The organism is Paenibacillus cookii (assembly GCF_018333375.1).
GTDB classification, from domain to species: Bacteria; Bacillota; Bacilli; order Paenibacillales; family Paenibacillaceae; genus Paenibacillus_AQ; species Paenibacillus_AQ cookii.
In genome coordinates, this window is sequence record NZ_BORW01000009.1 from 114,149 (window position 1) to 171,819 (window position 57,671).

38 protein-coding genes and 1 pseudogene (2 of these 39 running past the window's edge) are annotated in these 57,671 nt (G+C 46.5%); 4 read left to right on the top strand and 35 right to left on the bottom strand.

What is annotated here, in order from left to right:
- The 4 genes from deoB to deoR all read right to left on the bottom strand — a co-directional run.
- Positions 1 to 586, bottom strand: partial view of a phosphopentomutase gene (deoB, locus tag KI367_RS11255; protein ID WP_212949664.1) — the beginning only. 596 nt of this gene lie to the left of the window's left edge; 586 of the gene's 1,182 nt are visible here — the first part of the coding sequence; it begins with the start codon at positions 584 to 586; its stop codon lies beyond the left edge, outside the window.
- A 40-nt stretch (positions 587 to 626) separates the two neighbouring features.
- Positions 627 to 1,808: a NupC/NupG family nucleoside CNT transporter gene (locus KI367_RS11260; protein WP_036709830.1), complete on the bottom strand. Its 1,182-nt coding sequence runs from the start codon at positions 1,806 to 1,808 to the stop codon at positions 627 to 629.
- Between the two features lie 161 nt (positions 1,809 to 1,969).
- A complete protein-coding gene (gene deoC, locus KI367_RS11265; protein WP_212949666.1) occupies positions 1,970 to 2,641 on the bottom strand; it encodes a deoxyribose-phosphate aldolase in 672 nt (223 codons plus the stop codon).
- Between the two features lie 191 nt (positions 2,642 to 2,832).
- A complete protein-coding gene (gene deoR, locus KI367_RS11270) occupies positions 2,833 to 3,768 on the bottom strand; it encodes a DNA-binding transcriptional repressor DeoR (RefSeq protein ID WP_036709837.1) in 936 nt (311 codons plus the stop codon).
- 296 nt (positions 3,769 to 4,064) lie between these two features.
- Between deoR and coaA the strand changes: the two genes are divergently transcribed.
- Positions 4,065 to 4,988: a type I pantothenate kinase gene (gene coaA / locus KI367_RS11275; RefSeq protein WP_036709839.1), complete on the top strand. Its 924-nt coding sequence runs from the start codon at positions 4,065 to 4,067 to the stop codon at positions 4,986 to 4,988.
- A 38-nt stretch (positions 4,989 to 5,026) separates the two neighbouring features.
- Here coaA and KI367_RS11280 read toward each other — a convergent pair whose 3' ends face one another.
- The 9 genes from KI367_RS11280 to KI367_RS11315 all read right to left on the bottom strand — a co-directional run bounded on the left by KI367_RS11280 (position 5,027) and on the right by KI367_RS11315 (position 15,778).
- Positions 5,027 to 7,117, bottom strand: coding sequence for an MMPL family transporter (locus KI367_RS11280; RefSeq protein ID WP_212949668.1), 2,091 nt, complete (start codon positions 7,115 to 7,117; stop codon positions 5,027 to 5,029).
- Positions 7,110 to 8,273, bottom strand: a complete 1,164-nt coding sequence (locus KI367_RS11285) for an NAD(P)/FAD-dependent oxidoreductase (RefSeq protein WP_212949670.1) — start codon at positions 8,271 to 8,273, stop codon at positions 7,110 to 7,112. The genes KI367_RS11280 and KI367_RS11285 overlap by 8 nt, the downstream gene beginning before the upstream one ends.
- A gap of 15 nt (positions 8,274 to 8,288) precedes the next feature.
- A complete protein-coding gene (locus KI367_RS11290; RefSeq protein WP_212949671.1) occupies positions 8,289 to 9,026 on the bottom strand; it encodes a methyltransferase domain-containing protein in 738 nt (245 codons plus the stop codon).
- Complete coding sequence (locus KI367_RS11295; protein WP_306433234.1) at positions 9,019 to 10,179, bottom strand: type III polyketide synthase; 1,161 nt, start codon at positions 10,177 to 10,179, stop codon at positions 9,019 to 9,021. The genes KI367_RS11290 and KI367_RS11295 overlap by 8 nt, the downstream gene beginning before the upstream one ends.
- Positions 10,180 to 10,386: 207 nt before the next feature.
- A complete protein-coding gene (locus KI367_RS11300; protein ID WP_212949673.1) occupies positions 10,387 to 10,824 on the bottom strand; it encodes an Hsp20/alpha crystallin family protein in 438 nt (145 codons plus the stop codon).
- 327 nt (positions 10,825 to 11,151) lie between these two features.
- Positions 11,152 to 12,846 carry a M3 family oligoendopeptidase gene (locus KI367_RS11305; RefSeq protein WP_212949675.1) on the bottom strand — a complete coding sequence of 565 codons (1,695 nt, stop codon included), beginning with the start codon at positions 12,844 to 12,846 and terminating at the stop codon, positions 11,152 to 11,154.
- Positions 12,847 to 12,953: 107 nt separating this feature from the next.
- A complete protein-coding gene (locus tag KI367_RS27455) occupies positions 12,954 to 13,085 on the bottom strand; it encodes a hypothetical protein (RefSeq protein WP_281422505.1) in 132 nt (43 codons plus the stop codon).
- A 17-nt stretch (positions 13,086 to 13,102) separates the two neighbouring features.
- Positions 13,103 to 14,746: a recombinase family protein gene (locus tag KI367_RS11310; RefSeq protein WP_212949677.1), complete on the bottom strand. Its 1,644-nt coding sequence runs from the start codon at positions 14,744 to 14,746 to the stop codon at positions 13,103 to 13,105.
- A gap of 270 nt (positions 14,747 to 15,016) precedes the next feature.
- Positions 15,017 to 15,778 carry a hypothetical protein gene (locus KI367_RS11315; RefSeq protein ID WP_212949679.1) on the bottom strand — a complete coding sequence of 254 codons (762 nt, stop codon included), beginning with the start codon at positions 15,776 to 15,778 and terminating at the stop codon, positions 15,017 to 15,019.
- Between the two features lie 273 nt (positions 15,779 to 16,051).
- Here KI367_RS11315 and KI367_RS11320 point away from each other — a divergent pair, with 273 nt between their 5' ends.
- From KI367_RS11320 to KI367_RS11330, 3 genes are read left to right on the top strand one after another with little or no spacing between them, the layout of a single operon-like run.
- A complete protein-coding gene (locus KI367_RS11320; protein ID WP_212949681.1) occupies positions 16,052 to 17,530 on the top strand; it encodes a tyrosine-type recombinase/integrase in 1,479 nt (492 codons plus the stop codon).
- Between the two features lie 39 nt (positions 17,531 to 17,569).
- Complete coding sequence (locus KI367_RS11325) at positions 17,570 to 18,697, top strand: tyrosine-type recombinase/integrase (protein WP_212949683.1); 1,128 nt, start codon at positions 17,570 to 17,572, stop codon at positions 18,695 to 18,697.
- The gene (locus tag KI367_RS11330; RefSeq protein ID WP_036715667.1) at positions 18,694 to 19,635 is read left to right on the top strand and encodes a tyrosine-type recombinase/integrase; all 942 of its coding nucleotides are present in this window, start codon (positions 18,694 to 18,696) and stop codon (positions 19,633 to 19,635) included. Before KI367_RS11325 ends, KI367_RS11330 begins: the two co-directional genes overlap by 4 nt.
- Positions 19,636 to 19,999: 364 nt before the next feature.
- Here the strand turns inward: KI367_RS11330 and KI367_RS11335 are convergent, their stop codons facing one another.
- From KI367_RS11335 to KI367_RS11435, 22 genes and pseudogenes are all read right to left on the bottom strand, one after another.
- Positions 20,000 to 21,286: an McrC family protein gene (locus KI367_RS11335; protein WP_023554867.1), complete on the bottom strand. Its 1,287-nt coding sequence runs from the start codon at positions 21,284 to 21,286 to the stop codon at positions 20,000 to 20,002.
- Positions 21,286 to 23,646: a DUF8426 domain-containing protein gene (locus KI367_RS11340; RefSeq protein WP_212949685.1), complete on the bottom strand. Its 2,361-nt coding sequence runs from the start codon at positions 23,644 to 23,646 to the stop codon at positions 21,286 to 21,288. Before KI367_RS11340 ends, KI367_RS11335 begins: the two co-directional genes overlap by 1 nt.
- A 154-nt stretch (positions 23,647 to 23,800) precedes the next feature.
- Entirely contained in the window at positions 23,801 to 24,337 is a 537-nt protein-coding gene (locus tag KI367_RS11345) for an HD domain-containing protein (protein ID WP_028537358.1), read from the bottom strand.
- Between the two features lie 39 nt (positions 24,338 to 24,376).
- Entirely contained in the window at positions 24,377 to 26,917 is a 2,541-nt protein-coding gene (locus KI367_RS11350) for a DEAD/DEAH box helicase (RefSeq protein WP_246536850.1), read from the bottom strand.
- Between the two features lie 224 nt (positions 26,918 to 27,141).
- Positions 27,142 to 29,826, bottom strand: coding sequence for a DEAD/DEAH box helicase (locus tag KI367_RS11355; RefSeq protein ID WP_212949689.1), 2,685 nt, complete (start codon positions 29,824 to 29,826; stop codon positions 27,142 to 27,144).
- A gap of 231 nt (positions 29,827 to 30,057) precedes the next feature.
- On the bottom strand, positions 30,058 to 31,341 hold the full coding sequence (locus KI367_RS11360) for a reverse transcriptase/maturase family protein (protein ID WP_212949691.1): 1,284 nt from the start codon (positions 31,339 to 31,341) through the stop codon (positions 30,058 to 30,060).
- Positions 31,342 to 31,665: 324 nt separating this feature from the next.
- Positions 31,666 to 33,687, bottom strand: coding sequence for a protease Lon-related BREX system protein BrxL (brxL, locus tag KI367_RS11365; protein WP_212949744.1), 2,022 nt, complete (start codon positions 33,685 to 33,687; stop codon positions 31,666 to 31,668).
- Positions 33,688 to 33,741: 54 nt separating this feature from the next.
- The gene (gene pglZ, locus KI367_RS11370; protein ID WP_212949693.1) at positions 33,742 to 36,264 is read right to left on the bottom strand and encodes a BREX-1 system phosphatase PglZ type A; all 2,523 of its coding nucleotides are present in this window, start codon (positions 36,262 to 36,264) and stop codon (positions 33,742 to 33,744) included.
- Between the two features lie 24 nt (positions 36,265 to 36,288).
- Positions 36,289 to 39,897: a BREX-1 system adenine-specific DNA-methyltransferase PglX gene (gene pglX, locus KI367_RS11375; RefSeq protein ID WP_212949694.1), complete on the bottom strand. Its 3,609-nt coding sequence runs from the start codon at positions 39,895 to 39,897 to the stop codon at positions 36,289 to 36,291.
- A 14-nt stretch (positions 39,898 to 39,911) separates the two neighbouring features.
- Positions 39,912 to 43,523: a BREX system P-loop protein BrxC gene (gene brxC, locus KI367_RS11380; protein ID WP_212949696.1), complete on the bottom strand. Its 3,612-nt coding sequence runs from the start codon at positions 43,521 to 43,523 to the stop codon at positions 39,912 to 39,914.
- Positions 43,524 to 43,535: 12 nt separating this feature from the next.
- The gene (locus KI367_RS11385) at positions 43,536 to 44,114 is read right to left on the bottom strand and encodes a DUF1788 domain-containing protein (RefSeq protein WP_212949698.1); all 579 of its coding nucleotides are present in this window, start codon (positions 44,112 to 44,114) and stop codon (positions 43,536 to 43,538) included.
- Between the two features lie 2 nt (positions 44,115 to 44,116).
- A complete protein-coding gene (locus tag KI367_RS11390) occupies positions 44,117 to 44,719 on the bottom strand; it encodes a DUF1819 family protein (RefSeq protein ID WP_212949700.1) in 603 nt (200 codons plus the stop codon).
- Entirely contained in the window at positions 44,716 to 44,967 is a 252-nt protein-coding gene (locus tag KI367_RS11395; RefSeq protein ID WP_212949702.1) for a helix-turn-helix domain-containing protein, read from the bottom strand. The genes KI367_RS11390 and KI367_RS11395 overlap by 4 nt, the downstream gene beginning before the upstream one ends.
- Positions 44,968 to 45,090: 123 nt before the next feature.
- Positions 45,091 to 45,492, bottom strand: a pseudogene (locus KI367_RS11400) (DUF6946 family protein); the annotation flags it as partial.
- 13 nt (positions 45,493 to 45,505) lie between these two features.
- Entirely contained in the window at positions 45,506 to 45,748 is a 243-nt protein-coding gene (locus KI367_RS27595) for a DUF6946 family protein (protein WP_373316225.1), read from the bottom strand.
- Positions 45,699 to 49,043 (bottom strand): UvrD-helicase domain-containing protein, encoded by a 3,345-nt coding sequence (locus KI367_RS11405; RefSeq protein ID WP_212949706.1) that lies wholly within the window; start codon positions 49,041 to 49,043, stop codon positions 45,699 to 45,701. Before KI367_RS11405 ends, KI367_RS27595 begins: the two co-directional genes overlap by 50 nt.
- Complete coding sequence (locus KI367_RS11410) at positions 49,036 to 51,999, bottom strand: PD-(D/E)XK nuclease family protein (RefSeq protein WP_212949708.1); 2,964 nt, start codon at positions 51,997 to 51,999, stop codon at positions 49,036 to 49,038. Before KI367_RS11410 ends, KI367_RS11405 begins: the two co-directional genes overlap by 8 nt.
- 41 nt (positions 52,000 to 52,040) lie before the next feature.
- Positions 52,041 to 52,994: a helix-turn-helix transcriptional regulator gene (locus tag KI367_RS11415; protein ID WP_212949710.1), complete on the bottom strand. Its 954-nt coding sequence runs from the start codon at positions 52,992 to 52,994 to the stop codon at positions 52,041 to 52,043.
- A 54-nt stretch (positions 52,995 to 53,048) separates the two neighbouring features.
- Positions 53,049 to 53,234 carry a hypothetical protein gene (locus KI367_RS11420; protein WP_212949712.1) on the bottom strand — a complete coding sequence of 62 codons (186 nt, stop codon included), beginning with the start codon at positions 53,232 to 53,234 and terminating at the stop codon, positions 53,049 to 53,051.
- Positions 53,235 to 53,361: 127 nt separating this feature from the next.
- Positions 53,362 to 54,483 carry a Fic family protein gene (locus KI367_RS11425; RefSeq protein WP_212949714.1) on the bottom strand — a complete coding sequence of 374 codons (1,122 nt, stop codon included), beginning with the start codon at positions 54,481 to 54,483 and terminating at the stop codon, positions 53,362 to 53,364.
- Between the two features lie 92 nt (positions 54,484 to 54,575).
- Complete coding sequence (locus KI367_RS11430; protein ID WP_212949716.1) at positions 54,576 to 55,532, bottom strand: 3'-5' exoribonuclease YhaM family protein; 957 nt, start codon at positions 55,530 to 55,532, stop codon at positions 54,576 to 54,578.
- Positions 55,533 to 55,547: 15 nt separating this feature from the next.
- A protein-coding gene (locus tag KI367_RS11435; RefSeq protein WP_212949718.1) for a pPIWI_RE module domain-containing protein crosses the window boundary here: on the bottom strand, positions 55,548 to 57,671 show its 3' portion. 342 nt of this gene lie beyond the right edge of the window; only the last 2,124 of its 2,466 coding nucleotides appear in the window; the start codon falls outside the window, past its right edge; its stop codon occupies positions 55,548 to 55,550.

Genomic DNA, 57,671 nt, shown 5'->3' on the forward strand with positions numbered 1-57,671 from the left:
CGATGATGCGGCCCAGCATGTAAGGATCGTCCAAAGTGATCTCGCGGCAGAACTCGCAAATTTCGTAGAGTTCCTTCAGCGGAATCACGTCTTCATGCGCGGCGATCTGCAGCACGGAGTCTGCCGAAGTGTAAACGATGAGCGCCCCGGTCTTCATTTGCTCTTCGCCAAGCTCGTCGATGATGGCCGTTCCGCTCGCCGGCTTGTTGCCGATGACCTTGCGTCCGGTTTTTTCTTCGATGCGCTTGATCAGCTCGTCCGGAAATCCGTCGGGGAACACGCGGAACGGCGTATCGATGTAGAGGCCCATGATTTCCCAGTGTCCGGTCATCGTGTCTTTGCCTGCGGATTTCTCCTGCATTTTCGTGTAATAGGCGAGCGGCTTATCCGCTTTGTCGACGCCCTGGATTTCGCGAATGTTGGAAAGGCCGAGCTTGGCCATATTCGGCATGTTCAATCCGCCGCGTTCTCTGGCGATATGCCCGAGCGTGTCGACGTCAAAATCGTCGAATTGCGCGGCGTCCGGCGCTTCGCCGATTCCTACCGAGTCCATGACGATCAAGTGTACGCGTTTAAATTCTGCCATTCATGATCACTCCTTCGTAATTGAGTATAACGTATCTATTTTATAAAAACACGCCGGCAATCGTTGCGGACAGCACGCTGACAAGCGTCGCTCCGTACAGCAGCTTGAGGCCGAAACGCGCAACCACGTTGCCCTGCTTCTCATGAAGTCCCTTCACCGCGCCGGCAATGATGCCGATCGAGGAGAAGTTCGCAAACGAAACGAGGAACACCGATACGATGCCGACGGCGCGGGCGGACATGGCCGTATGTTTGCCGAGCTCGAGCATGGCGACAAATTCGTTGGATACCATTTTCGTAGCCATGATGCTGCCTGCTTCCACGGCCTCGTTCCAAGGCACGCCCATCACGAAGGCAAACGGAGCGAAGACGTAACCGAGCAGCTCCTGGAAGGTGATGCCGAAGATGCCGTTAAAGATGCCGTTGATCATCGCGATCAACGCGACGAAACCGATAAGCATCGCCGCAACGGTAATCGCGACCTTGAACCCGTCCATAATGTATTCCCCGAGCATCTCGAAGAACGACTGCTTTTCGGACTCCTCCTGAACTTCCAGACTGTCTTCCTCAGGCGTCACTTTATAAGGATTGAGGATGGAAGCGATGATAAATCCGCCGAACAGATTCAGAACGAGCGCCGTCACGACGTATCTCGGGTCGATCATGGTCATGTACGCGCCAACGATGGACATCGAAACCGTGGACATTGCGGACGCGCAAAGCGTGTACAAGCGGTGCTTCGGCAGCGCGCCGATCTGCTTTTTGACGGAAATGAACACTTCGGATTGCCCCAAAATGGCCGAGGCCACTGCGTTGTAAGATTCCAGCTTGCCCATGCCGTTGATCTTGCTGAGCACGAGGCCGATGAGCCGAATGATAATCGGAAGCACTTTGATGTACTGCAAAATTCCGATCAGGGCCGAAATGAAGATGATCGGCAGCAGCACATTGAGGAAGAACGGAGCTTGTCCTTCGTTCGCTATGCCGCCGAATACGAAGTTGATGCCTTCCGCGGCATAATCCAGCAAGTTTTTGAAAATATCCGAAAATCCTTGAATCAGCGCGGTTCCGACAACCGTATTCAGCAAAATGAATGCCAGAATAAGCTGAAGAATGATCATGATGATCAATGGGCGATAGCGAATACCACGTTTGTTATTGCTGGCGACAAAAGACAGTGCAAACACGACGAGTAATCCCAATACCGCAATCAAATATTTCATGGCTGTCTCCCTAGGTTGAATTTTGTATGAAGATCCGTATGAATAAGGCTATGAAAAATCGTTTTCATAAAGCGCTTCCAGACGATTCATGAAAAAGCGGAGCATGGATGTTTCGCCTCTCCGCTTTGCGTCCAGGCGGCTGACGCCGTCGGTTTGAAGCATTAGTAGGAAGACGTCGACTGGCCGCCCTCCATAATTTTTACGCCGGAGCTCGCGCCGATGCGGGTAGCGCCCGCTTCGATCATTTTGTTCATGTCTTCCAGGCTGCGTACTCCTCCGGAAGCTTTCACGCCAACGTTCGGGCCGACCGTCTGACGCATCAAACGGACATCCTCCGGCGTCGCGCCTCCCGTGGAAAATCCGGTCGAGGTTTTCACGAAATCTGCACCCGCTTTCACGGACAAACGGCTAGCGCGCTCCTTCTCTTCATCCGTAAGCAGACAGGTTTCGATAATGACTTTTACAAGCGCTTTCCCTTTGGCTGCGTCAACGACGGCTTTGATATCCTGCTCCACGAAATCGTCCTGCTTGTCCTTCAGAGCCCCGATATTAATGACCATGTCGACTTCGGTTGCGCCGTTTTCGATCGCATTTTGCGTTTCGAACGCCTTCACGGCCGATGTGGTTGCTCCCAGAGGGAACCCGATGACCGTGCACACTTTTACTTTCGTGCCGCTTAACTGCTCGGCGGCATATTTAACCCATGTCGGGTTTACGCATACAGAAGCAAATTCGTACTTTTTCGCTTCTTCCGTCAATTTTTGAATTTCGCTTTGGGTTGCATCCGCGCGAAGCAACGTATGATCGATCATACCTGCAAGATTTGTCATCATGTCATCTCCTTCAAGAATAATTACCCGAAAATATTGCGCTTTCTTTGCTTGCTGCAGAAATATCATAACACTCGTCAGAACATATGTAAACACTGTCTTGAAATTATGTTCATGGCGGTTTTGTGGCATTCACCAGCCTATTTTGCGCAAAAAAATCTGCCATATGTATCTATGGCAGATTTTGAAATCCTTTAAACCGTCAGGGCTTGGGCCGTGAACTGGTCCGTGATCAAAATGTTCGCGTACCCTCCGGCCAATGCCGCGCGGATCGCATCAACCTTGCTTTGCCCGCCGGCAACCAGGATGGACTTTTCCTTTTTCCGCAATTCGTGCAAATCGATGCCGACCGTCCGGTTGTTGATCTCCTCGCTGCAGATGTTGCCGTCCTTGTCGAAAAAACGGGAAGAGATATCGCCGACGCCTTTTTTCTTCAGCAGTTTTTGCTCCTCATCGGTGAAATAACCGAGCCTGAACAGCAGCGCATCCTCCCTTACCGTCCCGACCGTAAACACGGCAATGTTCGCTTGCTTGCCCAGCTCGATGATCCTGCTGATGTGCCGGTCCTCTTCCACGATGCGTTTCAAGGCGATATTATCGAAAATGACCGGAAGCGGAAGGTAGCGGGCCACCGTTTGATAAGCTTCGGCAAATAAATTGACCGTATCCGCCGCGTACGTGTTGACGTGGGAGTGGCTGACGCCTCCCTTGAGCTGGACGACTTCGACTCCCCTGACGCTTTTGGGCTGCAGCTGCTTCGCCACCGCAAACATCGTCGTCCCCCAGGTTACGCCGATAATATCTTTGTCTTGGACGTTGTCGTACAGATAATCGGCGGTTTGTTTGGCGATATGCTTTTGAATTTCTTCATAGGTATTCAGGGGAGAATAACAGACCTGGACGGTATCCAGCCCGTATTTCTGTTCCAGCTTTTTCGATAAAATATGGGAGTCTTCCTGCGGATCCACGATCTCGATTTTCACGTACCCCTGCTCCTTCGCGAACTGCAGCAGCCTCGATACCGTCGGACGGGACACGCCGAGCCGCTGCGCGATGTCCTGCTGGCTGAAATCCGATTGATAGTAAAGTCTCGCAGCTTCAATCGACAATCGTTGTTTTTCTATGTCCATTCTTTGATCATCACCCGTCTTTTCTCTCTCTTACGTCATGAGCCGTTCGTTTCGCGCGCCTTATCCTGCAATTCCCCGATCGCTTGCCTGATTCCTTTTTGCAAGATATGCTTTTTCCGGCGCCGTTTATTTGTTAAGATAGCTATTGTGAATTTTTCCGTCACAATCAGTATAACAAAAATAGTCGATGAACGTACATCGTCAAAGACAAGGCCGGCCTTCGACCACAAGGATGGACTTCAAAACGAGACCTGCGGATTGCAGCCGGGGCCGGGCCCGATAGAAAGTGAGCGATCATGAAAAATACATATTCCCCGTACTTTGAATTTGACCGGAACGCATGGGCGTTGTCCCGGGATTTGCCCTCTCTCACGATATCGGAAGAAGAGTTCGAAGAGTTAAAGGGCTTAAACGAAAAAATTTCGATCGAAGAGGTATCCGCCGTATATTTGCCGCTTGCGCGGCTGATCCATTTATACGTCACCGCTTTTGCCCAGCTTCAATCGAAGATGAGTTCATTTTTGAGCGTCCCTGCGCCGAAAGCCCCATTTGTCATCGGCATAGCAGGCAGCGTCAGCGTAGGCAAAAGCACCACCGCCAGATTGCTGCAAACGCTTTTATCCCGCTGGCCCGAGCATCCCAAGGTCGATCTGGTGACGACAGACGGTTTTCTGTACCCCAACCGGGTGCTTGAAGCCAAAGGCATCATGAACAAAAAGGGCTTTCCGGAAAGCTACGACATCAACCAACTGATGCATTTTATCAGCAGCGTCAAGTCCGGCGAACCCGCCCTTCACGCTCCGTTATATTCCCACTTCGAATATGACGTTCTGAAGGACCGCACGCAGCTTGTGGACCGGCCCGATATTTTGATCGTCGAAGGGATCAACGTGCTGCAGGTGAACACCAGCGAGCCGTTTTTCGTCAGCGATTTCTTTGATTTTTCCATCTATATCGATGCCGACGAAGAGAACATCCGCAAGTGGTACATCGAAAGGTTCCTGCTGCTCCGCGATTCGGCCTTCCAGGACCCCCGTTCGTATTTCCACAAATACGCGACGCTCTCGGAGGAAGAAGCGGTCGGCACCGCGGCCAAAATCTGGCAGGACATCAACGCCAAAAATTTGCACGAAAATATTTTGCCGACGAAGGAACGGGCCAAACTGATCATCAAAAAAGGCTCGGACCATTTGATCGAAAAAGTGATGCTTCGCAAGTAACGGATTCGAATCCTCAAACAACGGGTGCCGCCTGCGTCCTAAAGCGGACGAAACCAGCGCGGCGCCCACCAATTGTATTTCCCCAGCAGCTTCATCAAGGACGGCACCACAAGCAGCCGGAGCAGGGTAACGTCAATCCATACGGCAGAAGCGATGCCGGTGCCGAGCTGCCTAACTCCTTCCACCTCTCCAAAAGCAAACGGCAGCGTGACCGCAATCAGAATGGCTGCTGCAGCCGTAATGAGCTTTCCCGTAGAAGCCAATCCTTCTTGAATGGCAGCATCCACTTGTCCCGTTTCCCGGAAGGCTTCGCTCATCCGCGACAGCAGAAACACCCCGTAATCCATGCTTACGCCGAAAACCAAACCAAAAACAAACACGGGAACCATGACGGCGATCTCCCCCGGCGATGAACCCGCCAACCCGCTCTGAAACACGATCACCAGGACGCCGAACGAGGCCGCGATGGTGAGCAGGTTCATAACAACCGCCTTCACCGGAATCAACACCGAACGGAAAGCCGCAAACAACACCAGCATATTGGTGATGACGATAAAAGTAAGCATGCGGGGCAATGCACCGGCAATCGCGTCGATGACCTCCTGCCGGGATTTGGCTTCGCCCCCGAGAAGCACGCGGATGCCTGATTGTCCGGCCTCTTTTTCCAGGCTTCGCAGCCAGGTATGGACCTCCGCCGAGCCCGGCTCTCCCATGTAAGAAATCCGGTAGAAGACTGTATTTAAATAGGAATTGTCCTTGAAAACGGGTACCGGCAATGGTTTGATGCCAATAACCGAAACGTCGTTTTGGATCCGCTTGATCCAGGCTGCCGCTTCCTTGCGTTCTTCGGGCGTAAATCCCTTTCCTGAAGGCTGCATGGCAAGCAGCACCTCCGAGACGCCATCCTGCCGAAAATACGTGCGGATCGCTTCATCGGCTTTTCTTGATTCCGTTTCGGGAGGGAGGGAACGTGCATCCGGAACCGCCGTGGTCATCCGCAATGCGGGAAAAAGCAATAGCATCATGAGGCAGCATCCGGCCAGCAATACCCTCCCCGGTCTACGCATCACCCTTTCCGCCCAAAGAGCCCAAAACCTGCGGCTTCGGTCGTCCGGGAATGCTTGTCCGGCCTGCTTCCGTACCAGCCACGGTGAAATGAATCGCAGCAGCGCCGGCACCAGGCTTAAATTTACGGCCGCCGACAGGATCACGACGATGATGGCGCAAAGGGATGCGCTCCGGAACATCGGCATCGGAATGAAAGCGACGGCAACCAATCCGCCTAAGACGCATGCGCTCGAAACATAAACCGCTCTTCCCGAAGTGCGAAGCGTTACCTGCAACGCTTTTTCCGGATGGCCCCTCCCCAGCTCTTCCCGGAAACGGTTCGTCATAATAAAGGCGAAGTCCAGGCATAGCGCCAGCCCGGTCATCGGAATGACGTTCAGGATGAAATTGGACAGCTCGAGATCGAAAGCGGTGCCCAGCATCGCTATGAAGCCCATCGCCGTTGAAACGGAAAGCAATCCCATCAGAACGGGAAGCAGCGCATACCAGAAACCGCCGAACGAAAGCAATAAAATGAGGAAAGCAAGCGGAATCCCGAAACGTTCCGCCCGTTTGAAATCATGCATGCTCGCTTGATTGACATCCTCCTGGACCACCGTTTTCCCCGTCAATTGGATCGTGATGCCTTCGAGATGCGGCAGTCGGTCCCGAATCCGGTTCAATAGATTTTTGCGCTCTCCCAGGGGCTCATCCGTTCCAATGAGGGCATATGCTGCATCCTTTGCCATCTGCTCGCGATGTTTCAGCGGAGACTGCACGAATGCAACTCCGTCCAGTACGGCCAGTCTCTTCAAGGTATCATCGATAATCTCTGAAAATCGGGCATGCGAAACGGTTGGCTGCCTTTGGAACACGACGATCACCGGATCTTCCGGCATGCCGCCGTTTTCCTCAAGGAGCCGCTGTACTTCGTACGAGCTGCCTTTGGTGTATAAGCCGGGGCCTTGGACGATGGAAGGGAGCCGTGCCGAAAACGATCCGAATATAACAAAAATCGCCATCCAGCATGCCGCGATTGCACCCGAATGGCGATATACGAACCGAGACAACCACTCACCCATGCCCGTCATCCCCGTTTTCCGGCGGGGTTTGCGGACCCATCCGGGTGGACTTGACCACCGCATCGCCCAGCTGAGGGAACATGCGTGCGCAGGCCGTGAAAATTCGCGGAACAACCGGCATGTTGGCCAACGCCTGCAGTCGGCGTCCTAAGCTCAAAATCGATGCATATTCCTTTTGCATGTCAAGTCGATATGCGCGGTACCACTCTTCCATGCTCATGGCGTTCCGGAGGTACTTATCGCCGTAATGGGCGCATCTCCCTGCCGATCGCAGCGCGGCGGACATGCCATCGCCAAACAACGGCGGGATCATCGCGCCGGCATCGCCAATCTGGGGCACGATTCCCCAAACGTCCGGCTCCAAGGACAAATAGACAGGGGCAATCGATACCTCCGAATCCGGGATCACCGTCCCACCGGCCAGCCGCTCCGCGAGCTGCTTGTTATCGGCTGCAGCCGATAGCAGGAGCTCCCGCACGGAGTTGCCTTTACGCCGGATCCGGTCCAGCGGCAGGAGAGCCGCGACGTTCGTTTTCCCCCCTTCGACGGGCGAAATGCCGATATAGCCATGCCTGATAAAATAAAGCTCCACCGCCTGATCGGTGGCTACTCCGCCGAAATGGGCCTTGATTCCGATATAGGCTGTTCTTCCGCGCCTTTTTGCCGGTCGTGCCGCCAATTCCGTTCGTGGATGTACTCCCCAAGCGGCAAAAACGGTACGGGCATACAGGATGTTGGTCCCTCCCGCCGAGCGGATGCCGATGCGAAATGCCCCCGAATCGGCGGCGATGCTGGATACCGACGTTCCGGTATGCACTTGTGTGCCGGCTTTTTCCGCAGCCTCGAGCAGAACCGCATCCATTTCATACCGGCTTAAGCCCCATGCAGGTTGCTCCAGCTTGGCTTCGACGACGCCCCCATGCCTGAAAACGATCCGCGCCTTCGTGATTCGGCCAGGCTTCAGCGCCTTCAGCGCCACATAAACGCCAAGTTCCTTGAATACTTCGAGCGTTTCCGGCGAAAGGAATTCTCCGCAGGCTTTATGCCTGGGAAAACGGAGCCGGTCGAACAACATGGTGTTCCATCCGAGGCTGCCGAGACGGATTGCCAGACTGCTTCCGGCCAGTCCTCCCCCTATTACCACCGCGTCCGGCATTTCGGCGTCCCCCCCTCAACATTTGTTCCCTGCGTGTCCTTTTTTGAAAATCACGACCGTATACCGAAACAACGGTTTCCACCGGTATTTCAAATCATAGCTTCCATGCTGCTTGATCGCCTCGCTTAACCTGTTCCAATCCTTGGCTTGAAATCCTTTCGCGACGGAAAGCGGCCCGTCATGGCGGATATAACGGTTTTTGGAGAAGATGCGGGCTGCCAGCCAAACCGCGGACCAGGCCAGCCAATGGCGGTGAATGTCGCTGATGACGATGCCGAGCCTTGCGGATTTCAGCATATGTCCCGTCACTTCCGCCAGCCGCTCGTCCGGAAAGTGGTGCAGAAATTGCGAACATATAAGCATATCGGCCGCCGACTCGTCAACGTCGAACACGTTTCGCCTGATCGCACGGACGCGAGGTTCGTCCGTAAATATCCGACTGGCTTCGCGGCAAGCTTCATCGGTCATGTCTACCAACGTCATGCGGATCCGGATGCCGTTGCGATCGGCCCAGCGGAGAATTCGGCGGTTCAATTCCCCCGAACCTGCTCCGATATCCATCACATGAAGGTCGTTCGGGCAGCCTGAACGCCTCCATAATTCCTTCACGCCGCTTAATACCGGTCCAGAGGCTGCGAATATCCGATTAAGCAGTCGTAGATGGCGGAGCGCTTCCTCCAGTTCCTTGCCGCCTGCATCAAAATCGTCCATGTATTCTTCTTGGGGCGAACGGCCGTCGAGCGCTTTAAACATATGCGCCTTCACTCCCCGCCGATTGTACCGCTTCCGCTTTTGATAAATAAGTAAACGCCATCAGCTCCGCCGTTAATCCCGGACCAAAAGCAAGCGAAATGCCATCGGCCCGATCGATCTCCTGTCTGGCCAGCTCGGATTTCATTTCTTTCAGGACAAACAAAATCGTGGCCGACGACAGGTTCCCGAAATTTTTCAAGACGTTGCGGCTGTATGAAACCTGAGATTCCTCCAAGGCAAACATCTCCCGCACGGCGTCTATGATGCCCCGCCCTCCGGGATGGATGGCCCACAGGGACGGCAAACTCCGCTTGCCAAGCAGCATTTCTGCCTCTTCGCGCAGGAAAGATTTCAGCCGTTTAGGGATGTCTGGTGACAGATACAGATCGAATCCCCGGTCCCCAACCCTCCAGATCATTTCCTCCCGCGAATCCGGAACCAGCACGGCATGCCCTTGGCCAAGCCGGAATACATGCTCCTGACCGTCGGCGGCGGTTTCAACGATGCACGCTGATGCGCCGTCTCCGAAAAAGGACGCCCCGAACAGCGTTTCGCGGGAGGTCGGCGGCTGAAAATGGATGGTGCAAAGCTCGACGCAGACGATCAGCACCTTGTAATCCGCTTGGCTTTCGGCGATCGTTCTGGCGAGCTGGACCGCTTTTAGCCCGGCATGGCAGCCTTGAAACACGAGCGGGATGCGGTTCACCCGCCAAGGCAATCCCAATTCCTGGACGAGCATGGAATCCAATCCGGGCAGAAACTGTCCCGTACAGCTCACTGTAATCAGATGCGTGACGTTTGCCGGGCCGATCCCGGCATCCGCCATCGCTTCCCGGGCCGCATGGACGGCAAGCGGGACCGATTCCCGTTCATATGTATTCATCCGGTGCGCCGTCGACGGAACCGGCATGCCGGGTCGGTCGGGCAGATAACGGCATTTTCCCGCCGGCTCCAAAAATTCCGGTTCGCACGTATAACGCGTTTCGACGCCGCATTGCCTGAAAATTCTTCGGGCCCATCGCATGATGTCCAAATCATCTCGGCAGGACTCCGCGATTCTCTCAAAAACTTCATCCTGCTGCAGCTTGTACGGCGGGATGCTTGTCCCGATCCCGGTGACCGCCGTTCTGCCCGCGTATACGGATGCCATCATCTGCGACTCCGCCCCTCTCTTCGAAAACCATATTCAGACGCCGTTCACCGGCGTTGACACGATCGTACCGTTACTTCCTAAAAATAAGTTATGGTGAGACAAGTTTATTCGAAAAAAAGATAGAATATGCTACATCAAGCAACGATGCAAAAAAGGACGTATCCGGTTTACCCGGAATACGCCCCATCATGTGTATCCATTCGAAACTTATTCAACGGAAATGCGTTTCGTGCCGTCCGTATCCTGCGCTTTTTTCGGAATTTCGATGCGGAGCACGCCGTTTTCCAGTTTGGCCCGCACCCCGTTCCCGTCTGCGCGGTCAAGATAGAACCGGCGGACGAATTCGCCGTAATGACGCTCGCGGCGGATCACTTTTTGATCCTCGTCTTTCGTTTCGAACATGTCGTTTCGTTTGGCGGAAATGATCAATTCATCCTTCTTAAGTTCGATTCGGATATCGTCTTTCTCGAAGCCCGGAAGTTCCGCGTCGACGTAATACGCCTTTTCGGTTTCGCGAAGATCCGCGCAGAATGGTTTCGTGCCGAATTCGGTTACTCCGAAGGAATCGAATATATCGTTAAAAGATTTCATCATGCTGTTAAAGAAGACGTCGCTTCTCCGTTGGAAAGGAATCAAATCAAACATATCGTGTTCCTCCTTTGGTTTATGAATTTGCAAAATCGGCCTTCATTGCCGGCCAACCTGCGCAATATTTCGGTTCATTCGGCGATGAACCTTACAGTTATATTGTACGTTTCTTGCAGCTTTCGGGCAAAGCCGATCTTGTATGAAATCCGGCGGTTTTAAGCGGTAGAAGGCGAATTTGAGAATTTGACTTTATCTGACTTTAATTGTCTTTGACTTTCTTTGACTTTTATGGACGCATGAAAAAACGCCTGCCTTCGGATGAAGCGCAGACGTTTTGGGGTTGTTGCAAATTTTGAATCCACCCGGACTCTATAGGAGGCCGGATTAAAGAACGGAATCGTCCACCTGGTTGAGCCAGTTTTCAATGTCTCCGATGACCGACGCCACGCAGCCGTCTTCAAACGGCGACTTCAAGCCCGCGTATTCGACCAAGCCCGTAAACGATTGGCTTCCGCCCGCTTTGCAGAGCTTCAAGTAATCGGCCCAGGCAGCCTTGTAGTCTTCGTTCATGCGCTTCCAGAATTGGAATGCGCACAGCTGCGCCAGCGTGTAGTCGATGTAATAAAACGGCGATTGGAAAATATGGCCCTGCTTATGCCAGAATCCGCCGCGTTCCAGATAATCGTTGTCTCCGAAATTGCGGTGAGGCAGGTATTTCTTCTCGATTTCGCGCCAGGCCTGCTTCCGCTCCGCCGGGGTCGCATCCGGATTCTCATACACAAAGTGCTGGAATTCGTCGACGGACACGCCGTAAGGAACAAACAGAAGCGCGCTGCTCAAATGATCGAATTTGTATTTTTCCGTGTCTTCCTCGAAGAACAGATTCATCCAAGGCCAAGTGAAAAACTCCATGCTCATGGAGTGGATTTCTGCTGCTTCGTACGTCGGCCAGTGGTATTCCGGCACCTCGAAATGGCGGCTGGAATATACCTGGAACGCATGGCCCGCTTCGTGCGTGAGTACGTCGATGTCTCCGGACGTGCCGTTGAAGTTCGAGAAAATAAACGGCGCGCCGTATTTGCTGATGTACGTGCAATAACCTCCGCCCTGCTTGCCTTTCTTGCTGACGAGATCCATGAGTCCGTTTTCCACCATAAAGTCGAAAAATTCCTTCGTTTCAGGCGACAGCTCGGAATACATTTTTACGCCGCGTTCCAAAATCCAGTCCGGATCTCCTTTAGGCGCGGCATTTCCGGTTTTGAAACTGAAACCGTCGTCGTAGATGTACAATTGATCCACGCCGATCCGCTGACGTTGGCGTTCTTTGAGCCGGGTTGCTACCGGAACGATATGCTCGAGAACCTGCTTGCGGAAATTGGCGACCATTTCGGCGTTGTAATCCGTGCGGTTCATCCGTACGTAAGCCAGCTCGACGAAGTTTTTGTAGCCCAGCTTATGCGCGATGCGCGTGCGCACCTTGACGAGCTCGTCATAGATGCGGTCGAAATCCGCCTCATGTTCGGCCATGAACCGGTAGCGGGCTTCCGATGCCCGGCGGCGCACATCGCGGTCCGTCGACAGTTCGAACGGAGTGAGTTGGGTCAGCGTGCGTTCTTCGCCTTCAAACGGAATTTTCGCGGAGGCGATCAGCTGCGCATATTCGGTGGCCAGCTTATTCTCCAGTTGGAGGTCTTCGATGATCTCGGGACTGAACGTTTTGAGGGCCAGCTCGGCGAGCTGGAACAGTTGGGTGCCCCATTTGGCCTCAAGCTCCGCCCTGAATTTGGAATTTACCAGCGCACGGTAAAAATCGGTTATGTATTCCTGATAGATTGGCACGACTTCGTCAATATAGTCCTGTTCGGCTTTGTAAAACGGATCGTTCGTATCGACCGAATGGCGGACCGTTACGATCTGTGCCATCGAATCCACTTCCCCGCGGAGATGGTTGATCTCGGACAAAACCTGCTCCTGATCTTCCAGCCGCTCGGCGGATTCGAACCGTTGCACGAGCTGTCCGAACTGTTCCTTGATCGACTCGATATCCGGACGCTCATATTTGTATTCGCTGAATTTCATTCGTTGACACTTCCTCTCATCCTTAGGATCATGTCTATTATACATGGAGATGAGAAGAAGATTCTACCACCGTTCAAAAAAAATTTAATGTTGACTTTCTTCAGCCGTCAGCCCGCTGACCATAAAAGCACGATGACCGCGAGTTGGACGCTGAAAAATAATCCGAGAAGCAGGAGAACGATGATAGCCAGCAATTTCCCTACAGTAAAAGCTAGTTTTTTCCAATTGATATGTTTCACCCTTCCAGCCTCCCGAATCATACAATTTCTTGAGGTTGTGAACACGAAACGATGTCGACTTCATGCTGAATAAATTGTTGGCGTTTTAACTCATCTAGTGCTCCGACTGCAGTAATCTGTACTTCGTTCCCGTCGTATCGGATAATGATTTCATCAACCAACATCTCTACAATATGGCGCTTTTCCTCAAGGGTAAGCTCACCACCGGCGCTCTCGATAAAGTTTCGGACAGCCTTGGAGACCTCGGCAATCCGATTGGCCGATATTTCCTTCTCCGCTTGTTCAGACAGCTGCTTTTCGTACCCCGCAAGCTCCTGCTCCAGCGTCCTCAGTCCGGCATTGATTTTTTGCATTTCTGTGAGCATCTCCTGCTCATCGATGACCTCCCGCTTGAACATGATTTTGATTTTTTCCTTTTCCTTCTCCTTCTGCTCCAGTTGACGTTTGATGTGGTCCGCGGCGGATTGAAGTTCCAGGTTAATCTCATTCGATTTGCTTTGCAGTCTTTCCATATAATCATCGGGATCCGACAATGTCTCCAAGATCAGCTTCCAGACGTAATGGTCCAGCATATCGGCGCGTAACGTTTGAGTCGGGCACTTCTCAACTCCTTCACCGTACTTCTTCGGGAATAGGTTCGGACACCTATAGCAGGTATAACGGATCTTTTCTCCCGTTTCTTTATTTACTCGGCCTGTATAAGTAGTTGCTTGCCACATTCTGCCGCAATGCCCACACCGGATCATGGATTTTAACAAATACTCATACTTTACATTTCCTGACCGTTTCATGTTTTTCTCTTTCTGCACCTGGGCTAATTCGAACAGATTCGGGTCAATGATACTTGGCACGGTAACCTCGATCCAATCCTTCTCCTCGCGAAAGGAATATGTTTTTTTCGGTGTACCGTTCTTGGTTTTCTCCCCGCGAATCTTCCGGGTTTCTCTACGATTGTAATAGAATTTGCCGATGTATACCTCTGAAGTAAGGACCCTTCGAATAGAACTGGCGCTCCAGTTCCTGCTTTCCCCCCGTTTGGGTACCGCCCCTAAGGAATAGAGTCGATCCCCGATTTCACGAAGCGTATAGTTCTCATGAACATACCAGTGGTATATCTTCCGGACAAATTCGGCTTCCTGCTCATTGATAATCAAAGTATTTTCATGAAGGTCATATCCATAGGGAGCCACACGCATGGGCATGATCTTCTTATCTTTTTCCACCGCTTTAAGTCTTCCGCGTACCGTCCGCTTCTTGATTAAAGACAACTCGTATTGTGCTATGGAACTCATCAGGTTGAAAAAAAGCTGCCCTTCCGGCGTATTCCGGTATTCCGTGTCCACGAACACCAGCTCGATATTGCTCCGCTCCAGCTCACGGCAAAGGATTAATTTATCCGTCAAGTCCCTGGTCAACCGGTCGGGGTGGGTAACAATCAAGCGACGGACCAGCCCTTGCGCAACATCTTGTCTGAATTCATTCATGGCGGGCCGATCGATATCTTCACCTGTGAATCCTTCTTCGCGATAAACTTTGATCATGGATTCGGGAATTCCCAAGTCTTTCGCTTTCCGCATGCAAATCTCAATTTGTGCAGCAAGGCTTGTGCCCTCTGATGCTTGCATGCCTGTAGAAACCCTTGGATATATGGCCGTATACATGGAGGTTCGCTCTTCTCCTTTCTTATCACTATCACTTTCCAGTATGGACAAAGAGAGAAACAAAAAAACCGGCTTATTCAGTCGGTTTCAAGATCAAACGCTTTAGGATGTAATCGATAACGGCATTTTTGGCCTCTGCAGCGGATAAGGTGTTTGAGACTTGAACTGAATCACTACATAAAGTATGAGGCACATATACGATTTTGATTGTCGGCATTCGCTCCATACTTTTCACCTCAATACACCTTATTCCGTCTGCGGTTTGTCCTATCACAATCGCATGTCGTTTTGGATATACTTGAACTCCGATTCCATGATTCGAACAATAGCCGATTCATGATCCGCCCCAATGAATGTCCAGTACCGGTACCCAGGCACAACGGATTGGGTAATGAAGCCAGACCATTTGAAGGACGTCGACTTTAGCCCGGACATGAGTTGGTCCAAACTCAATAAGTTAGCTTGATAAAGATCAACGACGATCACATCCGCTCGTGATTCCAAACGGATATAACATTCTTGATCCGTGCTTGCCTGGATGGCATATCCATTCACATTTCTATTTCGGCCTTCAGCCATTCTCAATAACGGGATTATGTCTTTCATATGAGTTAATGCTATCCCACTAAAATCATAATTTTTGAAGTTCCATCGCTCTACAACAGACCCATCCTTATAAACCCAATCAAAAGGTACGCGGTGGATGATGCCAAATTGGGCTAGCAGCTCATTGGTAAATCTTCTTCTATATTTCACTGGATGATATAGGTCAGAAATCGTTGAAGAAGAATCCGAAAAATCCCCCAGCAAGAGTGTTCTTAGCTCCACCGTCCTTAAAGCAAAAGCCTGAATCAATGCTCTTCGACGATTAGGCAAGGAGAGCTTCCGCAGCAGAATTCCGAAAGTTAGTGGGTCAGTAGCTGCTAGTTGCTTAACCTCATACCAGTCTTGATCATGCCTGCTGATATAAGTGATTTCATCTATTTCATCCTTGATGAATTGGAAAGCCAGTTGAAGAAGATCTACCTTCAACCTAAGCTTTACCCTCCATCAGCTTAATCCCGTATCAAGGCATCCATCATCATCTCTCCATATATGGAGCAGATTCTTGTTTCTTTCGACCGAAATCCTCGCACAACCCGAAAATCCAACGTGTTTTTGCTCCAAATGTGGAGCAACCGGGACAGAAGTTAAAGCAAATGATACCTTTACATCAATGATGAGGGTCACCGGACCCCACCTCCTTTCTAAGCAAAAACTGCGGTCTGAACGGTCGAACTAACAGAATCTGAGGGAGAGATGCAGATGGATAGCGATCAGGATATTAGAGATATGGATATATTCCGATCAGATCATTGGAAGCAAAATGCGAAAACTATTGCAGAGATTGCTTCTTATGAGAACTCTACTTCGCAAGAATGTTTACAAACTGTCCCAACTGGCAATCATGATATTAAGAGTCTTAGTTGGGAGAAGGTGCTCACGTTCTTGAATACCATGTATGCATTTCGTTGGCCTGAAGAGGACGTCGAGATATGTTCACCAGAAAGTGGTTCTCTTGCATTAAATGAATGGATCTTTTCAACCCAGATTCAAGGCAAAATCTTTGCCCCCGTGCTACTGGATTACCTTGATAATAAAAAGTCGATCAAATCCACCAGCTACTTTTCTTTGATGGAATACGCACTAGAGCTCATTGATTTTTTTAAAACCCGTTATGGGCTTGATGCTAGATCCATTCAAAACAAAGAATTGGCAAATAAAGATGCACTTATTAATTTCATTGAGCATTCTTCCTACAATTTCGTTCAACGTGACATGATTCTAGCAATAGCTCGCAAATTAATCTCTAATGGGTTCGAATTAAAGAAATCAACAAACGGTATTTCTACAAAAAAGAGGACTCAAGATATAAATCATCCCGCTATCACTGCGCATATTAAAGATTTACACCGTTCAGGAGTCAAGGAAAAAAGCGTTAACGGTAAATATAAAATCAGTTACGCCCTATTTTTAAACTGGTTGAATAAAACATACGTTCAGTTCCAGAGCACTTCATGCGATGAATTACCATTGTCATTAGTTACTGAGGAGCATCTACTCGAATTCAAGCAATATTTACTCCGTTTAGAAAAGAAAGGGATCTATATCAAGCAAACGGTTAGCAATTGTTTTTACGGTATCCGATTCCTTCTGGCTAACCTCTATAAATTGGGCTGGCTTGCTAAAGACATAACAATGGATGTTACAGGAATCCCGTACGAGAGATACTATTATCGCGAGTTACCAACAGATGCTGAACTCCAGTGTTTTTTTCATAATATCCAACTCTATTCTGATCATCCCACATTGGAACTGGCAGCCTTTGGGTTGATGCTTTGTCTCGGTTTGCGAATTCATGAAGTTGCTAACATTCGCTATCAGGATATCAATGTCGAGAATAGAACCATCTCTGTCTTCGGAAAAAACGAGAAATCGGCCATGCTACCCTTACCTGATCCGCTACAGAATTACTTTCAAAAGCTTGTTGTCAACAAAGGTCAAGATGTCCATCTGTTTGGAAACAACAGCCAATCAACTATTCGCAAATTAAGGGCACAGTACAAACTTTATTCTTTTGTCTCGGGATGGAAATATCCAGGGGGGCCCCATTTACTGAGGCACACTTTCATCAGCAGGTTGTCGGAACGTACAGATTCCCGTCACAATTGCTTATGTACTTGGCAAGGCATGATCGGCCAGAAATTACTGCACGATACGTCCACCGGAGCCCCAATCAATTAACAAGTGCTGTAAACAAAATCAATTACTGAGGAGGTTCCCATGCCTAAAGTAATCAACGATACAAAGTATACCGAACTTAAAGAACAACTGAATCAGCTGTTATGTCTTTATGGTCCAGAGAAAATGCGGCAAGTTATGGAAACCTTGCCTGTCCAGACACAGCCAAAACCTAATATGCCCCCGGCAGTGCGGAACGTTTCATTTCTCGAAGCCGTTGATGCTTTCTATCAAAGCAGCAAGTTTTCTGGACTTAGCCGGACCACGCAAACAACGTATCGGTCAGAGATGAAACTTTTCCAGCAACATGTGAAGGAAAAGTTTGGCGACGATCCGCAGTTTGAAAAGGTATCAAACGGCGAATTCTTGTCCGACTATATTAAGCTTAATGAGGATCCTAATACAAAAGCCAAGAAGTCTTCCTTTCTTCGAACCTTCATAAAGACCACATACAAAATATTCTTTGGTCATCAGGATCTCGGGGACTTGAAGACTATACTACGCGTTCGATGGTCAAACGATGACGCACCAAAAGCCTTTACTAAAGTGCAGATCGCGGAAATCTTGCAGATCGCTCAATCTCGTAACCACGATAGCCTTTACACTGCAATTATCTGGACTTTCCTTGGGAGTGGAATTCGCATAAACGAGCTCTGCCATCTAAGAATCGGTGATATCACTCCTGATACTCAAACAATCAAGGTAACACCCAAAGGGGCTGAGAATACCAAGAAAGTCCGAAAAATCAACGAGCTCGCCTTAATGATGCTCACAGATTTTATAGAGAAAAAATACAGTCGCGCTCGCGAGGTGATGCCAGATTCCGATTATCAGAGGCTCTATATCTTCTCAAGCACTGCCGGGGATAAACCCATTACATCTAGAGCCATTCAGCAATTTATGAAACGTATTATTCGCGAGTCTCGGTCGATAAAAGAGGAAGACAAAGATCGTTTAGGTCCTCACTCTTTTCGTCATTCTTTTGCCGTTCAAGGCCTTGAAGCGGGAATCGATATCTATACTCTTGCAAAGCTTCTCGGTCATGAATCGCTCGATAGTACGATGAAGTACTTGAGACTTTTCGACGATCAACTGCGAGACGCCATAAACAAACACCCATTCGCTCAAGAGGTTGTTCAGAAAATAAGAGAAAGGCTGGAGAACAAATGAACCGTTTATTATTGGATTCCACATACTATGCCAACTGGAAGAAGCATACTCACCTCAAGGATTCAGCAATTTACACATATAGCCGCCAGTTCATGAAGTTTGAACAATATCTGAGCTTAGACTTTGAGGGAGAATTGGATTTCGACAAATTTTACTACGACACGGAATCTGAGACCTATCGACCTATTGATGCTGATTGCATTGATGGTTATATTCAGTTCCTGAAGCAAAATTTTCAGGCATCAAAGAATACCATTTTCAATAACATTGTTTACCTGAAACACTTCTTCACGTTACTCCACGGTCTTGGGATGATTAAAAATAACCCCATGAAAAACTATCCGAATCCGTATTATGAACGCCGAATAATAGATCGTTCCCTCTCCATTGGTGAATGTCAACGATTATTTCAAGCAGCGCTTAAAGCCGATCCATTTGTCCGGAAGTTCTACATCCTCATATTGCTAATGTCAACGACCGCTCTTCGAAACAGGGAGATTATACAGCTATCGTACGAACAGATTGATTTTGAGCGCAAGGTTATTCTGGTGAACAAAGGGCAGAAAACCTCCTCCGAAGTCGTTTATATGCCCGATTCCCTCGTTGTTGAGTTGGAGCGTTATTTGCATCATCCGGTTGTAGAAGAATGGCGGAATTCCGGACATTCCGAGGTTTTCTTTGAAAACAATCGACCACTAACAAAAGCAGCATTAAACCGAATCATCAAGAATCTTTGCCTAGAGGCCGGCATACAAAAGACAGTCACTGCCCATAGTTTTCGACATACAACGGCATACTTGATGCAGAGCAGTGGGATTGACATTATCGCTATAAAACGACAACTACGCCATAAGCAGTTATCAACAACTTTGCGATATGTTCCTCCAGTTGACGCTGCGAAGCTGCTGAATGACGCGTGTTCCGATCTTCTTCAATAACAACAAAAAGAACCCGAAGAAAGCAAAGAAAAAATGCTTCATTCGGGTTCATTATTTGAACAATTATAGTACACAAGGACAGACTACTCCCGTGTTGTAATTAATCACCATAAAGGGAATTGGATACCGAAAGCACCTGGCTCGAGGAAATGGTATCAATCAACTGTCCCGCGAGGACATGATTTGGGCCAGAGGATGGCCACTCATTAGGCTTCCGTTGGGAACAGAAGCGATAGAAGGAACAAATTTATTATATAGTGGATGTGCTTTGAAATCAATAATAGCAAAGGTCACTGTTGCTCGGCTAGTTCTCGTATCTCATAAGGACTAGCCTCTTCCGGAACTTTCATTTCATGCTCCCTTCTTAACTCTCAAAAAAATGGCATATTAACTTTATGAACTCTTTTTGTATTTGATCCAGGTCTTCGGAAGCAATGTCAATATGAAGAGCTGATATCCGGATCTCCTGATTTCCGTTATGTATCAAATAGGTTGCTAGCGGATTCTGGAAATATTTATTCGCACGGAAAACTGGGTATACCAGAAACAACCGATTGCATTGATAACGGACTGCATAGGCCAACATTTGGTAAACATCCGACTCCGAAAGTCGAGTATTCTCTTCAGAAATGGGATTTTTATATTTCGCATCTACAATCATTTCGATTGGCGTGTCTGATCCTGCTCGGCTGCATGCGATTGTAATATCGGGTCTGAGCAGAAAAACCTCTTTTTCAGCATCCAAGTAACGTTGTGGCGTCTGATAACGGACCACCCAATCATCCGAAGATAACCCCTTATCCAACCATTGATATAACGAGAACTCAAATAATTGATTCAATGGGATCAAAAAGGTAAAGGTACGCTCGTCGCCCGCATGGACCCCAGGTTGACGGTTAAGGTAAAACATCTTAGCGAGTTCAAACACCGGCCGATAGTCTTCGTTTAACCGATTGAATCGTACTCTTTGGAACATCGATTCGGTAAGCCGGATGGGACAAATATCCTCTAAAAGCAAAAGCGCATGGCTCAAACTAGTTTTGTTTTCCTCGTTTTTCGTCAATGTTCTAAGTGAAATCATTGTGGCTTTAATGATTTGGTTAAGCAGATTGTCTTCCGTGAATTCCTGATAACTAACATAATGCTTATGCTTAAATCCCCCATTCCTGAGCAACTGCCGCTGAAAAAGGATCCTTCCTCTAATGAAGGCCAGGTTGCCCTCAAAATCTTCATATTGACGATGAATTTGCTTCTGAAAGAGTTCCAAGAACCTCTTAATGAAAATGTGAATGAAAATCTCCAGCAAATCTCCGTTCATAGCCGCTATAAGTTGAGGTTCCGGAATATCTTTGACTGAAAGGAACCCGCTAGATGCCAGCAAACGGAACAGCATCCGAACGGACGAACGTTTTTCCTCTTCGAAGTCTTCAGCGGATGCCGCATCTTCATAAAGTTTGGGCAGAATCTGTAGCTGCAAGGAAGGAGTGGCGATAAATCCAACATACTTCCTTAGCAGCACTCGGTTATCTACACTGAAGCTAATATTTTGCCTTCCCCAAATGGACTCCAACGAAGATAATTCCATCCTATGTTCATTCGAGATTGGTTCCAACGAATACCTGTCTTCAAAGACGGTGATGAGTTTCGGCATCAGTCTTCTATTCCTTTATAGAGGGTCAACAAGGCCTTCTCGAAGTCGGAAACCGTATCTTTATCGGAAGGCTGCGTGCTTAAGAACCGCATGCTTCCGGATTTCTCGAAGAACTTGGTTCCAACAACCGACTGAATAGCAGCGACATCGTTGTAGAAGTATTCAGCGATTAATGGCAAAATTTTATAATACCAGCTCTTAAAAAGATCATCGATCGTTAAAACATCCATCAAATAGGCGTGGCCGATCCGATGGTCTCGATCCAGCTTCTCCGATATTTTTTCGTTAAGGCTGCGCAAAAGACTTGCGAGTTCCACCGAGCCCACTTTTGCTGTATTTTGTTCGAAAACCGCATAATCTGGTTCCATTTCCGCGAATACGAACCGTCTTCTTAGCGCGGTATCCAGCATCGCGATCGATCGATCGGAAGTATTCATCGTACCGATAATATACAGGTTCCTAGGCAACGAGAAAGGCTTTTTGGAATAGGGCAAGATCGTGCTGACCGTTTGCCTTTTGTCCTTTTCAATCAATGTTATCAGTTCGCCAAAGATTTTAGAGATGTTACCTCGGTTGATTTCATCGATGATCAAATAGTATGGTTTTTGCTGATGCTGCTGTGTCTTAACCGTTTTATTTATATCGTTGGAAATACCGATCAATTTCTGAACGTCGGACATGTGAATTCGGGGAAGCTCGTAAATCGTTTTGAGAGTAAGACTTACTCCGCCGTTCATATCGTAAATATCCGCGGGGTCCGTAAATTCTTTCAACCACGCAACCGGCCGGACATGTGGCGCCACATGTCCCTTTCTGTAAGCATAATCCCCTGTTATCACACCAATATCCCGAATCGTCCGAGGGCCATCATAGACAAATACGATATCACCTCGTTCCATTTGGTTAATGAGAGTATCTAGCGTATTGGCATCCATTGTAGGCTTTTGAGCCCCATCATCCCGCTCATTCTCAAGCAAGGAATAAATTTCGTCATATGATTTGTCTGTAAGGTCGATGTGATCGAGAAAATCGACCGCTATTTGTTTGCCCGCTTTACATTGGTTGTAAATGTGATCGCTGTTGCGGCGGCCGAGCGATACTTTCCAGACCCGGGATCCCGAATGTATGAACTCGGCTCCCGAAATACCGGAGGACTCAGATTCCGCTTTGATAATTTGTGCTGACGCGTCTTCCACCATCTTTTTCAGAACGCCAGGCTCCACGCGGTACCGAATCTCACCACCTGCTTCGTCTTGCTTCATGTCTTCTTCCAATTGGGGGCGAATACCCTCAATAAATTCCTCATACGAGTAGGACTGGTGGAAAGTGATGAAACGTACCCGTTCTTCCCGTTCAACTTGGACGAACGGGATATATCTTTTACTGAATGTATACTCAAACGCTTCAATGATGTTCTTCGTAGCGAACGTCTTCCCTGTTCCCGGCGGTCCGTATAAAATCAAATTGGGGTTGAAATCCAGCAACTCAGCATACGCACGGTATTGTTCAAACAATTCCGGCGCGTCCTCGACATCCGAAGATTCTAACGCATGCGTGATTGGCGTTTTCCCATCAGTTCCAACTTCCATATTCGGTTTGCTGATCGGTGTCTTGCGGCGGCCAACCAAGACGTTGTCATAAAGGCGAATAGGATTATCCACTACAAAATAACCTTGCTTTTCCAATTCATTCAGGACGCTTTTCAAATAGTTACGTTTAATCGGCGCTTCCTCTTCGGCAAATTCAAGCAACTGTAGCAATGTATACCGTTCATTGACGGAATTTTTGTCCTCGTACAGTTTCTGCAAACTGGCATAAGGTTGGGATTGTCCATTCTTCCATTCCAATATCCCGACTATTCTTGATGTTACGAGATTGTCGATTACAACCATGATGTCGTTTTCTGCAACTGGCGGGAGTTGAGAACTTAGTGTGACGTAATAACGACGAACCGATGTAAAAGAAAGCTGATCCCAGTTTTCCATGGGAAACGCCGAGGTTGTCTCAATGGGAAAGAAACCGTGACCTGGAGTAGCTTTGTTAATTTTATTAAGCAAGTTGAGATCCAAATTGAAATATGGACTTTTAATAAATTGCACGACGGGTACAGGATGCGGAAACCGCTTGATTTCTTCGAAAAAAACAACACCTGTATCCGACGGATTAATAGGATTTACCTTATGCCCATATTCCCTCACTTTCCATAACGCAATTACGTTGGCATTGGTCACCACAAACACGAAATCCCCCGGTTCGATCCCTCCGTACCAGGTACTCTCCTTGGCGCCGGCGGCGTAATACTTCTCTTGGATTTGATGCGGTCTTCTACTGTCAAACTTGCCGAAATATACTTTGCTCATATTGGATCTCCTCGATTTCATTTATTGAAATGATGATAAATCTCATGCGGATATAAGTTCAATAGCTGCATCAGCGCTGTGCAGAAGCCGATCAGGATGATTGGCCCTTCACTATTCGACTGAAACTCGATCCCGCGTTCCACCAAATAGTTAGCTAGACGATCGAAGTCTGCCTCATATTTCGGGACTCTTCAAGCAACTTAAACCGTGATTTGTACCCGAGGCCTTCCACCAGCCCCTTATAGTACCATTCCTGACTATCACGTCCTCGTTTGAAACGAGACCATGCCTCCTCACCGTACTGCTTCAAGTCCCTCTTAATCGAACGAATATTGTGTAGTTTGTCTGCACAGGACGTCTGCCGAATAGCAACGGTTGCATGTTTAAGTTCATCGAGCGTATGCTGCTTTCTTTCCTCCCATGATGCACCTTTGTCCGGTTCTGAGCAGCCTTTTACGATTTCCAATACTTTAGGACCGAAGAAGGCCAGTAAATCCTCCTCCGTTGTATCGGTATCTTCCAACGTGTCATGCAAAATTCCAGCCGCGACAACTTCCTCCGAACAACCTGCCCGCTGCAAAATCATGCCCACAGCATAAGGATGACTAATGTATGGTATCTCTGTGCCTTTTCGGCGCTGTTCCCGATGTGCAACGGCAGCAAACTCAATTGCCTTATCGATTAAAGTCATGGACACGGTTTCCTCCCTTCAATTTCAAAGATCAGTTTCTCATGAATGGTTGCAAACCGGATATTTTTGCAGGTGATTAAGAACCAGCAAAGCCCCAGCCTTATGCAGCGGCTCATTCTGCTTCTCACAATGAAACAGCTGAATGCAGGATGGGCAGCCGTCCGAACAACCACAGCTGCTAATGATCAGTTGGGCTTTCTCCAATAGAACCCCGAACTTTTCAGCGACAACCTCGAGTATCCCCGAACCTCCTCCTGCTTGGCTGTCATAGAAGAACATCCCGGGCATTCCAAATAAGGCAGAGCCAGAATAAAAAGAAGTGTGTTGAAAATCGGCCATACTGCACCTTACAACAGCCGGTATCGCCGAAGCTATGGCATGTTCAACGGCATGAAGGCTTCCCTCAACCAAGTTCTCCAAGTCAATGGACTCGCAATTCTGCACATCCTTGAGCAGACCCTTAAGTTCATCCCTTCCTTGGTGGTCCCACATCAGCCAAAATGCCTCTGTTTGGAAACTGACAGGATATGTGTTTGTTAATTGCACAGTTTCTGGAGGCGTTGCGCCGTGATTGTAGATTTTTTTGTAGCCAAATGTACTTCGTTTTACGATGATGTTTCCAAGATTGGATTTGATCGCCGCGTCACTTATCAGAGGATTGGTTATATCATGGATTTCAATGCTATCACGAACAATTCCGCGAGTATGGTAATCCGTTCTTACTGGCTCTACAACCACTTTGCGTTGCCTGTTATTGACCCACTTGACCTTATAGAAGGTACGATTGTCAGGTCCCAGAAATACTGCATCCACGTGATAATCTCTTATTAAGGAACGCTCATCTACACTTTGAAACAAGATGTCCTCATTCCAGCCGTTCTTGGTTACAACCGTATAAGTAGCCCCCATTGTAAACAAAGTTTGATATCTTGGCGTTTCACCATGATAGAGGAGTTTTCCTTCGATCTGCTGCCACTGGTCGCTTGCTTCCGCAACCACCTTGCGAAGCGCCGAAGAGCGAACATAATTCATAGCATTGGTCAACGTTCCTCCCAGTTCGTGAGCTGCGTATGCGAGATGCTCCTTTAATAGCTTGGGATTCGTTGTATTAATCGCTGCTGATTCAGGCGGGAGCTTAAAGAATTCTTCAGGATTGTGGGCAAAGTATTGCTGCAATGGCTCTTCCTGAAGCATCATAATCACCACACCGTCTCTGCTGCGTCCCACTCGTCCAGCCTGCTGCCAAAAGGAAGCCTGGGAGCCAGGGTATCCGAGTAAGATACATACATCCAGACACTTCACATCAATTCCGACCTCTAGGGCGCTAGTAGTGACCACTCCAAGGATCTCGCCTTGCTCAAGTTTTTGTATGGTTCGTTCTTTAACTTCTTGCGTGAGGTATGCATGGTACGGCAGAAAAAACTCATGTGGTTCGTCTGCCGAAAGCCCTCCATGATCATGAAGATGGCTGCGCAATATCATGTTTAATTCACGACTTAAAAGCTGGGCTTGCTGGCGGTTGCTTGTGAAAATGATACTTCTCGGCCATCTTCCATCCTTGTAGATCGTGCGCAGAATCTCATAGAGATCGGAAACAACGGCCCTTTTCTTTTGCTCATCGTCTGATAAGCCCGGATTCCACATCAAAATCGCTTTCTTCTTTACTGGCGCTTGTACTCCCGATATTTCATGAAATCCTTTCATTCCACGCATTCCTGTTAATTCTTCAGCTAGATACTTTGGATTAGCAATTGTAGCCGAGCAGGCAATAAACTGGACGTTTTTATTTCCCAACCTGTCACATAACATTCTTAATCTGCGAAGGACCAAAGAAACCTTTGAACCTAACAAGCCTGAGTATTGATGAAGCTCATCAATAACGACAAACCGAAGATTTTGCAGAAAGCGCAACAGCCCAGGGCCTTTTCCCTTAGGCGAACCTGCACCTTGAAGAATTAAATGCAGATAGTGTACGTTGGTCAGCCAATAGCGCCCCTCAGAGAACACGAAGCTAGATGCCTGATCTTTTCTCATATGCTCTGGAACGTTACGTTGCCCGTGGAGAACCCCAACGGATAATTGCTGTCCATTAACAGAGAATCGAGAAAATCCATTAAGCGAGATTTGATTCCCCTGCTCTTCTACATCATCAGCCCATTTTTTCAAGTGAGCGTACTGGTCCTCGACTAATGCCTTGAACGGGGCCAAATAAAGCGCACAGGCATTCGGATCAGCAACCAATTTTTCGATGATGGGAACATTGTACGCCAATGATTTTCCAGATGCGGTTTTCGTGCAGAGAACGACATTTCTGCCTTCACGGATGTTCTGTATAGCTTCCCCTTGATGCTCATACAGTTTATTAATCCCCAGAGAATGAAGCTTCCGCTGCAGCCAACTGGGCATAAGGATTTGGTCAGCATAAGCGCCTTGGTTGGCGTCAATTTGATGCACGTGGACGTCACTTCGAATACGAGTTCCGAGTTCGAGCAAATTCTGGACGAGTTTTTCACTATCGAATACATGTTGAACAGGAAGTCTTCGGTCTGTGAGCAATTCCATTTCTTCCGGTGTCAGCATGTCGTCCAAGATTGAATGTCTATCATGTGAACAATAAACGCCGGATGGTTTGTTTATATAGGACTCCGTATCGGGTTCAAGGGAGCGCCATTCTGAAACTCGAATCCCGTTTGCCCGTTGATGGATCTTACGGTAATAGCCCTTTGGATCCGCCTTATAGCTGATTTGAATGAAGTCCCCGTAAGGTCTTTGGCCTCCGCAAGCGGAACAGATTACAGGCATTCTTAATCGATCCCTTCTATCAAAATCTTCAGCAGCATTTTGGCTCCAGGTTTGAACAATTCAATATTCCCTTTACCTGGGAGCTGCACGCAGCTAGGACATCCTTCGGCACAAGGGCAGCTCTCAATAAGTTCAAGAGCCTTTCGAAGCACTTGCGGAAGTTTCTCATAGATCGCTTCGATGGTCCCGAGACCGGACCCGTTCTCGCCATAGAAGCCGATAACAGGTCTATTGGCAAAAGCCGTCATCCCGCTCGCCGAAAACCCTGTAAAATCATTAGCGTCGCAGATAATGAGGTCAGGAATAACCGAAGTCATAGCGTGACCTGCAGCGTGAAGGGAAGCTTCAGCCAATAAGTCGATGGATCTGCCCTCATCCGCTAACTCCTGAATGCCATTTTTCAATTGGCTCCATTGAGAATCCGTTAGTGTAACCCACATTCCTTCCGGAGTGAATCGGGTGACGGACGGATGATCCAATTGAACCTGCTCAGACTCATGCTTCTGTCCGAAGTAAACTTTTTTATAACCGAAGACACTCCGCTTAATCTCCAGTTCACCATAAGCCATATCGATTCCTTCGATGTGTTGCTTCTGATAAGTCTGCATAATATCGATGATATCGCGATAAGTAGATTGAGTGTAATAGGTTAGTTCCTGAATAGGCAATACAATAATTTCACCTTTTCTGCGATTGATAGAGTCTACTCGATAGCCTTTCTCTCCAGGAGTCCAATAGATCGCGCCTTCATAAAAATCACGAAGAGCACTCCACTCATCCAAACTGTCTACTATCGTTTGATTTTGTCCCCGAATGGTTACGCTGTAATTTTTACCAGACATTGATCGAAGACTAAACTTGTCATCAACGGTCGCCTCATCGTTAGCTGTTGCAGCTACTTGCAGTACAGTCTCAATATAATCTTCGAGTAATCCAGGAAACATGTCCTGCAAGTCTTCCTTCGTGACTTCTCTCCCGAGCTCTTCTCTTAGTAACGGGATGTGCATGGCTAACAACTTGTAATTTGTTGGATTAATCCTAACTACCTCGGGAGCTTTATGGATAAATTCAAGCGGGTTACGCATGTAATACTGCTGAAGCGGTTCATCCTGCCAGATCAGTATGGCAACACCCTCGCCTTTGCGGCCAACACGTCCGATCTGTTGGGAGAATGCCGCTTTCGATCCGGGATAACCAACAAGAACGGCGAGACTCAGATCACCGATATCAATCCCGACTTCAAGGGCATTGGTCGTAATAATGACATGAATATCGTGGGACTTGAGCCGCTCAATAATTCGTTTCCGGGTATCATTCGGTAGGATTCCAGTATAAAAAGCCGCGAGTTTCTCTCCGTCCACTTTCTCCTTAGGTAGTCGGAGAGGCTGGCGCAATACGTCTTTGATATAACGGGTAAATACCATCGTCTGGCTGCGAGAAGGCTGAAAAATAATGCTCTTAATCACCTTCTGATCCACAGTCATAATTTGTTTCGCCATCGTAATCGCATCGGTAGAAGGCGCGCGGCGGACTTGTTCGTCGGCAGACATGCCAGGATTCCAGAGGACGATTCCCTTCTTCTGATGGGCGGAACCATCTGTATTAATGAGGTTAAAGCCACTTAGCCCCGTAAGATCCTCTGCTAATCTAGCAGGGTTCTCAATCGTTGCTGAGCTCGTGATAATCTGGATTTTGTGTGCATTACCAAGCTCTCGGCAAACCTTAAGCAGTCGTCTGAGTACTAATGCGACATGACTTCCGAATGTGCCGCGGTACATATGCATCTCATCAAGCACAATAAATCTGAGATTCCGCAGATAATTTCGAATGTGGTGCGCGGTCGCGTACTTCACCTTCTGAACTTGCCCGAGAATGGAGTAATGAATCATATCCGGATTCGTCATCCATACCTGTGCTTTTTCCATGATTCGCTGCCGCGGCCCATTCTCGGTATCCCCATCCAGCCGACCAATATGAATCAGACGATCTCCCAAATGCAACTGGGTCTCAAACCACTCATCCAGGGAAGAAGGATTCTCCGCCTGTAGTAAGCCAAAACGCCTAATTTGATCCAACTGATCATTTGCTAACGCTTTGGTTGGAAATATGTATAACGCACGTTCTTCGGGATGGTTATATAAACGACTAAGAATCGGCAGGTTATAGGACAACGTCTTTCCGGATGAGGTTGAAGTGACCAAGACAACATTAGAACCAGAATGGACTGCATCGGCCGTTTCTGCTTGGTGTGAATATAACTGCTTAATTCCCATTCGATATAAGGCGTCCTTAATGGGCTCCGGTGTAGATTCAGGAATATTTGCAAAAGTTGCCTCTTTGGCAGGAAGTGTATGTACATAAATCTCAGCGGCCTCTTCCTCGGCCAACTTCTTCAGCTTATCCAGTACATCTTCTGATGAAAATTCATGACTTACGACGCCAGGAATTCGGTTATCCTCACATAGTACAAATTCTTCTTTCTCTAGAGGAACGATAGCAAAACAAGACGGACAGTAAATTCCTTCTGCGAATCCTCGGAGATTTTCAATTACGGGAATCCAGTCTGAGCATTTAATCCCGGTTGGCGAATATTCAAGTAATCGTTGCTCCCCAACTTGGCTGATTTTATTGGAAATTTGAATTGCCTTTAGCATATTGGTGCATTCCGAGCATTTCAGAAATGCCATACCTGATCCCTCCATTGCTAATATCTACTGATTAAATTAAAACATAATGATTAGACAATAGGTTGTCATCGAATATACGTTCCTGTGGAATAAAATCCCTTTATTGATAATTCGACAATATAGGCATTAAGTCCTTGTTTATGTAAATTCGCACAAAAAAAGACGACCACTATGATCGTCTTTCATGATTTCTCATTTTTTTTCTTATCATCTGAATGTGTCTTGCCTTAACTACATTAACTCGCTCATCAGGACCGAATATTCGTTCGGCCCTATCCACATAACTAAGGAAGTTCCTTTTTTTAAATCCTTGCTATCCTCATGCTCATGATATCCAAATTTTCGATAGAGGCGTATGCTTTTAATGATTACTTTTGTTTTTGGATCATCTTTGCTTCTCAGAATCTTCTTTATATTTCGATTCAACTTATTATAATACTTCGAAATGGTCTTATCCCTAATAGTTACAGCATTCCCATCAAAAGAAAAACCTAAGTAATCAATTTTCTTTTTTCCTGTCATACATAATAAAGCATCGCGGATTTCAAATGAGTCTATGTTGCCTATACTGCATTCAAAAAGTTGGGTTTTATCAGGCTCCAACACCAATGACGGTGTTGCATGTATGATTGACATCAAGAAGGCAAGTTCTTGTTCCAATGGTAACGCCTTATCTTTTGGAAGGATAACAATAAAATCATCGCTATACCTCATATACATTCCATCTTTGGAAGTAACATATGAATTTATCTTAGCATCGAAGTCAAGCATGTATATATTTGACAACACAGCACTTATTGCCGATCCTTGAGGAATGCCGAACGATTTTTTATTTGGAGTAACCATGTCCTTCTTTAAGGCCTTAAATTTACTCCAAGGTATCGCCAAATCTTGTTTGTTTAGTCGCTTAATTCCAGAAAGATTTAACAAATGCCCATTTTCTTTCAAAAGGTCGGATAATTCCCATGTTGAATATTTAGTGATGTTTTTAAATACCGCATAATAATCGTTAGGAAGCTTATCTTTTTGAAGCAGCTGACACATTCGTTTTTTTAAGTATTGATGGTCAAGGCTGTCGAAAAAGTTTTTAAAGTCCCCGATAACGACATAGCATTCTTTAAGTTCTTTTATTTTGTCAAAAGCCTGTTTAGCAAAATGAATATTATTCATGTGCAGATTGTTGCGATACGCAATCGAGCATTGATCAAGACCGTCAATAGATACTCTTTTGTTATATTCTTCATTTAATAGATAAGCGTAGTACTGATAGATATACCGATCCTTGTGTGCGGAATAACAAATTTCACGGTTTTTGGTACTCTTACCTTTGGATTTACTATACTTCGTAATTTTCAATGTATGGTGGATAAAAGGAAGAAATCCATGAGTTTTTATTTTTAGTGGATCAGAGATATAATCCCATGCTTCATTAATGGTTATTTTTCTATCGAAATGGGCATAGCCTCGGAATTTCACCTTTTTCTTCCACTCATCCACAGTCATAAATTCCCCCATAAAGTGCAATACCTGCCAACACGGGGGGGTAGCATCCCTAAGTTGGCAGGTATGATGTAATTGTATTGCAGCCACCCGTACATTACGCATGAACAACTATGCTATGATAGTTGAGGAGGCGTGTTCAATGTGGAGTGCTTGTTGGTTGATGTGTGAGTTCGTGTCCACCAGTGAACTATGTCAGTGTGTCTTGTGCGTGCTACTGCTCGCCAGACCCTTGACTTCAATCTCCAACCCTTACAGCAGGTCTGCAAGGCAAAATTATAATATCATAGTTTCATAGATTTGGCAAACTAAAATTCGACAAAATATTGTGTCACTTGTTCACTCTACCCCTAATGCCTTAAATACGGCATCTTCCGCACTCTGGTAGAAAATAATATTAAAGCAACCAATCAATTCGGACGGGACAGATCCAAGGTCAACCGCAGACGTTATCGGGATCAAGACCTTTTTTGCCCCGCTGTCCAAACAAACTTGTAAAGTGTTTGCCAGTTCTTCGACTTTCATAATGGTGCCGCCGATACTTAAATCGCCCAGTACTACAGATGAACTTAGAGCAGGCTTATTCAAAGCCACAGAACAAATTGCCACTAAAGCCGGTAAGGTCAGATGTTTCGTCATTCCAATACCGTTCATATCTTGTACATGCAAGAGGTAATCCTTTGTCGTCGTGCTAATTGAACCGCTGATGTTCTTGCCATTCGCTTTCAAATAGCGGTACGCCGTATCCACAGCTTCCCTGGCTTCACGATCCGATCCAAGACCGGTTTTCTCAAATTTCCCGGAACCGGAGGTCATTTGCATCTCCAATTTGTAGACACCAATCATGCCAGACTTTCCATGCGAGACCGTGTAAATATGTCCGGGCTTGCCCATACCCTCTGGGATTAGTTTGCCGCCGCCCTGTTCCGGAACAGGAACAAATTCCTCATTAAAAGTTTCATGATCAATATAAGAAAAATTCACATCGTAGAATTCCATGCCGCCGATCTTTTTCAACTGTTCTTTTACTCTTCGGCGCATTTCCAAGGCGAATCTCAAAATTTCTTCAACATGATCTTTAGTGAATTGACCGTTAGGATAAATCAACTTGATTAGCCCGGACACCGTCTTTTTCACTGCAATGACATCGCGCTGATTCAAATTGTTTCCGAGCTTGAAGTACTTTTCGTATGCATCGCCATACGATATCTTCCGAAGCTCTCGCATGATTTCCGCAAAGTAATCCGTAATAAAACCATAGTCATCGGTAAAATATTCGGGGCGATATTTAGGAATTTCCCAACCAGGGATATAGCAATGGATACGATCCAAGAAAGCAGAGTCGTTAGCTATTGTATCCGGGAACGGGTCAAAGAGATGTGACGTTTTTAGGACAACATCAACACTTTGATTAATATTTCCGACAAACGTCATGGATGCATAAGCGTTCTTTTCTTCCTTGCCCCTTGCGAACGAACCGGAAGCCATATAGTCCTTCATAATTTGAACGCCGTCTTGATCCTTAAACTTGATCCCCGCAACTTCATCGAAAGCGACACAATCCCATAAACCAACCAGCCCTACTGTCTTATTGCTCATGTTATAAAATAAATTGGCCACAGTAGTCTGACCGCCGGAAACGAGAATGCTATTGGGACTGATTTCCTTGTAAATATGCGACTTTCCCGTTCCTCTCGGACCGAGTTCACAGAGGTTATAGTTGTTTTCGATTAAAGGAATCAATCTAGCCAAATGCAGCCATTTTACCCGCTTACTAAACTGAGAGGGCTCCATCCCAGTGCTTCTAAGAACAAGATCAATCCATTCGTCGTCGGTGAAATTTGCTCTCGCTGCCTTGACCTCCTCAATATCTAAACTTGGCATCTGTATGGGTGTCAGCTTACGGATAATGAACGGGCACCGATTTTTGTCGGCTTCATCATAAAAATATTCCAACTGGACAATACACCAAATACCCCCGCAGAGTAGTCGCTCATAGTCGGAAACGTATGTTTCTGCAATAGGAACCCCTTTAATTCCGAGATTGGAAAATTCGGATTCATAGACGTCATTCTTATAATTTAATTTGACAGATACCTTATCAATCACAGTATAACTGCCACGCTCGCGCAGCTTGGAAATAATCTTCTGCGCTTCATCCGGACGCACATAATTTTCGGCCAAGATTTGCTTTACATTGACTACCCCTGCTTCGATCTCCTCTTCATCCATAGATGAACAGTACATCCCGAGCAAATATTCCAATACATAAACTGGTACGTTGGCTCCTTCTTTGATTCTCTTGGTCAGGTCTTTCCTTACAATTTTCCCAGAGAAATAGGTTTTCAGCTTTTCAATCATTTCTGATTGGCCTTCCGTCCCATGTTGAACGTCGTCGCTCACATGATCACCGTCCTACACATTAAATCCAAAGTCATTCGCAAAGGCAATATCTATCATTACCTCATGGCGAAGGACTTCCAAGTCATTTGTTTCATCAAAAGCGACAAGATAATACCGCTTCGACTTATCGTACTGTTTATTTTTAAAGTTAAATCGAAGGCGGAACATTCGTTTCTGCGGATCAGCGTCTTTTTTATCAGCAATATAAATGTTCTCGTTAGAAATCTTTTCGTTGTCTTCGGATATGAATAAAATCTTAAAACTTGTTCCCTTTAAGACATCACTAATCGGCTCGTTCTGAATGAAGTCAAGTGTCGTAATCAGGTTCGTAATTTTCTGGACCATACTGATCAGCGCAATCTGAACGGTACGAGTTTCTTTATGCCCTTTTTCCGTTTTAATATCCAACACTGGAACAATCATTTCCTGTGGAGATGATCCTCCGTGTACATAGTTCTGACCACCGCCAGCTACCTTGAACACATTAGAACTGATCGGGAAAGACACCACCTTGGTATCATGATTGCCAAGTATTCTACTTAAGGGTACAGAACCAATGCCATCCCCCTGAATTTCCTTATCGGATACAATAAATCGACGGTTAATAAACGAACCTTTCTCCGCGCTATTGGCAAGCTTATCACTTTCCTGCAGCTTGTCACGCTTGTAGATAAAACCGTGATCCGCGGTGACGATATAATGAGTAGCACTAACGTGATCCGTGAGTTGTCGAATCAGATCATGAATTTCATTTATAGCTTCCTCACAAGCAATAAAAACCTCATTCTCTGTATTGGCTTTATCACCGCGGGCATCAATTTGATTATGATAAATATAAATGACTTCCATCCCCACAAATAACTGGCGGATAGCATCCCTTTTCATCGCTTTGAGGTCGTCATATTGAATGCAGCGGCTGTTTGGATTATAGCGTTGCAGCACACCTTCACGTTGTTTCAGATCATCACAAGATGCGCCATCAACCAGTACACGGTAATCATCCGTCATTTCCAAAGCTCTATGTGGCAGAAGTGCAGCCATACCAAGTCTTGTGTAGGACGGCAGCACACTAAGCATGGCTTCGAGCTTGGCTGAGCATTTCTCATCATCCTGTAATCTCGCCCAAAGCGTACGGCCTGTCTCATAGCGCATGGCATCAGATATGATGACGACGACACGCTCCTTACTGTTACGAATATACTTGGAATAGAAATCTCTTTGCAGCGGCAGTACCGTCATCGATTCATCGTTAATAATAGCCGCATTCCACTTGGGGATGATTTCGGCCAGGTATTCATTGGTATAGATGTTCTCGATCAGATCGCGCAGGCGTTCAAAAGCAGTACTATCTTTGAGCTTGTCGAAACAAGAATAGAAATTTCGATAATGGGTATCAATGAGGTAATCTGACTCACGGTATTGATTGACAATCCCTATGAAATCATCGGGACAGTTATAATTTGCTTGAAGAATCAGGTAATAGGCATGTTCCAAAAGCTGATACTGTTCTTTGTAGGTTTCTCCAAAATGCATTTTGCTTCGCTCCTGGCATACCATCGGGATGGTCATGCCATTCAGCTTAGCACCGGTATCCTCAGCCAGGAGCCGTTCGGTGATCCAGTGGATGATCATTCGGTCAATAAAAGCAAATGTATCGCATCGCAACAAATCTTCCGGACTTACAGCTTCCAACGCGGAAGCAGCATTCAATCCTACGGCCACATACTCGGAAAGCTCGTTATATCTGCCGCGGTAAAGCAGGCTATTCATCAGATTATCCAAGAAAGCAATGATATTGCCGGACTTATAAGATACAAAGCTCTTCCAGGCCTTAGGAAGCTCAGCATCCATATATCGCTCCATGTAGGTCACGAACATGGTAACGACAAGTTTCTCAACCGTCGGTTTCACATCCGTGTAGCCAAATTGATCTTCGCAAAGCCTCCAGAAAGCAGGAAGGAGATCGTATTTCTCAAATTCTGCAAGAAATTTGTTATCTTCCAAATCAGCATCAGTCAAAACGACACGAACAACTTCCTCAAAGGAAGCTGTTCGTGTCTTACAGAGTACGCTCATCAGTGCTATTTCGATCGTATCTCTGGTAAAATTCTCAATCTCAAGATCATAAAATCGTTGGGTTCTGTCTTTTGCCCCAAAGAACTTGATGTATTTCTGAATGAGTGGCTTATACTTCTCATCAATTCCAAGATCAACGGTGAGCAGAGAAGCGCGATCTGCAAAGAATTCTTTGGAATACTTGATGGTATCAGCCAGATGATTATCCCGAACCGGCGGCTTGGGGAACGGTGCATAAATCAAATAATTCGTCGTTCGATCCAACCGTTCCAGAAAGTATTTTGTATAGAACTGGTTGTCCGGTTCCAAGTGATACACCTTGGCATTAGTCATTTGCAATGTATGAATATCGTCAGCAAATTCAGCCTTATCGTCGTACCAGAATACCAGCTTGCGGGTATCGCCAGTGAACTCAGCATTCAGCTTGTCGGCAATCTGTTTCAAATTCAGTTCTGCCATCCGACCCGCCCCTTTCGTGGTTCATCAAATCTTCGCCAGCACATCCAGCTTCTTGCCGTCTATACCTGTCTGTACTTTATCATAATTGACTTTCACACCATCGTCCAGATCAATGGAAATACGTGCAAGAGCCAGGTGGGCGATCTTCTCGTCATATTCCTTTGTTTCTTTCAGCTGCCTTGTCAGTTTTTCTTTCCGTTTGGTTGCCGCGGCCACTTCTCGTGCATTATTGCTGTTGTCAATCGTGTCCTGCATCCGCGCGATCTCGCTCTCATAGACACGCTGCATTCGGTGAAGATAGTCAATACGCAAATTGCCGATTGTATCCTCGTTATAACGGTGCATGTAGATCAAGGCCTTGAAGCCGTCTTCTTTTCCACTGTCAAAGAGCCAGTAGATCGGACGCTTTTGATAAATCTTGCAATGATCTTTAAAGAAATCTTTCAAGAAGTAATTCCGTATGACCTCTCTAGAAGTATTACCTTTGTTGCCAAGTGCTTTGGCGATGAAGTCCAGATTTTCTTCCAATGTATCCGATCCAAATGATTTTTTCAGGAACGCGCAGAACAAGCCAACAATATCATCTTCAAAGTATTGTTCATACGTTATCGGAATAACATTGTCCTTATCCGGGATGAAGGTGCTGTATTTGCTATCATCCCATTCGCCACCAGCATAGGCCAATCCTTCTACATCAAGACTGTAACGGCCAAACATACAGCCGACGGCATAGGAAAGAAAGGAGCGAACGTCACGACTTAGATCGGCTTTGCTGATTGTTATGTCTTTGTCTTCAATTTCCGGAATCAGTTCGCCTTCTAGATCGTAAATTTCAATAAAAATGCTATTCAGTTCTTCTTCGTTAGCCTTTAACAGTTCAAACTGATTATTAGTAAATTGTTCCCATGCAGCATAGGCATCCGTAAGACGGTTGTTAAAAGTCTTATAGGATAAAAATGGATGGCGAGAAAAATCCCAGCTAATTTCAAACGAATCCCAGTCCATTCGAGAAATGCCAATATTGATTCTAGTTATTCTTTCAACTATCGGTTTGTACTTTTCATCAATTCGGATAGGTATCTTTTTTAGATATCCTGACTCAAATCCCAGTGTTGGAGATAAAACAGCCAAAATGTATTGAACTATCTTTGTGTTAAGCAAACCTGTTAAATAATCCAAATTATCAGTTGTATCAGGCACAATAGATTGTCCACTGTTGCTAAACATGAATCCCTTATAGTACCGCCTAAAAGATGTTGAAGCAGAAGATATTACTGTCCATGTAATTCCTTCCTTAAAGTATGAGGAAATATTTGTTATAGTTCTTGTTATTGAATTATATTTTTGAATTGCTAATTCTTTCATTTCTTCTCCATCATTGTACCAATTGACCACTTCAATATTATTACCATAGTACTTTCGAAATTCTCCCCCATGATTGAGAGGAAACCATTTTTTTTGGGATTTTAAAGCACTTTCTACTGACTCGATTCCAAATCCAATGTTAGAAATAGCTACTTCATACCAATTTCTAATAAAATAATCATTATTGAGTGTTTTCATTCCTTGACGTGGATTTGCTATTTGTTCCAAAGGAGTTCCGAGTGTAAATAAATCTTTATTCTTTACCCAATATGCTATTGGCATTCCGGGAATTGAGGTAAAATCCTCCTGCTTTGCCAAGAAATATCCCGTTCCATTAAAAAACATTCTTTCTTTTTCTTCAACTGAATCCACTGCACCTTGCCTTAAATACAATTTTCGATAAACACCACGGTAGTATGGTATTCTCATTTTACTAATTACAAATGCAGTTGTTCCAAAATCAGACCCAAAAACACCTCTACCGAAATGAACCATATTGATGAAACAATTGGACGAAATGATATTTTCTCTTAATTTTTCATAACTCGATAAAAACATCCACACAGGAATATTTATCATTGAAATCATACCTGTTGGTTTACACATATTAAGTGCTCTTTCCATAAAAACCGTGCTCATATCGGATTTCGTATCGGAATATTTTTCCTTAACAAAATCTGAAAGTTTAACCCCCATCCCATTAGCTCCCATGTAAGGCGGATTCGTTACAACCACATCATATTTCTGCGCCATTACAACAGCAATCTTCAACAACTGACGTAATTGCTTCTGGGTCTCCTCCAAGCCAATGGTTTCCAACGTCATTTGCCCATTAATATCCACTTTCTCGATAAAATGATAAAGAAGCTCCCAATTTAGGTTAACAAAGTTCAGGATGGATCCATACTCTTTGGCATCACACAGTGTATCCAGCAAATATTCCAACTGGCTCATGGCAGTATTTCGATCCGGCTCACTAATACCTTGTCCAAAATATTTAAGCTGTGCACGATTAATCCCATTACTTTCCTGAATCGCATAGACGTTGCATCTGGTTTCACCATTTAGAATACGGCGGTTGTATTGTCTACCTTTCATCATCACAGCAAAATAAGCCAGTTGATAAGCACGATTGTCTATATCCAAACCATATAAATTGTTTTCTAGGATACTTTTTGCAGCATCACGCTGGCTGTATCCATAGCTCTTATAAATTTGCATAAGTACATCAAAAGCGTATACCAGAATATGGCCGCTGCCCATGCATGGATCAATGACCTTGATATCTTCCGGCTTGATGTTCTTGTACACTTCCCGGACCGCATCCAGTTGCGCCTGAACTTCCGGCTCCTGCTCAGCCTCGTCTAAATAGTACCTCCAATTCGCCTTTAGTTGGTCATTCGGGTGACCTTCAATCCAAAGACGACCCAAGCTGTTCTCAACCATATAACGAACAATCCAGTCAGGGGTAAATAGCTGAGTAGCCGCGGGAATACGTTCCTTCGTAATCTTGACGTTCTTCTTCAGCAAGGCGAAGGTTTCGTCTTTCGGCTCGGTATTGTAGTACTGATATAGCCAGCCAATGATCTCGACCTGACCCTCTTTTTCCACATTGAAGTCATCCTCAGGAATGTCGTGAACCAAACGATAGACAACGCCATCCTTGTCGGTAAAAGACACGTTCATCAGAATTTCGGTATAGTCGTTGGTTTTCTCAAATAACTCCGGCAGTATAGCATTCAAGGCATTGCACTGTTTGATAAATAGCATCCGGAAAAGCTCATCCAGCTTATTCTCATTTTTCAGCTGAATGATTCGATCTTTCTCAAAAGGCGTATAATCCAGGTCTGCATCAAAAGGAGAAGTCACCAAGTCCGGTTCGATCTTGGAACTGCTCTCCGAAGATAAAACCCTGATTCTAGACGGTAAATAATCGTTCACTTCCATAAACCGCACAGCAATGAGGCGGTTAAACCATGTATAGGCAACCTCTTCAATGACGCTATTATAAGCAGTTTTATAATCAGACTGTTTTTCTTTTTTTTGTATAAGATCAACCAGTTGTTTGCGTTGTGCAATTTCCACACCGGTGATCGAATAAGGTTCCATTGCCCCAATGTCAAAAAACTGAACATCTTTCGTTGATTGCGGGAGGGGATTCTTAATCCCCTTCTCCGTAACTCCCATTAGTCCTGCCTTGTATGTGATCTCTGCAATGAGCTTCTTTCTTGCCCATATGGCAAAGTTTTTAATTGCGGTCTTATTCATCTGCAGTGTCTCCCTTAGAACTCAATATTGATGATGGTATCTGCGTCCAACTCTTTCAGAATCCGTTCCTTAAGCGCGGCTATATATTTGTCAACATCTTGCGGGGTTTCAATCTGCCAAGAAGCGGCAAGGTTCACACTCTTAATACTAATGTTCTTTCTTTTCTTAATCTTCGGGTGGGGTATAGGCTCTGGATTCACAGTGCTGCTTTGATTATATTTTCCACTTTCCTCCTTAACCTTGTCGCGTGCAATTTGCTCATCTTTCTTTGATAATTCATTCAGCAGCCGAACTTTCAATGCGTCGGCTTCCACCTTAATATTCTGCATAGTCGCGACATTGTTGCATGTTCTCGCCTTTTCCATAATTTCAAGGAAAAGCTGATGGAAGCGGTTAGTAAATTGGTCCTTGTATTCCTTTGTATCCAATACATCAAATACTCGTTTCCGGGCATCTTCTATCGCCGCGATCACGGGAGCTTCCATATCCTGCAATAATTTCGCATAAAGCTCTGTAAATTGATCCAATAATACAGGCAATTTAGGAATTTCACTATAAGGAGATTCTTTTTTCAGGATCGCTTTAATTTCATTAACAACTTGTTCGACTTTTTCATCTACGATAAATGTCTTACTTTCCTCATAAATTTTCATTAAGTTCAAAGCTTTCTCAAATACTTTCTTTTGTTCCCCGTCAAAGAATAATTTGACCGGTTCGTAGTCTTCAGCAAAGTCAAGGTAATCGTCCCGGTCTGCTTGCAGCTTCTTGAAAAACTCTGCCGGGGACTGAATCTGAAGAATGGCACGAAGCAAGTTTTTTCCGAAAGCGACAACCTTCTGTCCAGGGAATGACTTTGCCTGGTACATGATTTCAAATTTATCCAGCTCATTCAATATATCCCTGCTGTACTTCTGGAAACTCTGCATCATGGCATCATCATCTTCATTGACGCTGGAGGCGCCGAATAATTCCTTCATGACTTCGCGAACAGCTTTCTTTTGGCTGTCGGATGCTTTCTCTCTTCGCTCTGTCAACAGCTTTTCAACAAATTCTCTCTTGGTGACGTAGTTGATAATTTCTTCATGCGATTTATTCAGCAAGGTCACACTTGTTCCATTAACGGTAAACGAGATATCGCCGTTCTTGAATAGTTTGGCGACGAGCCATTCCACATCATCCTCCACGAAACCATACGGTGCCTTCATAAAACGATCCATCAAACTCTTCATGGATGTCTTCATGTGCATGGAAGAATTATTGGAAATAAAACTAAGCATATCGTTTAAGGCATGGACATTCGGTTGCGTAGCGCCCTCCAGAGTGAGGGTAAGCTGGTTTGCACTCTTGAACAAGGCCCGAATATTGGCTTCACCCATGGGAGTGTCAATGTACGAAAGTTTATGATATACAGTGGATACGAGGCGTCCCAGTGCATCGTTGATTCTTGCCGTTACGTCTTTTGAAGAAATCTGAGCTTTATCCCCATTCACATAAATCTCAGCATTCTTCAAGGATTCGATCAAAAATAACTTGGCGTTTCCATTTCTCTCCCGCATCTCAACACGCTTGGCTTCCTTGATCTGTTCGAATTTCGTCAGTGTGCTGGAGGTGTTAAGGCGTAAATACTTCTCGATTTTCAGAGCACTCCTGATTTCATCCAGAAAGGCTGAATCATTGGGGAGTACGACAAGAATTTCCCTCCCCTGTCCTGAGATCATGCGCAAGGTAGTTTCATCGGTGCTGTAGTCAGTACTCGGAGTGAGTACTCTTATGCCGATATCGTAGCTCTGGTTCGATTTATAAGGACGATCATCCACAAATCGGTTGTAGGCAAAGTTATACCTGCCATTAAAGGCCGGGTAACGATATTTTTCACCTTTGAATATGTCATCAAAGATGAGCTCCGAAACTTTGCCAATGACTTCGGCCATCTCCACATTCTGGCTCTCAATTTCACGGTTGATCTCCTGTTCTTCATTGGTCAAGAACACATAGATATCGCCAGTCTTCTGAATCAATGTTTGATTGGCGAGAATTTTCAATGCTTCCTCTACTTGCTTTTTCAATTTCATTCTATCGGTATCAATATCTGCGATCATTAAACTGGTAATATTATCAATGTTGGCTTTAATCTCTTTGACGTATTTGATCATGAACAGCGTTTTCAGTACGTTAACAGCAAAACAGTCATCCAGCTTGTCGGGGTTAATATAATCGTTATCCATTGCGCGGCTAATGACACCCTTATGACTGTGATCCAGGAATTGATGCAGCGCATCGTAGAACATATTAAAGGGGATCAATGTACCGGCTGGACGATCCATCAGTTTTACCGCCGATTCCTTAAACAACGCAATCATGGAACGCTCGCCTTCAGCCAAATGCTTGCCCGAAGCCCCATGAGTTCTGATGGAGGTCAGGACGCTGCCCAGCAAATTGAACTGGTAAGGCACAAAAGGATAAACGGCTGCAAAGTCGCAGTCGTCTGCGTACAGTTTCTTTTCTATACCGTCATTGAACACAATCAGGTTTTTGATAATGGTAGCTTTCTGTTCATACAGCAATCTTAGCGTCTGCTCAGCTGTCGTATTTTTATCCAAAATTCTCTTCTTGATCACCTCATCGACATTGGCTGAAGAAAGAGACAGACGGGTATCGAATCGTCCTTGAATCTTGGAGAAGTCGTTCCCCTTCGTCTTGGTAATGGAATCAATGTCCTGTTGGCTGGTAACGACAATCCAAACCTTGCCCTTGCAAGCCGTCCCCAGATCCTCGGTTACCGTTTGCAAATTAAGCATCAGCTTGGAGTCATCCCCTATGTACTGGCCGATCTCATCCACCAGGAATACAATGTGATGATTATTTCCCTTCCGGTCGATATATTCTTTCACCAGACGTGCAAAATTTTCAATGCTAATGGAGTACGGTTCCGTCGCTTTCTCGCACCAGTTTCGAGCAGCAACCTCGCTCATAAAGCCCATTTCAGCCAATACTTCCACTATGCTGTCTTGAATAAAATCAAACTTATGTCGGGATTCTTCCCATGGCTTGCCGAAATTCTTTTGAAATAGGTTCTTAAATTCTTCATAGCGGTCTTCTTCTACAAGTTGTCTTTCCAAATCTGCCAGAAATGGAATGGAGCCGCAAAACCCTTGCATTTCGTTAAATACCTTAAGAAATACGGAGACTATGGCATCTTTGGACTGTTTTCCGGTCATTTCACTCTTGGAATCGATATTGAAAAGAACGACATCCGTTGGCACACTAGCAGCAAGTTTCATGTCTGCCAGTACCATTGGGTCAGCAATTTTATTATCTTCTATGAAGTAATCAAGTGCTTTCTTTCCTTGCACTTCCTTATTACTGAGCAAGTACGAAAGGATTTTCAGAAAGTGAGATTTACCACTGCCAAAAAAGCCAGAAATCCATACACCCATTTTATCGGTGTACCCGTTAATCCCTTTCTTATAACTGGAGAAGAAATCCGCAAAGTGCTTTTGTAGTTCTCTTGTCACAACGTATTCTTCAAGTTCTTGCTTAATATTTTCTTCATCGCCTTGACCAACTTTGATGACACCCTTAATATCCCGATCGATTTCTCTAACGAACATTTCCTTGATCTTCATACCATCAGCTCCCTAATCAACAAGCCTGAATGCTCTGTAGTAATTATCGTCTTTAATTTCCGAAAACAGGATTAATTCCTGTCCATCATACTTACCCGGGTAAAACATAACCACCGGCACATGATCAATTGCCTGATGAAGATTATTCAACACCTTATGTGACCTTAGCAATGGATAGCATTTCCCGATTCCGGTTAAGAAGACCACGGCTTCCTGCGGGGTACGTTCTTGAATATATTGAACGATTAGACTGGCATCATCATTGATCTGGAGGAGATTTCCGACTGATTTTACGATTCGTTCAAGCCCTTTTTTCTTTTCGAACATAAAACACTGTTCCATGAAGCCTTCCTGCTCAAGAATGTCAATGATGATATCGTAGAGGTCAAAAACAACCAGTTCAAAACCATCGATTGCTTTGGAATTTTTAGCCTTCATGTACTCGATTCGTTCCCTGACAATCAGTTCTTTCTCCGCCGGATAATCGAATACATAGTAACCTACTTCATTGCCAAGCCCTTTGTTCTGGCGAAAACTTGGCATGCGGATCATTCGTTCCGCTATATCTAATCTTTCTTCCAAGCTGGCCATTCTTATCTCACCCCTGTCAGGGCATGAACCATCAATTCCATGCCTTTATCCCTCAGATGTTGTTCCAGCGTCTTATCTAATATTGGTTTCAGAATCTTTCTGATCCCGGATGCACGATCTGTTAAACCGGCTTCCATCAACATTGTCTTATAACAGGTGCCCAGTCTCTTAAGGGTGTAATCGGTCCATTTTGCAACTTTCTCACTTTGCAGTTGCTTGTTATTGAAGAAAATTCTGATGTCACTGTCAGCCAGTTCATCGCTTCCAATAATCAGCTTTTCCCGGTAAACCTCATAAACGAAATCGAAGAATAAGCTGTCTGTCTTCATTATTGCAATGAGGTTGATGATTTTCTGCGTTGCTATATCACTTTGTTCAAAAAGCGAATAAAATGACTGATCTAAACTTTTTACCCGATTGGACACTGTATTAAATATTTGTATTGCCCTATCTTGTGTGGGAGCCGCGAATAGATTTTCTTCTAAATTTAGCACTTTAATCTCTTTCAACGTTTTCCCCTGATTGATCAGGTTTATCACCTTACAAAACTCAGAAAACCAGAACGAAAGCTTCACCATTCCTGCACTGTATTCTTGTTTTCTCATCCTTTGTCACCATTCAGTGCAACATGTGCGACAGCTTCATTCTCCGGTTTATTCACAACCTCCACGATATCCCCGATATCGCAAGCCAATGAACGGCAAATCTTAACAAGAACCTCCATAGAAACAAATTCATTGTTCGAGAGTTTCGTCAAGGTATTGGGACTGATTCCGGTCATTCTCCGTAATTCTGTTCTCTTCATTCCTTTATCAATCAACAACTTGAAAAGCTTGTTGTAACATACATCCATAATTTATACACCCTTTTATACATACTTTAAGAGCCTACAAGTTACAGAATACCACATGTTATAGGTTCTTAATAGTTATGTATAAGAAATTGCGATTTTTTATCAATCTTAAGCAATGGTTGCTTAAAATGGTGAATTGTTTGCTTTCTCGCTTACCCATGCAAAGGATAGCTCAACCTCATGAATACGGACAGAAGGGGTGAGTTGGTTAGTTTGGCCTTGCAACCCGAATAGACGGACGAAATTTACATAATCCTCTAGCCATGCGGAGGCCGGACTAAAAGAGTGAACCAGCATGATTGCCTTCTTGGCATTCAGATTCATAGCTTCCAACAAGGCCGAAGCGGTACGATGAAGCAGCTGATATCGAATGGAATCCAAATTTACGGAATCCTCAAGCTGCAGGGTTTCTCTAAGAAAAGCGAGCCTCTTTCTCTTGCCGTCGCTCGCTTGCTCCAGCCAGTCCTTCACCAGTTCTCCGAAAGGCTCTTCCACTTTTCCTTCCACCATGATAACAACCAAATCTCGATCGCCTTGCCTAGCACAAAAAGATCGTTCTGAGACGGTGCCTTTTGATTATCCAAATACAAGTCCACGAATGGGCTAGTTCGTAGGCAGAATACCCTTTCTTCCACTGCTTCTCCGGATCGGCGAGAAAGCTTCTCCACACATTTAAGTCATTCGTTTGGATACAAAAATGTTTCATATTGCCTTTCCTCCTGCCAGAAAAACTACAGCGATACAAACCTCCGCAAACTAACAAAATACAATCCAGCTTCATTCATCCGATAACCGAACGTCTCAGACCAGGCCTTAGCATAAGCCTGCACTTGCGGCGCATAAAACCGAACAAACTGCTCCAATTTGCTCTCATCCAATTGATCCGTTTTGAAGTCGACGATCACCCAGCCATCTTCCTCTTCGAAAGCGAAATCTATTACACCCTTCACCAAGATATGGCCACCGTTATCAGTCTGATATTTCAATGCCGCGGCGGCTGTTTCCGACATCGTTTGCTCGGTTGCGGGATAAGACGTTGTCTCCCTATTGCCCTGAACCATCATGATCGGGATTTCAAACAACCGTTGCTTCGCTTGCAGACTGCGCTGCCAGAGTTCACTTTCTAGAACTTCTCGGAGAACAGGCAGAGCATCCCCCGCGTCCTTCTCTGCAACCTCTTCGACCTGGCAGAGGTATTGAACATACTCAGGCAATTCGCTCATCGGAAGACCATTTCCAACCGCCTCAAGTCCCTTATGGATCACGCTGCCGAAAGATTGGCCCCTCCCAGTGGCTGACCATTCCGGTGTGTCACCAGTACTTTTCGTCAGCCCGGTAACGGTTGCTTTCGCATAAGTTGGCTGGCGCAGCTGATGGAACACTTTCTCCCTCTGGGCCAAGTAAGCACCCAGATCAATGGATGCTGCTTCGGATTCGGATAAAACAGATGAAGGTGTCCCAATTACGATATCTCGTTCAATTCCCCGATCACACTCGCCAGTCCCGACATCCGAATCCGGAACATCCAACTCCCGGATTAGCTCCATCCCATCCATGAGTGAACTCCACGGGCACTTGGCAGGTTGTTCGGGGTAGAGACTGACGACTAGCATTTGCTTGGCCCGCGTCGCCGCGACGTAAAGAAGCCGATCCCGCTCCGCATGCATGAATGCTCGCTCCCGCACTCTCATCGCTTCCCAGCCGACCGGCTGAGCAATCGTATCTTTCTGAAACCCTTTCGATTGCTGGATCAGGAAATAGCCCGCGGCCTCAGCCTCCGAACGATCAACAAACTGGTCGGCGTCATGATCCTTCTCCCCGCAAGGACAAGCGAGAAACACGATAGGCGCTTCAAGCCCTTTTGCCTTATGCACGTTCATGATCCGTACCGCTTGCCCTTTGCCTGTGTAAAGACTGGCGGTTTCCATACCTTGGCTCTCCCGAATGGCCGAAATCGCATGCGCCAGTTCATGCCAATCCGATGCGAGCATGGCGTCACGCTGCAATCGCTCCAACATCTTAAGCAGTGTTCCAGACCGATTTGCTCCAGCTTCTTGCACCGTGGAATAAGGCAAAAGACCGGTATCCTCCAGAATGCAATACAAGGCTGTCCATGCAGGCAATTCTTTCACCCAGCTGGCATATTCCCGCAATTTACGGCATACAGCAACAACTCGACTTTCCTGTTCTTTTGACTCCTCTGGCAGCCGATAGATGGACCATGCATTCCCTTGAGCACGATACTCCATCAGCTCCTTGTCGCTAATGCCGAATAGAGGTCCGCGCAATACGCTCAGCATCGCCACTTGATCGGACGGATCGGCCAGGTAGAGGGCCAATTGTCCCAGCGTATGAAGCTCGGGGTATAGAGCGGAGCTTCCGACAGTTTCCGCAGCAACGCCCCGCTTCTCCAATTCTTCTGCGTAGAGATGCAAATAATGCCTTGTTCTTGTCAATATAAGAAAATCGCTGGGCTGCGCCTCTCTGAGCACCCAAGATGAACCGTTGCGCTCCTGAACCTGCAAATTTCCGTCGCGGCAAGCCCACGCGATGGTTGCGGCAATACGCTGTGCGTCAACCGCCGCTACTTCATCCTTGCCTCCGGGAATTTTCGGGTAAGTGAGTGCATAAACCCCGTGACCCGCGCGCTTATTCCCCTTTGGATTCGGTATATTCGTTTCCATCCGGACATAAGCGGCTTGAACATCGGTCTCCCGAACGGGAAGCTTGCCGACAAATTGCCCGTTCACAAAATCGCCGATCGCATCGACGGATCGGAAATTGCTGGTCAAGTGAAGCACATCTCCACATGCTTGAATCCGCGATTTAACCTCGTTATAAATGGAAATATCCGCGCGGCGGAAACGATAGATGGACTGTTTCGGGTCTCCCACGAGGAACAAGGAACCCGGCTTTGGAGTAAGCTTCCGCCAATTCCGTTCATTCGGATCATCGCCGGCCCCCGTTAAGAGAAACATCATTTCCGCTTGGACCGGGTCGGTGTCCTGAAACTCGTCGACCAAAAGCCGTTGATATCGGCCGGCGAAAAACGCTCGAACCTCCGGGTAATCACGCAGAAGACGGCAGGCATACATCAGCAGATCCTGAAAGTTCAGCTTCCCTGCCTGCAATCGCCGTTCTCTGCAATACTCCAATGCAGGCAAGACAAATTGAATGACTTTCGGATACAGATATTCCCGCCACGATTGAAGAAAGGGGAACAGGACCGTAATCTGCCAATCGTGAAATCGTTCGGATATGGCTTTGGCTTGCTTCTTATCCGTCCATTTGTACTGCTTCACATCCAGTTTGAAGTCAAACATCTTCGCAAGCGTTAGCATCAACATATCGTCCTGCTCATCCGACAACCGCAGCATACGATTAGCAGTACGCAGTTTTGCCTGAAGATTATCCCACCCTTTTTCCGGTTCAGCTGTCGGTAGAAACCTGTTGGCTTCTTCAATCATGGGAAGCAAGGAGAGTCGGATGAGGTTGAAATCAGGACGATGAACCGGTTCGCAAGGGATTTGGAGATCCGTAAAAATAGATACCCGATCATAGACATTCTTCAGGATGCTGACGTCGATTCCCACCTCGGTAAAGGAGGCAAGTGCTTCACTATCTTCCTCCTGCAGCTGAATCAGATATTCATCCCAGCATTGATCGTGGAACGCACGATTCATTTCATCATCCATTTCTTCGAAAGAAGGGTCCAATCCGGCCTCAATCGGTCGCTCGCGAAGCATGGAGGAACAGAACGCATGGATCGTTCCAATAAAGATTTGGTCTAGATTGGCCAAAGCTTCTTCCATTCGTTCTCTAGTTTCGCCTTCAATATCAGCCGTTTTCCGCTCTAAAGCAATGCGGAAACGCTCCTTCATCTCATCCGCCGCTTTATTCGTAAAGGTGATCGCCGCAATATGCTCCATCTTCGCCGTTCCGGACTCGATGAGTGCCAGCAATCTGCCGACCAAGCTGGTTGTCTTGCCCGAGCCTGCACCGGCTTCTACCAGAAAGGTCGTGTTCAGCTCCTCCAATATCCTCTTTCTAGCTTGTTGATCGGATGGTTCATTCAATGTTCTCCACCTCCAGCAGCGTGTGCAGTAGTTCCGAATTTGCTTCATCCTTTCGCTTATGGGCCATCATCTCTGCGTGCTCTCCGCATACAGCCGCATAGTCGCAATATCGGCAGACCGCAGGATTTGAAGCGGGAATAAACAATCCCTGTTCCATCGACAAAAGGATTCCCCGGATCACCGCGGTGACTCGATTCCGTTCGGTTTGCGGGCGTGCAATCACTTGCCCGTGCCCCCGTTCGCTTGGAAAGACGTAAGACGCTTCAAGCACTTTTGCATCAGAATCCACACCCGTTTGCCGCATCCATAGCTCCGTCCCCATTGCGTAAAGCGCGTGTTGCAGCTGCGTACCGCCGGCGAACACACCATTTTCCTTGTACGAGCGGGGGCTGCCGGTCTTATAGTCGATAATCCGATATTGATGCGGCGCAACTTGATCGATCCGGTCGACGATCCCGCGCAGCGTAATCGCCATGTCCTCGCCAAGCTCAAGGTGTAACGGCTGGCCGTCCACGATGAGCTCTTGTTCGAAAAACCGGGGAGCCGTCTTAGCCTGCAATTCCATGCGATAGAACACGTCCACATCCCGGAGCATCGCTTGACGTTCCCTCTCAAACACATGAGGGCTCGGTGCCGGAATCCGCTCGGCATACAAGAGAATCGTCTCCTCCGCAATACGAAGCAAACGGGCATGATCGTGTGTAATAGGCATGACTTTACTTGCGCTGACTTCCGTCATATAACGACGATAAACCTCGTGCAGCAGCGAGCCTCTTTCATTCGGCTTCAGCCAGGAGGTACGGTCAAAAGTCACCTGATCTTTCACGCGAATCCTGAGCACATATTGGAAAAAGTATCGCATCGGACATTCCGCGTACTTCTCCAATTGACTTGCGCTAAGCGTCCGTTCGTCCCGGCCTTTCCAATAATCAGCCCATTCATCCCCCGCTATATATCCGTCATGCTCCGTCACTTGCGAGCTGCCGCGTGCCTCGAGTGCAAGTCTGCCTTGACGAAGCGAGGGATAGACCGATTCGATGAAGGATTGCCGGTCCCTCATAAGGTTTACATTCGCATGGATTTGTCGGAAGACATAATGAGAGCCGTCCAATGGCAGTCCATTTAGCTCAGTAGAGGATGGCTGTTCTACATCCAAATACCCGACAGGTTCGCCTAAGCTTCGGTGCAGCATCTCATAGTCCGCATTCGTTTCTCCGGATACCTTTCGGAATACCTGTAGAAGTTGAAAAGCCGGGCTTGCTGTCGCTCCTTCTGCCAAGTCATACGACGAGAAGCTAAATGTGATATTGCCGCTTATCATCCCAAGCCGACCATCACGAAGGCGTTGCCGATCTCTTTGTCTCTGCACGGCTGTTTGAAGCCCGGCACCGATCCGTCTGCACTCTTCATCGAGAAGCATGGGGTTTTGCCTGATATTCCCGGACCACGAATGTTCATCCATCCCGAGAAGAAACGTATGTTTTCTCCCGCTGATCCCCCCGTTCGACAAACTCGATATGTACAGGAATCCGGGCTTGGGTAACCGTTGCACCCCGACTCGAAGTTCCTGCAGCATGTCTCGGGCATACAAGAACATTTGCTGAAACGGCATCGAGTCCGGAACAGGACATTCCTGCAGTTCTTTAGCGATACCTTTCATTTCTTGCAGGACGATCGCATCCTCTTCCGTTCCGCATACACCAAATCGATCCAAGATGTTAACGAGCCATCCCCAGATTCCCTTAGGAGATGAGAGCGCCGCTTCGTCTGGAAACAATTCTCCCAGGAGGTTTGTCAGATGCTTCTTGATGTCGTCATCCCGCTGTTGTTGTTCCGTCCGCTCCCGTTCTTCGGGTCTTTCATCTGCATCCCCTTGGAACCGAACATGCCCCGACCCCAGCAACTTGATATACCGTTCTTTCCCCCAGCCGATTCCGCTTTTCTCCAGGGCTCGAATACAATCCGCATTCGTTATTCCTTGGTCACGATCGGAGAACGTGATCAATTGCTGCTGCAGCATCAATACGAGCTGCCGCACCTGATAACCGGACTCCAACCAGTTCAGCAGAAAATGGGCGGCTCTTCCCATTCCGGATGTAATCACAGGCAGCCCGTCTGCATAGGAACAGGGAAGACCGAAAGAAGCACACATGGTCGAAATAACCAACGCATATTCTTCATCCGGTACGATCATCTCCACTTCATCCAATGGCATCCGGCCCTGAATAATACGTCTCAATGCTTCGCGAACCTCCGCCAGCCTTCCGGTCGCATGATAGAACTGAACCTTTCCGAACGGCATTGTGGATTGGACGTCAGTGAAGGAAGAAACCGCTATAATCCTCGTCATCCGTCCGTTTGACAACCGCTCCAGCATTCGAGCGGAAACCGGTGAAAGCGGCATAGGGTCTGGCAGAATAAGCTCCACGTTTTCCGGCAATTGGGTTGGTATATGCGACAAAAGGCCGGGGAAATCGATCCAGCTCCGCTGATTCAGAAAGCGCTCATACGCTGACAACACCTTTCTGACATAGCTGCCTTTTTGCTGGCTCATAAAGTGGTCGTCTCGAAGCTCCCCCGCACTCACTCCGGCACGGCGCAGATCCATAATGGCTTGGTGAACATGCATGGCAATACCAGGCTTTACTTGATCCACCGCGATGTAGGAATCCGGCTTGGAAGCCATTTGTTCCATGACATGATGGATAATCCAAAAGGACCGCTGTTCCCCGATTAAAGTCAGCCCTTGTTGATACAGGGAGAACTGAACCTGACTTCTTACAAAGGATTGAACCGTTTGGACCTCCACATTCATAACCGGCCCTAATTCCCGGCATATTCGCATCAACCAGGACTGTCCTTCGATGTAGGAAGGAGCAATAACAATTTTGCGGCGAAATGGCTCTCTACGGATTGCATCATATAAACGTTCTAGAAACGTGCCTACTATTTTCAAAAGGGATACCTTCCTTTCGTCTATCGTTCAACAACAGCACCTTACTGCCCATACAACTTCCCCCAACGCTGTAGCTGTTCCTTGAACTTTTCCCGGACAGATGCAGGCTCTAAAATCTCCGCTGAAGGTCCGTACTGAACCACCCAATTCATAAACTCCCGCTCGTGGTTGACGGTGACCTCGAATAATAAGCTGCCGTCCGGCAGATCGGTCATCTTCGGTCTCACGAATAATTCTTCTTCCTTCACATACCGTGCGACATCAGGTTGGAATTTGATCTTAAAAGTGATTAAAGAATCCCCGCGTTCAATCGACCAGGTATGCTTCATATACTGAGCAATGTTAAAATCACCCTTGTCGAATCGATTACTTGTCAACTCTACATGGCGGAAACGGCTTATACGAAACGTGCGAATGTCCTGCTTGGAATGACAATAGCCGATCAAGTAAAACCGTTGATCCCTTGGAACCAGGTAGTACGGATCAATTTCGCGCTCCGTCAATTCATTCCGGCTCTGGGTATGGTAAACAGCCCTGATCGTCTTACTGGCGATAATCGCTTCCATGATGGGCAGCAAGAAGTTGGCACTGTTCTCCCGATAAGCCGGGGTGCCCATTTGGATCATGTCTGCGACATTTTCCAGTGTATCGTACCGCTTCCGGGTTTCTTTCACATGGGTAGCCATCACCTTGTCGTAGGCGGATTCAAAGCCTGGAGGCAATTTGCTGGTGTCCAACACGGAGGGCAGGACAGAGAACACCAACGCTTCCTGCTCCGTGAAATTCAGCGGGTACATGGCGAAATTACCGACAAAACGGTACCCTTTTCCGTAACCCTCGTTTGTAATCGGTGCGATCAAGTCCAAAATCCGCATGTCCCTATAAATCGTACGATCCGTTGTCTCGCATTTGTCCGCCAGCTCCTTGGCCGAAATCCCCGGATTGGATTGAATGGCGAGAAGTATTTTAAAGAGCCGAATCACTTTATCCGTCATGCTATATCTCCTATCGTGGCATATAGAATGTAAATCCTTATCATCATTGGGATTCTACGCTTTACCTGGTTCTTCCTGCCTATAAGGAGAAAACGAAACGTTCTCTGTCGTTTTGATGATGTACACTTCCTCTAGACCCGGCGTAAGTTCAACAATTGCCGTATCCTGACCCGGCTTTAGAAATGCTGCTCCGTAGTAATGCTGCGTGCCTGTGACGGCGATATAGATCGGTTGATCCATTGTACTCACTCCCGTATGTCTTTCCTTCATTATGACGGATCACAACGACCATAGATTGTCAGCGAATGTATGTTCTGCGCACAAAAAAAGCACTGCGACATCTCAGGTTGAGATCGCAGTGCTGCATTCATTTTAGAAAATGGGCAAACTGATCCGGCACATTCCGAATGTCTTGGGCCAGCTTCTCGTACTCCGCGGATAATTTGATCGAACGAACTCTTTTGGCGTCTTGATCGCGCGGCTCAATGAATCCTTCTTCTCTCCAATGACTTACCTTTTCCCTTATTGAACGGTCCGACAAACGCAGCAGGTCCCTCATTTCGCTTGTCGTTAGGGTATCTTGTTTAAAGGTTAATTGAGCAAACACCATTCTTTGCTGGGGATCTAACTTGCGAATTAGATCCGGTTCGATTTTCGTCATTTGAGCAGATTTCTCGGTTACGATGGCAGCGGCTTCTTGAAAAACCTCCGCCAAACCATCGATAAAGAATTCCAGCCAAGGCGTCAAATCAGCTTCATTCCGCCCAAAATAATAATTGTGATGGAGACCCAACTGGAGTCGGCGATAATATTCAGCCAAGTTGCGGTCATAGAAATTCTCGAGTACAAATAACCCCTTTAAGCCATATCCGCCGCGTCGTAAAAGATATGTCGTGATCATCCGGGCCGTTCGGCCATTCCCGTCCAAATACGGATGAATCGTTAGGAACTGCCACATGAATATGCCAGCCTTGATAGGAACCGGAACCGAATAGGTTTCCGGCGAGTTCACCCAGGCAACCAAATCCTCCATTAATACCGGGACATCTTTCCATTCCGGCGGCAAATAAAAACCGGAGGCATTGCGGCTGCCTACTTGATTCTGTTCTTCGCGATACTCGCTAACACGCGGTCTTCGTCCGTGTGATATTCGGATAATGGCATGCAGCTTTTTAATAAATTCCTCTGTGACCGGGAGCTGCCTTTTTTCGGCTTCATCCAGATATTCCAAAGCTTTCATTAAGTTATAAACTTCCTGCTCTTCATTGTCATTGCTGGTTTGGTACAAAACTTTTCGCTTAGTCGCCTCGTCAAGCGTGTTTCCTTCAATTTTCGTTGAAAGAATGACCGTCTTTTCCATCGATTCTTTCTTAAGCAAATCCAGAATAGATGCGGGCAGTGGAAGCAAATCCACCACAACACTGGCGCGTTGTATATCCATTAGTCTGCGGGCTATGGTGTCCGTTATTGAATATTTGGGTGTAAACATAACATCACCTTCCTCAATAACATTATACCATTGCCGCTATTTTGCCGCAAAGTATTTTTGTTTCATTGCATTTTCTTCGTATATTTTAATTTCTACAATGACATCCGGTACAACGCTTTATTCTCCAGCCCTCGGACCGGCTGTGTCCACAACTCCTTGTCCGAAGTGGCGCTTAGTGCGTCCTCCGCCATCTGGAGTTTGGCATCCAGTGCGTCAATATAGTGCAATGCTACCGCTTCTGCCGTTTGCGGCTGCACCGGGCTTCCCCATTCCCCAAGGTTATGGTGCGAGAGAATAAGGTGCTGCAATCCGATCACTTGTTGCGAATCGAGTGGAAGTTCCAGCCGCAAAGCCGCTTCTGTGATCCAACTAGCCGCCATGGCAATATGACCGATCAACTTACCCTGGGTGCTGTAATCTATCACGACCCCAAGCTGAGCGATCATTTCCTCTGGCTTCGCGATATCATGCAGGATAATCCCGGCTTTGATCATGTCCGCATTTAGAAATGGCCTCTGCTTGCAAAGGAACTCTCCGATCTCCAGCATACGAACGATATGATAGGCCAAGCCTGCGAAGTAAGCATGATGGTGCATTTTGGCCGCCGGATAATGAGCCAGTTTCTCACTCACCTTATCGACGCAAAAGCTTACAATATCACGAATGACCGGGTCCGAAATACTTTCGATTACTCTGTATATGACCTCTAATAATTCCGCAGATCCAATTGGAGCCGCCCGAATAAAATCGGTTAGAGACACACCGTCTTCATTGCTTACATTGCGAATCCGGGTGATCTTAACCTGCGGCTTTTCCCGATACAATTGAACGATTCCCTGAACCTTGACTAGCGTCATCGGAGAAAAGCTGTCTTTTTCTGTTTCCTTCACATCCCAATACTTTGCAGGGAGCTGGCCGCTGGCATCACACAGCACCAAATCGAAGTAATCCTTTGCCGGGGATGTATTGGTCTGCTTCAGCTCCAGCTCTTTCAGCAAATAAAAGCCGACGAATTCATCGTTCGTGGTCAGTTCTTTTATCAAAGTCATTCTTTTCACCCCCATCTACAACTCCAAAAACTCTGCCTCTGCCTCAGTAATCTCATATTCCTTGAATTGTAAGTATTTCTTTAACGTACCCGTCATTTTCAAGGGATAAGGTTGTGCCGTAGTCGATTCAAAGGTGATGCACACTTCACGTAAGCGATGCACCATCCAAGCTAAGCGCTCTCGGTCTTGCCTATCCATCGGACCTAATGGCATATATTCCACAACTCGGGGTTGCTGAAATGCCGTTTCAGGGTTATCGTACTTGGTCATAGATTTGGCAATGTTCCTCTGGGTCTTGGGTTTGGTTCCTACACCGTAATACAGTCCTGACTCGTTATCAGAATAGACACCTATAGAGAATGACATGGGGCGAAATCCATAGGCTGGAACGTCATCATTGGAATTAACACGAATAACGGTCATCCCCTGATCGTTCTGTATCCATCCAGGTAAGTCAGGATTCTTACCACGGCCAATTTTGTTGTTTTGAATGCCGTCCAACCCTTTATATCGAAGCTCCGCTTCAACTAATACGATCGGCTCCTTGCCACTCATTCGTTCCATTCTTAACTGCTCACCGAACCAGCGAGCGACCTCTTTCTTTAGCGCATCCGGGGCTTTGGGAAGCGGATCAAATTGATCTGTTTTCAACACAGCTTCTGATAAACTCAACCATTCCTCACTGCCCCGGCTTTTTACCATTAATACACCGTCTTCCAATTTCGTAAGAATCGCATAAGTTCCTTTATCACCTGAAACCAGATCATAGGCTATGATTGGGCGTTGTTCATTTACATCCATATGTGCCTTGTAATCGATAACTCCCGCATCCCCCAATAAATCCAAAATACAGTTGAAGACTTTGTGAATATAGCTTGACTCCGGTTTATCTTTCTTACGTTTAGACTTCTTTGCCCCGTTTTCGGGATAGACGAATTGAGTGATCCTCCCCGTTAATTGAAACCCTTTGCGTACGGCTTGCTTGGGATCTATTCCTTCGCCAAGCTTCTTCCAGTCGTCTTTAGGCAATATTTCAATCAATGAGCAAGTTATGGCTTGATTCCCTTTAACATGTTCGATGCTTCGGAGGATTTTGTTGGTTCGATGTTCATCCGCCAGGTCCTTAAGTGCTCCGCGATCCAAGCCATCTACATAGTCCTTCCTGTCACACTTGACCACAATGATGCGGTTTCGAGAGGAAGAGTTCAACCTAAAAACTTCTCCGTCAACATGTTCAGCCAGCAACTTTCCTTTATATTTTTTTGCCTTCAATGCTTCGACGACACATTGATAAAGAGAGTCCGGTCCCCACACTTCAAGCACAAAATCTTTATCATGACCGCAGTATACGGGTGGGATCGGTTCTCTTACTCGCCTCCTTGCCCCTTCTAGCTTAGGCTTCGGCACAAGTGGCAACGGCGTAAGCGATCTCCAGTCGGATACATTCTCCCGTACCATCTCGTAAAATTTCATTTTCTCCTGAATGCTGATTCCCGCTTCAACATATAGGGGGTTAAAGACTCTGTTATTATGAACGACCCATATCTTAGGGGAACGATCTGAGTGATACTTGACTGGATTTGTTAAGATATCCTCAGTCGATAACGGATTGCCCCATAAGACATCACAAAACAATTCGTCGAGCCCTTCAGACCAACGTGTATAAGGCTCAGTTCCACCTTCTCTGCGAAAAGATAAACTCGCGTACGAACGTAATCCCATTCCCTGATCTTTGATCAGAGGATTGTCCATGGAAACCAATAACGTGCTATTAATGCCGCCTTTCAGATATTTGGTCTCCTGTGGTTTCGTAATAAACCGTCTTATTCCAGCCGAAACCATTAATAATAGTCGTTCCGGCTCACCGGCCCTATATTGTAACCGAAATCGGACGACATAAGAAAAAGTACCAGATCTAGTGGTTATGGGCTCAGACATGCACTCTGCCTTTTGCGTGGCATATACCTGCGAGAACATAAGCTCAACAGGCTCATCCCGGTTATCAAGCAGTAGTTGTTTCGGACTCAAGCAAAATTGATGTGCAACTAGAGCAGGAAGCAATTCATATTTTAACCTTGAATCACGATGCAAAATGGAATCTACCGCCTCGCTTCGCCAGTCCATTGTACTCGTATCCAA

What these genes read in the sequence shown, in the direction of transcription:
- KI367_RS11260 (WP_036709830.1), bottom strand. Translation starts at nt 1,808, where the DNA reads ATGAAATATTTGATTGCGGTATTGGGATTACTCGTCGTGTTTGCACTG.
- deoC (WP_212949666.1), bottom strand. Translation starts at nt 2,641, where the DNA reads ATGATGACAAATCTTGCAGGTATGATCGATCATACGTTGCTTCGCGCG.
- deoR (WP_036709837.1), bottom strand. Translation starts at nt 3,768, where the DNA reads ATGGACATAGAAAAACAACGATTGTCGATTGAAGCTGCGAGACTTTAC.
- coaA (WP_036709839.1), top strand. Translation starts at nt 4,065, where the DNA reads ATGAAAAATACATATTCCCCGTACTTTGAATTTGACCGGAACGCATGG.
- KI367_RS11280 (WP_212949668.1), bottom strand. Translation starts at nt 7,117, where the DNA reads ATGGGTGAGTGGTTGTCTCGGTTCGTATATCGCCATTCGGGTGCAATC.
- KI367_RS11285 (WP_212949670.1), bottom strand. Translation starts at nt 8,273, where the DNA reads ATGCCGGACGCGGTGGTAATAGGGGGAGGACTGGCCGGAAGCAGTCTG.
- KI367_RS11290 (WP_212949671.1), bottom strand. Translation starts at nt 9,026, where the DNA reads ATGTTTAAAGCGCTCGACGGCCGTTCGCCCCAAGAAGAATACATGGAC.
- KI367_RS11295 (WP_306433234.1), bottom strand. Translation starts at nt 10,179, where the DNA reads ATGATGGCATCCGTATACGCGGGCAGAACGGCGGTCACCGGGATCGGG.
- KI367_RS11300 (WP_212949673.1), bottom strand. Translation starts at nt 10,824, where the DNA reads ATGTTTGATTTGATTCCTTTCCAACGGAGAAGCGACGTCTTCTTTAAC.
- KI367_RS11305 (WP_212949675.1), bottom strand. Translation starts at nt 12,846, where the DNA reads ATGAAATTCAGCGAATACAAATATGAGCGTCCGGATATCGAGTCGATC.
- KI367_RS11310 (WP_212949677.1), bottom strand. Translation starts at nt 14,746, where the DNA reads ATGTATACGGCCATATATCCAAGGGTTTCTACAGGCATGCAAGCATCA.
- KI367_RS11320 (WP_212949681.1), top strand. Translation starts at nt 16,052, where the DNA reads ATGGATAGCGATCAGGATATTAGAGATATGGATATATTCCGATCAGAT.
- KI367_RS11325 (WP_212949683.1), top strand. Translation starts at nt 17,570, where the DNA reads ATGCCTAAAGTAATCAACGATACAAAGTATACCGAACTTAAAGAACAA.
- KI367_RS11330 (WP_036715667.1), top strand. Translation starts at nt 18,694, where the DNA reads ATGAACCGTTTATTATTGGATTCCACATACTATGCCAACTGGAAGAAG.
- KI367_RS11335 (WP_023554867.1), bottom strand. Translation starts at nt 21,286, where the DNA reads ATGCCGAAACTCATCACCGTCTTTGAAGACAGGTATTCGTTGGAACCA.
- KI367_RS11340 (WP_212949685.1), bottom strand. Translation starts at nt 23,646, where the DNA reads ATGAGCAAAGTATATTTCGGCAAGTTTGACAGTAGAAGACCGCATCAA.
- KI367_RS11345 (WP_028537358.1), bottom strand. Translation starts at nt 24,337, where the DNA reads ATGACTTTAATCGATAAGGCAATTGAGTTTGCTGCCGTTGCACATCGG.
- KI367_RS11350 (WP_246536850.1), bottom strand. Translation starts at nt 26,917, where the DNA reads ATGCTGACACCGGAAGAAATGGAATTGCTCACAGACCGAAGACTTCCT.
- KI367_RS11355 (WP_212949689.1), bottom strand. Translation starts at nt 29,826, where the DNA reads ATGGCATTTCTGAAATGCTCGGAATGCACCAATATGCTAAAGGCAATT.
- KI367_RS11360 (WP_212949691.1), bottom strand. Translation starts at nt 31,341, where the DNA reads ATGGGGGAATTTATGACTGTGGATGAGTGGAAGAAAAAGGTGAAATTC.
- brxL (WP_212949744.1), bottom strand. Translation starts at nt 33,687, where the DNA reads ATGATTGAAAAGCTGAAAACCTATTTCTCTGGGAAAATTGTAAGGAAA.
- pglZ (WP_212949693.1), bottom strand. Translation starts at nt 36,264, where the DNA reads ATGGCAGAACTGAATTTGAAACAGATTGCCGACAAGCTGAATGCTGAG.
- pglX (WP_212949694.1), bottom strand. Translation starts at nt 39,897, where the DNA reads ATGAATAAGACCGCAATTAAAAACTTTGCCATATGGGCAAGAAAGAAG.
- brxC (WP_212949696.1), bottom strand. Translation starts at nt 43,523, where the DNA reads ATGAAGATCAAGGAAATGTTCGTTAGAGAAATCGATCGGGATATTAAG.
- KI367_RS11385 (WP_212949698.1), bottom strand. Translation starts at nt 44,114, where the DNA reads ATGGCCAGCTTGGAAGAAAGATTAGATATAGCGGAACGAATGATCCGC.
- KI367_RS11390 (WP_212949700.1), bottom strand. Translation starts at nt 44,719, where the DNA reads ATGAGAAAACAAGAATACAGTGCAGGAATGGTGAAGCTTTCGTTCTGG.
- KI367_RS11395 (WP_212949702.1), bottom strand. Translation starts at nt 44,967, where the DNA reads ATGGATGTATGTTACAACAAGCTTTTCAAGTTGTTGATTGATAAAGGA.
- KI367_RS27595 (WP_373316225.1), bottom strand. Translation starts at nt 45,748, where the DNA reads ATGAAGCTGGATTGTATTTTGTTAGTTTGCGGAGGTTTGTATCGCTGT.
- KI367_RS11415 (WP_212949710.1), bottom strand. Translation starts at nt 52,994, where the DNA reads ATGACGGATAAAGTGATTCGGCTCTTTAAAATACTTCTCGCCATTCAA.
- KI367_RS11420 (WP_212949712.1), bottom strand. Translation starts at nt 53,234, where the DNA reads ATGGATCAACCGATCTATATCGCCGTCACAGGCACGCAGCATTACTAC.
- KI367_RS11425 (WP_212949714.1), bottom strand. Translation starts at nt 54,483, where the DNA reads ATGTTTACACCCAAATATTCAATAACGGACACCATAGCCCGCAGACTA.
- KI367_RS11430 (WP_212949716.1), bottom strand. Translation starts at nt 55,532, where the DNA reads ATGACTTTGATAAAAGAACTGACCACGAACGATGAATTCGTCGGCTTT.